This window comes from Rubrobacter marinus, assembly GCF_011492965.1.
Classification (GTDB): Bacteria; Actinomycetota; Rubrobacteria; order Rubrobacterales; family Rubrobacteraceae; genus Rubrobacter_F; species Rubrobacter_F marinus.
Genome location: NZ_CP045122.1, coordinates 57,672 through 114,911 on the forward strand (window position 1 = coordinate 57,672; position 57,240 = coordinate 114,911).

Annotated in this window: 58 protein-coding genes and 3 pseudogenes (2 of these 61 running past the window's edge); 39 read left to right on the top strand and 22 right to left on the bottom strand. The window is 69.2% G+C overall.

Going from position 1 to position 57,240, the window contains the following annotated elements:
• From GBA65_RS21535 to GBA65_RS21545, 3 genes are all read left to right on the top strand, one after another.
• Window positions 1-728, top strand: partial view of a peptidoglycan binding domain-containing protein gene (locus GBA65_RS21535; protein ID WP_166398696.1) — the 3' end only. The gene continues 1,057 nt to the left of window position 1, outside the view; only the last 728 of its 1,785 coding nucleotides appear in the window; its start codon lies beyond the left edge, outside the window; the stop codon is at window positions 726-728.
• A gap of 211 nt (window positions 729-939) precedes the next feature.
• Entirely contained in the window at window positions 940-2,640 is a 1,701-nt protein-coding gene (locus tag GBA65_RS21540) for a transglutaminase family protein (protein ID WP_166398697.1), read from the top strand.
• Between the two features lie 91 nt (window positions 2,641-2,731).
• Complete coding sequence (locus GBA65_RS21545; protein WP_166398698.1) at window positions 2,732-3,166, top strand: hypothetical protein; 435 nt, start codon at window positions 2,732-2,734, stop codon at window positions 3,164-3,166.
• Here the strand turns inward: GBA65_RS21545 and GBA65_RS21550 are convergent.
• Window positions 3,120-3,851: a CPBP family intramembrane glutamic endopeptidase gene (locus GBA65_RS21550; RefSeq protein WP_166398699.1), complete on the bottom strand. Its 732-nt coding sequence runs from the start codon at window positions 3,849-3,851 to the stop codon at window positions 3,120-3,122. The two genes, GBA65_RS21545 and GBA65_RS21550, sit on opposite strands and share 47 nt — an antisense overlap.
• A 650-nt stretch (window positions 3,852-4,501) precedes the next feature.
• On the opposite strand from GBA65_RS21550, the gene GBA65_RS21555 reads away from it, so the two are divergent.
• Entirely contained in the window at window positions 4,502-6,403 is a 1,902-nt protein-coding gene (locus tag GBA65_RS21555) for an LTA synthase family protein (protein WP_166398700.1), read from the top strand.
• Window positions 6,404-6,460: 57 nt separating this feature from the next.
• Here GBA65_RS21555 and GBA65_RS21560 read toward each other — a convergent pair whose 3' ends face one another.
• The 9 genes and pseudogenes from GBA65_RS21560 to GBA65_RS21600 all read right to left on the bottom strand — a co-directional run bounded on the left by GBA65_RS21560 (window position 6,461) and on the right by GBA65_RS21600 (window position 13,453).
• Entirely contained in the window at window positions 6,461-7,282 is an 822-nt protein-coding gene (locus GBA65_RS21560; RefSeq protein WP_166398701.1) for a heparan-alpha-glucosaminide N-acetyltransferase, read from the bottom strand.
• A 184-nt stretch (window positions 7,283-7,466) separates the two neighbouring features.
• A pseudogene (locus tag GBA65_RS21565) lies at window positions 7,467-8,271 on the bottom strand (ZIP family metal transporter).
• A 176-nt stretch (window positions 8,272-8,447) separates the two neighbouring features.
• Complete coding sequence (locus tag GBA65_RS21570; protein ID WP_166398702.1) at window positions 8,448-9,242, bottom strand: DUF305 domain-containing protein; 795 nt, start codon at window positions 9,240-9,242, stop codon at window positions 8,448-8,450.
• A 72-nt stretch (window positions 9,243-9,314) separates the two neighbouring features.
• Window positions 9,315-10,154, bottom strand: a complete 840-nt coding sequence (locus GBA65_RS21575; RefSeq protein ID WP_166398703.1) for an ankyrin repeat domain-containing protein — start codon at window positions 10,152-10,154, stop codon at window positions 9,315-9,317.
• 110 nt (window positions 10,155-10,264) lie between these two features.
• Window positions 10,265-11,071 carry a DUF305 domain-containing protein gene (locus tag GBA65_RS21580; protein WP_166398704.1) on the bottom strand — a complete coding sequence of 269 codons (807 nt, stop codon included), beginning with the start codon at window positions 11,069-11,071 and terminating at the stop codon, window positions 10,265-10,267.
• Between the two features lie 152 nt (window positions 11,072-11,223).
• Window positions 11,224-11,643, bottom strand: coding sequence for a hypothetical protein (locus tag GBA65_RS21585; protein ID WP_166398705.1), 420 nt, complete (start codon window positions 11,641-11,643; stop codon window positions 11,224-11,226).
• A 104-nt stretch (window positions 11,644-11,747) separates the two neighbouring features.
• Window positions 11,748-12,248 carry a rhodanese-like domain-containing protein gene (locus GBA65_RS24815; RefSeq protein WP_228282057.1) on the bottom strand — a complete coding sequence of 167 codons (501 nt, stop codon included), beginning with the start codon at window positions 12,246-12,248 and terminating at the stop codon, window positions 11,748-11,750.
• Window positions 12,245-12,787 carry a hypothetical protein gene (locus tag GBA65_RS21595; RefSeq protein ID WP_207956402.1) on the bottom strand — a complete coding sequence of 181 codons (543 nt, stop codon included), beginning with the start codon at window positions 12,785-12,787 and terminating at the stop codon, window positions 12,245-12,247. The genes GBA65_RS24815 and GBA65_RS21595 overlap by 4 nt, the downstream gene beginning before the upstream one ends.
• Window positions 12,788-13,069: 282 nt before the next feature.
• Complete coding sequence (locus GBA65_RS21600; protein ID WP_166398706.1) at window positions 13,070-13,453, bottom strand: ArsR/SmtB family transcription factor; 384 nt, start codon at window positions 13,451-13,453, stop codon at window positions 13,070-13,072.
• 105 nt (window positions 13,454-13,558) lie between these two features.
• On the opposite strand from GBA65_RS21600, the gene GBA65_RS21605 reads away from it, so the two are divergent.
• Window positions 13,559-14,581 carry a cation diffusion facilitator family transporter gene (locus GBA65_RS21605; protein WP_228282058.1) on the top strand — a complete coding sequence of 341 codons (1,023 nt, stop codon included), beginning with the start codon at window positions 13,559-13,561 and terminating at the stop codon, window positions 14,579-14,581.
• 403 nt (window positions 14,582-14,984) lie between these two features.
• On the opposite strand, the gene GBA65_RS21610 is transcribed toward GBA65_RS21605, so the two are convergent.
• Window positions 14,985-15,395, bottom strand: coding sequence for a four-helix bundle copper-binding protein (locus tag GBA65_RS21610; protein WP_166398707.1), 411 nt, complete (start codon window positions 15,393-15,395; stop codon window positions 14,985-14,987).
• 202 nt (window positions 15,396-15,597) lie between these two features.
• On the opposite strand from GBA65_RS21610, the gene GBA65_RS21615 reads away from it, so the two are divergent.
• The 34 genes and pseudogenes from GBA65_RS21615 (at window position 15,598) to GBA65_RS21765 (ending at window position 44,266) form a co-directional block, all read left to right on the top strand.
• A complete protein-coding gene (locus GBA65_RS21615; RefSeq protein WP_166398708.1) occupies window positions 15,598-15,912 on the top strand; it encodes a metal-sensitive transcriptional regulator in 315 nt (104 codons plus the stop codon).
• Between the two features lie 431 nt (window positions 15,913-16,343).
• Window positions 16,344-16,700, top strand: a complete 357-nt coding sequence (locus tag GBA65_RS21620; protein WP_166398709.1) for a hypothetical protein — start codon at window positions 16,344-16,346, stop codon at window positions 16,698-16,700.
• 535 nt (window positions 16,701-17,235) lie between these two features.
• Entirely contained in the window at window positions 17,236-17,910 is a 675-nt protein-coding gene (locus tag GBA65_RS21625; RefSeq protein WP_166398710.1) for a class I SAM-dependent methyltransferase, read from the top strand.
• Window positions 17,911-18,241: 331 nt separating this feature from the next.
• Complete coding sequence (locus tag GBA65_RS21630; protein WP_228282059.1) at window positions 18,242-20,737, top strand: heavy metal translocating P-type ATPase; 2,496 nt, start codon at window positions 18,242-18,244, stop codon at window positions 20,735-20,737.
• Between the two features lie 179 nt (window positions 20,738-20,916).
• Window positions 20,917-21,138 (top strand): metal-sensitive transcriptional regulator, encoded by a 222-nt coding sequence (locus GBA65_RS21635; protein WP_228282060.1) that lies wholly within the window; start codon window positions 20,917-20,919, stop codon window positions 21,136-21,138.
• A 53-nt stretch (window positions 21,139-21,191) separates the two neighbouring features.
• Complete coding sequence (locus GBA65_RS21640; RefSeq protein WP_166398711.1) at window positions 21,192-21,404, top strand: cation transporter; 213 nt, start codon at window positions 21,192-21,194, stop codon at window positions 21,402-21,404.
• Between the two features lie 120 nt (window positions 21,405-21,524).
• Window positions 21,525-21,803 (top strand): twin-arginine translocation signal domain-containing protein, encoded by a 279-nt coding sequence (locus GBA65_RS23815; RefSeq protein WP_207956403.1) that lies wholly within the window; start codon window positions 21,525-21,527, stop codon window positions 21,801-21,803.
• Window positions 21,800-21,892 (top strand): annotated as a pseudogene (locus GBA65_RS24820) (multicopper oxidase domain-containing protein); the annotation flags it as partial. The gene GBA65_RS23815 and the pseudogene GBA65_RS24820, both read left to right, overlap by 4 nt.
• Window positions 21,893-22,049: 157 nt before the next feature.
• A complete protein-coding gene (locus GBA65_RS24825; RefSeq protein WP_166398712.1) occupies window positions 22,050-22,640 on the top strand; it encodes a multicopper oxidase domain-containing protein in 591 nt (196 codons plus the stop codon).
• A gap of 13 nt (window positions 22,641-22,653) precedes the next feature.
• On the top strand, window positions 22,654-22,992 hold the full coding sequence (locus tag GBA65_RS21655; protein ID WP_166398713.1) for a multicopper oxidase domain-containing protein: 339 nt from the start codon (window positions 22,654-22,656) through the stop codon (window positions 22,990-22,992).
• Window positions 22,993-23,248: 256 nt separating this feature from the next.
• Window positions 23,249-23,749: a DUF305 domain-containing protein gene (locus tag GBA65_RS21660; RefSeq protein ID WP_166398714.1), complete on the top strand. Its 501-nt coding sequence runs from the start codon at window positions 23,249-23,251 to the stop codon at window positions 23,747-23,749.
• 143 nt (window positions 23,750-23,892) lie between these two features.
• Window positions 23,893-24,255 carry an NADH-quinone oxidoreductase subunit A gene (locus GBA65_RS21665; protein ID WP_166398878.1) on the top strand — a complete coding sequence of 121 codons (363 nt, stop codon included), beginning with the start codon at window positions 23,893-23,895 and terminating at the stop codon, window positions 24,253-24,255.
• A complete protein-coding gene (locus GBA65_RS24830) occupies window positions 24,252-26,492 on the top strand; it encodes a heavy metal-binding domain-containing protein (RefSeq protein ID WP_228282061.1) in 2,241 nt (746 codons plus the stop codon). The genes GBA65_RS21665 and GBA65_RS24830 overlap by 4 nt, the downstream gene beginning before the upstream one ends.
• Window positions 26,493-26,628: 136 nt before the next feature.
• Entirely contained in the window at window positions 26,629-26,766 is a 138-nt protein-coding gene (locus GBA65_RS25880) for a hypothetical protein (protein ID WP_323127110.1), read from the top strand.
• Window positions 26,763-27,404, top strand: coding sequence for an NADH-quinone oxidoreductase subunit H (locus GBA65_RS21680; protein ID WP_323127111.1), 642 nt, complete (start codon window positions 26,763-26,765; stop codon window positions 27,402-27,404). Before GBA65_RS25880 ends, GBA65_RS21680 begins: the two co-directional genes overlap by 4 nt.
• Window positions 27,405-27,425: 21 nt before the next feature.
• Window positions 27,426-27,956, top strand: a complete 531-nt coding sequence (locus tag GBA65_RS21685; protein ID WP_166398715.1) for an NADH-quinone oxidoreductase subunit J family protein — start codon at window positions 27,426-27,428, stop codon at window positions 27,954-27,956.
• Entirely contained in the window at window positions 27,953-28,261 is a 309-nt protein-coding gene (gene nuoK, locus GBA65_RS21690) for an NADH-quinone oxidoreductase subunit NuoK (RefSeq protein ID WP_166398716.1), read from the top strand. Before GBA65_RS21685 ends, nuoK begins: the two co-directional genes overlap by 4 nt.
• Entirely contained in the window at window positions 28,258-30,081 is a 1,824-nt protein-coding gene (locus GBA65_RS21695; protein ID WP_166398717.1) for an NADH-quinone oxidoreductase subunit 5 family protein, read from the top strand. The genes nuoK and GBA65_RS21695 overlap by 4 nt, the downstream gene beginning before the upstream one ends.
• 17 nt (window positions 30,082-30,098) lie before the next feature.
• Window positions 30,099-31,571 carry a complex I subunit 4 family protein gene (locus tag GBA65_RS21700; protein ID WP_166398718.1) on the top strand — a complete coding sequence of 491 codons (1,473 nt, stop codon included), beginning with the start codon at window positions 30,099-30,101 and terminating at the stop codon, window positions 31,569-31,571.
• A gap of 5 nt (window positions 31,572-31,576) precedes the next feature.
• Window positions 31,577-32,974, top strand: coding sequence for an NADH-quinone oxidoreductase subunit N (locus tag GBA65_RS21705; protein ID WP_323127112.1), 1,398 nt, complete (start codon window positions 31,577-31,579; stop codon window positions 32,972-32,974).
• Window positions 32,975-33,053: 79 nt separating this feature from the next.
• Window positions 33,054-33,557, top strand: a complete 504-nt coding sequence (locus GBA65_RS26965; protein WP_407691138.1) for a Fur family transcriptional regulator — start codon at window positions 33,054-33,056, stop codon at window positions 33,555-33,557.
• Window positions 33,558-33,559: 2 nt separating this feature from the next.
• Window positions 33,560-34,021, top strand: a pseudogene (locus GBA65_RS26970) (HoxN/HupN/NixA family nickel/cobalt transporter); the annotation flags it as partial.
• 88 nt (window positions 34,022-34,109) lie between these two features.
• On the top strand, window positions 34,110-34,265 hold the full coding sequence (locus GBA65_RS24835) for a hypothetical protein (protein ID WP_228282062.1): 156 nt from the start codon (window positions 34,110-34,112) through the stop codon (window positions 34,263-34,265).
• A 305-nt stretch (window positions 34,266-34,570) separates the two neighbouring features.
• Window positions 34,571-35,188, top strand: a complete 618-nt coding sequence (locus GBA65_RS21720) for a class I SAM-dependent methyltransferase (RefSeq protein WP_228282063.1) — start codon at window positions 34,571-34,573, stop codon at window positions 35,186-35,188.
• A 120-nt stretch (window positions 35,189-35,308) separates the two neighbouring features.
• Window positions 35,309-35,902: a hypothetical protein gene (locus GBA65_RS21725; protein WP_166398721.1), complete on the top strand. Its 594-nt coding sequence runs from the start codon at window positions 35,309-35,311 to the stop codon at window positions 35,900-35,902.
• 61 nt (window positions 35,903-35,963) lie between these two features.
• Window positions 35,964-36,521 (top strand): RES domain-containing protein, encoded by a 558-nt coding sequence (locus GBA65_RS21730; protein WP_166398722.1) that lies wholly within the window; start codon window positions 35,964-35,966, stop codon window positions 36,519-36,521.
• 331 nt (window positions 36,522-36,852) lie between these two features.
• Window positions 36,853-37,623 (top strand): DUF4396 domain-containing protein, encoded by a 771-nt coding sequence (locus GBA65_RS21735; RefSeq protein WP_228282064.1) that lies wholly within the window; start codon window positions 36,853-36,855, stop codon window positions 37,621-37,623.
• A 461-nt stretch (window positions 37,624-38,084) separates the two neighbouring features.
• Window positions 38,085-38,849 carry a DUF305 domain-containing protein gene (locus GBA65_RS21740; RefSeq protein ID WP_166398723.1) on the top strand — a complete coding sequence of 255 codons (765 nt, stop codon included), beginning with the start codon at window positions 38,085-38,087 and terminating at the stop codon, window positions 38,847-38,849.
• 81 nt (window positions 38,850-38,930) lie between these two features.
• Window positions 38,931-39,647: a response regulator transcription factor gene (locus GBA65_RS21745; RefSeq protein ID WP_166398724.1), complete on the top strand. Its 717-nt coding sequence runs from the start codon at window positions 38,931-38,933 to the stop codon at window positions 39,645-39,647.
• Window positions 39,628-40,851 carry a sensor histidine kinase gene (locus GBA65_RS21750; RefSeq protein WP_166398725.1) on the top strand — a complete coding sequence of 408 codons (1,224 nt, stop codon included), beginning with the start codon at window positions 39,628-39,630 and terminating at the stop codon, window positions 40,849-40,851. The genes GBA65_RS21745 and GBA65_RS21750 overlap by 20 nt, the downstream gene beginning before the upstream one ends.
• Window positions 40,848-41,186, top strand: a complete 339-nt coding sequence (locus tag GBA65_RS21755; RefSeq protein WP_166398726.1) for a DUF2933 domain-containing protein — start codon at window positions 40,848-40,850, stop codon at window positions 41,184-41,186. Before GBA65_RS21750 ends, GBA65_RS21755 begins: the two co-directional genes overlap by 4 nt.
• Window position 41,187: 1 nt before the next feature.
• Window positions 41,188-42,129, top strand: a complete 942-nt coding sequence (locus GBA65_RS21760; RefSeq protein ID WP_166398727.1) for a beta propeller repeat protein — start codon at window positions 41,188-41,190, stop codon at window positions 42,127-42,129.
• A 796-nt stretch (window positions 42,130-42,925) separates the two neighbouring features.
• Complete coding sequence (locus GBA65_RS25670; protein WP_266096636.1) at window positions 42,926-43,057, top strand: hypothetical protein; 132 nt, start codon at window positions 42,926-42,928, stop codon at window positions 43,055-43,057.
• A 264-nt stretch (window positions 43,058-43,321) separates the two neighbouring features.
• A complete protein-coding gene (locus tag GBA65_RS21765) occupies window positions 43,322-44,266 on the top strand; it encodes a helix-turn-helix transcriptional regulator (RefSeq protein WP_266096637.1) in 945 nt (314 codons plus the stop codon).
• 16 nt (window positions 44,267-44,282) lie between these two features.
• On the opposite strand, the gene GBA65_RS21770 is transcribed toward GBA65_RS21765, so the two are convergent.
• The 11 genes from GBA65_RS21770 to GBA65_RS21820 form a co-directional block, all read right to left on the bottom strand.
• Window positions 44,283-44,567, bottom strand: coding sequence for a hypothetical protein (locus GBA65_RS21770; RefSeq protein ID WP_166398729.1), 285 nt, complete (start codon window positions 44,565-44,567; stop codon window positions 44,283-44,285).
• Window positions 44,568-44,863: 296 nt separating this feature from the next.
• Window positions 44,864-45,868: a copper resistance D family protein gene (locus GBA65_RS21775; RefSeq protein WP_166398730.1), complete on the bottom strand. Its 1,005-nt coding sequence runs from the start codon at window positions 45,866-45,868 to the stop codon at window positions 44,864-44,866.
• Between the two features lie 33 nt (window positions 45,869-45,901).
• Window positions 45,902-46,426: a copper resistance CopC family protein gene (locus tag GBA65_RS21780; RefSeq protein WP_166398731.1), complete on the bottom strand. Its 525-nt coding sequence runs from the start codon at window positions 46,424-46,426 to the stop codon at window positions 45,902-45,904.
• Window positions 46,427-46,483: 57 nt separating this feature from the next.
• Window positions 46,484-47,113, bottom strand: a complete 630-nt coding sequence (locus GBA65_RS21785; RefSeq protein ID WP_166398732.1) for a DUF1775 domain-containing protein — start codon at window positions 47,111-47,113, stop codon at window positions 46,484-46,486.
• A gap of 89 nt (window positions 47,114-47,202) precedes the next feature.
• The gene (locus tag GBA65_RS21790; protein WP_166398733.1) at window positions 47,203-47,847 is read right to left on the bottom strand and encodes a response regulator; all 645 of its coding nucleotides are present in this window, start codon (window positions 47,845-47,847) and stop codon (window positions 47,203-47,205) included.
• Window positions 47,844-48,713, bottom strand: a complete 870-nt coding sequence (locus GBA65_RS21795; RefSeq protein WP_166398734.1) for a sensor histidine kinase — start codon at window positions 48,711-48,713, stop codon at window positions 47,844-47,846. The genes GBA65_RS21790 and GBA65_RS21795 overlap by 4 nt, the downstream gene beginning before the upstream one ends.
• Window positions 48,714-49,042: 329 nt before the next feature.
• Window positions 49,043-49,669, bottom strand: a complete 627-nt coding sequence (locus GBA65_RS21800; RefSeq protein WP_166398735.1) for a DUF4352 domain-containing protein — start codon at window positions 49,667-49,669, stop codon at window positions 49,043-49,045.
• 202 nt (window positions 49,670-49,871) lie between these two features.
• On the bottom strand, window positions 49,872-51,137 hold the full coding sequence (locus GBA65_RS21805) for an Ig-like domain-containing protein (RefSeq protein WP_166398736.1): 1,266 nt from the start codon (window positions 51,135-51,137) through the stop codon (window positions 49,872-49,874).
• A gap of 267 nt (window positions 51,138-51,404) precedes the next feature.
• On the bottom strand, window positions 51,405-55,940 hold the full coding sequence (locus tag GBA65_RS21810) for a hypothetical protein (RefSeq protein WP_166398737.1): 4,536 nt from the start codon (window positions 55,938-55,940) through the stop codon (window positions 51,405-51,407).
• 252 nt (window positions 55,941-56,192) lie between these two features.
• Window positions 56,193-57,197, bottom strand: coding sequence for an alkaline phosphatase family protein (locus GBA65_RS21815; protein WP_166398738.1), 1,005 nt, complete (start codon window positions 57,195-57,197; stop codon window positions 56,193-56,195).
• Between the two features lie 40 nt (window positions 57,198-57,237).
• Window positions 57,238-57,240: the 3' portion of a cation diffusion facilitator family transporter gene (locus GBA65_RS21820; RefSeq protein WP_166398739.1), read on the bottom strand. Its footprint extends 996 nt past the window's final position; 3 of the gene's 999 nt are visible here — the last part of the coding sequence; its start codon lies beyond the right edge, outside the window; its stop codon occupies window positions 57,238-57,240.

The following is a 57,240-nucleotide window of genomic DNA, read 5'->3' on the forward strand; positions in this document are numbered from 1 at the left end:
TGCCAGTGGTCGTCGACGAGCCCGAGCTCACCACCGCCCAGGCCGAAGAGCTCAAGCCGACCGAACTCCTCGGCGAGTACCGCACGAACTACGGACTGACGAGCGATAAGAGCGCGGAGAGGGTGGAGAACCTCCAGATATCCTCGAACGCCATCGACGGTATGGTCCTGGCGCCGGGCGAAACGTTCTCCATGATCGAGAACGTCGCGGGGCTCGACTACAACGCCTCGAAGGTCATCGTCGACGGCAAGGAGACCCTGGCCGACGGAGGCGGGCTCTGCCAGGTCACCTCGACCCTGTACATGGCCGCCAACTACGCGGGCCTCGACGTCACCGAGCGCAGCCCCCACTACGCTCAGCTCCCTTACATCCGGCCCGGCCTCGACGCCACCGTGTGGTTCGGCGACGAGAACGGGGCCGGCGCGCTCGACATGAAGTTCCGGAATACCTCGGACGGTTACGTGCTCATCCGCGAGTACGTCTCCGACGACGGCTACATCTACGCCGAGGTCTGGGGACGACCCACGGGCAGGGAGGTCGAGATGGGCTCCAGGCGGGTCGCCTTGACCCCGTATTCCGCGACGTGGGTGACCCGCCAGAGGGTCACGGAGGACGGGGAGGTGATCTACGACGGGGTTCTCCACAGAGACACCTACGGGGCCCTGGAGTCCGAGAGCGGGGAGATCATACCGATGGATGCCTTCGAACCCGCGCCGGTAAATCCGTAGAGCCGAGGGGAGTTTCGTATCCGATGGGGAAGTCCGGGAGCAGCTATGGAGGGCGTCGGATACCGGGGTCGTCGTGCTTCTTCCCGTCCCGCGGGGCTGCAGGCGGCCACCGGGGGTGGCCCGTCGGCCGCAGGCACCATCGGGGTGGATCCCCGCGCCGGGCGCCCGGTGGCGGGGAACCCTTGGGCGAGTCGGCGGGGGAGAGCGGGTAGTGGGTCACCCTTGGGCGAGGGCGCCGCTCTACGTCGCCGGACTCGCCACCGCCGCTGCCTTCTCCACCCTGTTCGCCGGAGGGGCTTTACCGGTGCTCTTGGGAGCCGCGATCGTCGGCCTGCTCGCGGGCTCCTCCGGCAGGTTCAGATTCGTGCTCGTCTTGCCCGCCACCTTCCTGTACACGCTGCTCTCCGTCTACGGGCGCCTCCCCCTCTCGCCGGAGGGTTGGAGGAAGCTGGCGTCGCGCGTCGCGCGGGACGCGTACGAGGCGGCCGGCACCATGAATGCCGAGGTGCCCCCCTACGAGCCGGAGGCGGGTTTGCTGTTCATCCTCGTACCGGTGGTGATGATCCTCTTGGCCCTCGCGACCTCGGCCACGCTCTATGAGGGGAGCCCCGTCCTCTCGATCGCGACGCTGGGCCTCGCCATCGGCCTCGTCGGCACCGCCAACCGGGAGGCAGGGGTAGGGCCCTTCTTCGCCCTCTTTCTCGCCTCGGGTGTGGCCCTCCTGATGCTCGCCTCGTCCCCGAGGCCCGGGGACGAAGGGTCCGGGGACGAGGCGAGCCGGCTTCGACCGGCGGGCTTGATCGCGGGGGCCGTCGTGGTCGGGGTGGTGCTCGCGCTGCCCAGCACCCCGCTGGCCGGGGCGGCGATACGCCCGGCGCTGATCGATTGGACGCAGATCGGGACCGGCACCACCTCTCGCCTCGCGGTGGAGGCGGACGTCGGCAACTACCTGAACGCCGGGCGCGAGAACGAGCTGCTCAGGGTGAGGAGCGAGGAGCCGCTCCTGTGGCGCGGCGGTACCCTGGATTACTTCGACGGCGCGCGGTGGTCGAGCAGGGTCCGCCCAGGGGAGGACGACGGCCGGGAGGTCGCGCAAGGGGTGGAGACCCGCATCGTCGAGCAGCGCTTCGAGGTGCTGAACGCCGAAACCGAGGCCGTCTTCGGAGGGTACCGCATGGCCTCGGTCTCCCTGCCCGACGCCGAACAACGCCCCGACGGCTCCTGGGTTTCGGACGAGACCCTCTCCGGCGGCTCCCGCTACCGGGTCCTCTCGCTGGTCCCTCAACCGACCGAGCGGCAGCTCGAGGAGGCCGGCATCGACTACCCGGCCGCCGTGCGCGAGAGGTTCCTCCAGCTCCCGCGCGGCCTGCCGGGGGAGGTGGAGGACACGGCCGGGAAGATTCGCGAGGACTACAGCCTCGAGGACGCGACGCCTTACGAGAAAGCCCGGGCGATCGAGCGCTACCTGCTCTACGACGGCGGCTTCGCCTACAACCTCGACGTGGACTACGGGCGGGCGGACAGGGCCCTCGAGGAGTTCCTCGGCGACGGCAGAGAGGGCTTCTGCGTGCAGTTCGCGACGTCCATGACGCTGCTCTCGCGCGAGCTCGGGGTTCCCTCGCGGCTCGTGTACGGCGCCAGGACGGGGGAGGAGGTCGGGCCCGACGAGTACGTGGTGCGGGGGAGAACATGCACACGTGGGTGGAGATCTACTTCCCCGAGGTCGGCTGGTACCCTTCGACCCCACGCCGGGCTTCGGCGTCCCCTCCGTCATGGAGGCGAACGCGCCCGGTCCCACGGGCGCCTCGGGCACCGCGAGTCCCGGCGCGCCGGTACCTCCCGACGTCGATCGGGGCGCCGGGCGCGTCGACGAGCCCGAGCCGGACGGGCGCGGGGCGTCCCGGGAGCCTAAGGGTGGTTCGGAGACGAGCCCTGGCGCTCGCGGGTTTACCGCCGGTGGGGTACTCGTCGCCCTGCTATCCCTCGTCCTGTTCGCAGGAGGTGTGCCGATTCTCAAGCGGGCGCTCGCAGCGCGCAACACGCCCGAGGCCCTCTACAGGGACCTCGCGAGCCGCCTCCGGGATGCGACGTTGCCCACCACGCCGGGCTGGTACGGCGGGGACGAGCGGGCCCTGACCCCCACCGAGCGCCTGGTCGGGGCCGCGAAGGCGCTAGGCTTGAGGACCGAGCCGTTCGGGGAGTTTGCCCGGGTCTACTCCGAGCGTCTGTACTCGACCCGGTCGGGGACGGAGATCGTCCGACCCTACGAGGACGCCCTGCGGGAGTTCCGGAGGTTGCCGCGGTGGAGGCGCTTTCTGGGGGCGATCAATCCCACGTCCGTACTGCTACCACTGAAGCGAAAGCTGGCGAGGAGGGCGTCGCGGGCGCATCCTACGACGCCCCCGGAGGTAGCGCGCCGACGGCGCTCAGGACGATAAGCAGCACGGTGAACGAGTTGAAGGTCGCGTGCGCCACGAAGGGCGAGAGGAGGCTTCCCGTCCTCCTGTAGAGCAGGCAGAGCACCACTGCCAACAGGAAGATCGCGGGAAATATGACCGCGGATTGGTGGAGCGCGGCGAAGACGGCCGACGAGAGGAGCGCCGCCCCCAGGAAAGAGAACCGATCCGCGAAGCGGGCGGAGCCCTCCGTCCCGCCCCCCGTCCTGCGGGAGAAGAAGGCTCCCAGGCGGTACAGGCCGCCGAAGATGGCGCCACGAAAGACAAACTCCTCCACGGCGGGCCCGAAGAGCACGATCACGAGCAAGGCGGCCCCTATCGCGGCGAGCGGGCTCTCCTGCACCCAGCCTTGCAAGCCCCCCAGCAGCATCTGCTGGGCCTCGTTCTCGGCCGAGTACCCCAGAGACTCCAGCACGAGCGCGCTCAACCCCCCGATCACGAGGCTACCAACCACCACCCCGAGGCCCACCAGGAATCCGATCCCGACCGCCGCGACGAGTCCGCCTTTGGGCCTCGAGATGCCGAGGCCCCTCAAGGAGTAGCCGGCCCCTGCCCCGAGCCTGCGGGCCACGAAGACCCCCGCCCAGAACAAACCTACCGTCAACACGATCAGCACGACGTTCTGCGCCACCACCGATAGCAGCAGCACGGCCGGATCTTCGATCATTCTCGCCCCCTGGTGATTGCGCCCTGTTCGACCGGACGCGTCCGTCTCGTCGTCATGCCTTCTCCCGACCAAGCTTCTCGCGACGCAAGAAGAACGGGGCCCCGTCCCGTTTCACGACCGCGGCCCCGTGCACGCCCCCCAGGCACGTATCGTGCTGCCCACTGTCCTGTCCGATGGTCGCTCCGAACTCCGAGTATACCGCCGTGTACCGGTTATCCTGGGGCCCGCGCTCCCCGTCGAACTACGGCGGATCTGAGGCGGAAAAGGAGGCGCCCGATACCGGTACGCCCCACCCTTGCTCGGAGAGGTCACGGCGAAACCGTGAAGGCTTCGACGCGACCGTTCCCTCGGGCCGGCGGAATGTCACCGAGGGTGGCAGAAGAATCCGCCCGAGAAGCCGCGGCGTCGCGATCCGCGAGCGCCGAGGCCCATGGTACGCGACCGCGAGAGGTCGCATAGGATCTCGAACGCCGCTTCCGTGGGAACGCCCCCGACGCCGCCATCTCGCCGGCGTCGCCCGCGTCGCCCCGGTACGGCGGCATAACCTTACCCCCCCACGGTTCCGATTCGTGAAAAGCTTTTTAAACTCCCAGCGTTTCATGAGAGGACATGACGACAATACGCGTACGGCGAGGGAAGCCCGTTTCCTTATGGGGGGGCACGACTGGGTCTACCTGCTCGGCCTTCTGGTCCCCTTCGTCGTCTACGACCTGGCGTTGAAGGCCTCCCTCATCGCGGCCCTGCCCGAGAGGCCGAACCCCGCTGGCTGGCTCGGGCTTATGCGCTCGGACCTCTTGTTCGGCCTCGCGTACGCCTGCCTGTGGGTGGGCCTCTTCGCGGTTGCGAGGAGGGGTCCTTTTAGGCGCGTCGTCGTGGTCCTCTTCCACCTCGTCACGATCCTCGTGGCGCTGGTCGTCACGGGCGTCTACCGGTACTTCAGGACGACCGGCTCGATGCCGGACCTCGACCTCGTCCTCGCCTCGCTCTCTTCGCCGAAGGTGACCGGGGGCGCCGTCGCGAGCGCGTCTTCGCCCGGGCTTTTGGCGGTCCTGGGCATCGCCCTCCTCTACGCGCTCGTTGGGCCCTGGCTCCTGAAGCGTCTCTTGGTTTCTTGGGGCGAGCGGCCCAGCCCGGGACGCGGCGTCGCCGCAGCGGGGGTGCCGTGGCTCGGTGTCTTCGGATTGTTTCTGGCGTCCTACGCCCTGTTCTCCTTTTCGCTCTTTCCCGGCGGGCCGCCGGAGGCGGGGAAGGCCTTCGCCCGCGACGCGATCGTCAGCGTGGCGATGACCGGGGCGGAGGAGACGACCGCGGAGGAGGAGACGACGAGGGGCGACGGAACGGTCGCCACGGAGCAGCCGCCGCCGGACGCGAGCCTCCTGGCCACGGGCCTCGAGCGGCGCAACGTGGTGTTCGTGCACCTGGAGTCCACCCGGGCTCGCTCGGTGACACCCTACAACGAGGAGCTGGAGACCACGCCGTTCATGGACGAGCTGGCGAAGGGGAGCATCTTTGCCGAGAACGCCCGCGCGGTCGTCCCGCACACCTCCAACGCCCTCGTCGCCACGATGTGCGGCATCGATCCCCCCACGACCCCGGAGGGGACGGACTCGTTGGGGGATCGCATCCCGGCGACTTGCCTGCCGCAGCTCCTGAAGGATCAGGGGTACGACTCCGTCTACTTCACCTCCTCGGTGCAGACCTTCGAGCGGCGCCCCGAGGTCGTGAAGAACATGGGTTATGAGGAGTTTTACCCCGTCGAGACGATGGACAAGGAGGGCTTCGAGAAGGCCAACTACTTCGGCTACGAGGACGACATCATGCTCGAGCCGAGCCGGAGGTGGCTCGAGGGCCAGAAGAAGACGGGCGCGCCCTTCGTCGCGGCCTACGAGACGATAACGCCCCACCACGACTACCAGGCCCCGGACCGCTACGGGATAGAAGATTTCGCCGAGGACGAGGAGCTGAACCGCTACCAGAACAGCGTCCGCTACGTCGACTTCTTCCTGAAAAACCTCTTCGATCAGTACAAGGAGATGGGGCTCTACGAGGACACGGTCTTCGTCCTCTACGGCGACCACGGCGAGGGCTTCGGCGAGCACGGCCGTCGCCAGCACGACAACGCGATCTACGACGAGGGGCTCAGGATCCCGCTGATGATCGTCGATCCGAGGCGGGCGGGGGAGCGCGTAGAGACCCCGGTGAACCAACCGGACGTCCTGCCGACGGTGACCGACATGCTCGGCTACCGCATCCGGGGCGGCGACTACGACGGCTCCTCGCTCCTGAGACCCCTCCCCGAGGACCGCACCGTGATGAGCAGTTGCTGGAACGAGGACGGGTGCCTCGCGAGCATCAAGGGCGACGTAAAGTACATCCACCACTTCGGCGACAAGCCCGACGAGGTCTACGACCTCTCCGAGGACCCGCTGGAGAAGGACAACCTCGCCGAAGAACGGCCCGAGGTGGCACGCGAGAGGCTCCCCGAGCTGCTCGAGTGGCACGCGAGGACGAACGACGACGTGGTAGTAGACGCCGGGGAATCGCCCCGGTAGGAGGAGATCCTCCTACCGACCGCGCCGCCCCGCATGCCCCGTCCGTCCCGCCGGTCCCTAGAAGCCGGGTTCTATGACCCCGAGCACCCAGAGGGCCGCGACCAGTACGGGCTGATGCACCAGGTAGATGAAGAGGGTGTGCCTGCCCAAGAAGGCAAGGGAGCGTACCGCGAAGGTGGGGTCCTCCGTCTCGCCTCTCGTGCGCGCCCCGGGCCGTCCGGTGTCGTAGGCGGCTTTGCCGAAGGCCAACCCCAGGAGCACCACCCCGAACCAGGGCAGCAGCGGCCGGTAGTCGGGCATGGACAGGCCGATCGGCTCGATCCCGAAGGGCGCGAGCAGCACCGCTACGACAATCCCAAAGTTACTGGCATCGTACGTGGCGAGCAGGTAGATGCCCGCGGCGACGATAGGGAGACCCAGGAGGGCGAGGTAGGAGGGCCTCAGCTTCAAGAAGGGGTAGGACAGCACGATCGAGGCCCCGATGAGGTGGAGTATCCCGAAGACCACCGCCCCGAAGTCGAGCGCCCAGAAGACGAGCGTTATGAGCATTCCGTAAGCGAAGATCCTCGCGCCCCTGAGCAGCAGGTAGCGGCCGAAGGAGTTCGCCCTGCCCTCGCCGCTCGCCCTGGCGTGGCTCAGGGCGAGGGAGAGCCCCGCGAGGAAGACGAACGCGAAGGCGCTCACGTCCGCGAAGGCGCCCCAGAAGCCCGAGGTGGAGTCGATGGGGTAGCCGCCGAAGGAGTCGAGGTCGTAGACGAGGTGGTAGAGGACCACCATGAGGATCGCGACTCCCCTGGCGGCGTCCACCTCCCACAACCTCGCGGCTTTGCCCTGGGCGTGCTCCCGCGCCCCGGCCGGCGGGTTGGCGGAGCCGTTCACGAGGCGCTCCGGGCGCGGCCCGAAGCCTCGCCGGTCCCCGCGGCGAGCCCGAGGACCGCGCATTCTTCGTGGGACACCCGTACGCGACGCCCGCCGCCGCGCCGCGGGCGCAATCCCGGCGCCTCCTGGTACGCGCGCCCCCTCGGGGGACGGGAGGTGTCTTCGGGTCCTTTCCTTGCCCGGCTCATCCCAGCGCCACGTCCAGCGTCATCATCACCGTGAAACCGACCACTACCGACATGGCCGCGATGTCGGGGCTGCCGCGCCGGGCCTTGGGGAGGAGTTCCTCGGCGACGACGAAGATCATGGCGCCCGCCGCGAACGCCAGGGCGTAGGGCAGTATGGGTTGGGCCACGATCACCGCCGCGGCCCCGACTACCGCGGCGACCGGCTCGACCGCCCCGGAGAGCTGCCCGTAGAAGAAGCTCCTCGAGCGCGACATCCCCTCGCGCCTCAAGGGCATGGCCACCGCGGTGCCCTCGGGGAAGTTCTGCAACCCTATGCCGATGGCCAGCGCCACCGCCGCCGCGAGGGAAGCCCCGTCGAAGCCGGCGGCCACCGGGCCGAAGGCGACGCCGACGGCGAGCCCCTCCGGGATGTTGTGCAGCGTTATGGCGAGGATCAGGAGGACGCTCCCAGCCCGTCTTCACCCCCTCGGCCCGGCGCAAGGGTTGTCCCGGGTGCAGGTGCGGCAGGACCTGGTCCACGAGCCGGAGAAAGGACGCCCCCGCGAGGAAGCCGACGGCCGGCGGGACCCAGGAAGGGAGCCGCATCCCTTCCGAGAGCTCTATCGCCGGGGCCAGAAGCGACCAGTAGCTCGCCGCTATCATCACGCCGCCCGCGAACCCGAACATCGCGTCCAGAAGCTTGCGGTGGACCCGCTTGGTGCCGAACACGAGCGCCGCCCCGAGGGCCGTAAGCCCCCAGGTGAAGAGGGTTGCGACCAGCGCCTGCACGACGGGGCTCTGCTCGCCCAGCGTCTGTAGCATCGAATCCCTTCCTGGGCTTGAGGGGTGGTACGGCAAGAAGCAGTCATGACCCGAGGGACGCGGGGGGCCAGCGCCGCGTCGCGGCCCCTGGGGTCGTACGGTCCTTCATCGGTCCGGAGAGCCCGCCCCGCTCGGCGCTTCGGGCCGGCGGGCCGGGCTCTGGCGAAGGGTCGTGCCTAACCCTCGGGGTACCACTCCTCGCGCCATTGGCGCATCTGCTCGATCTCCCTCTGCTGGGAGGAGACGATGTCCTCGGCGATCCTCCTTATCTCCGGATCCTCGCTCTCCTCCAGGGCGACCTCCGCCATCGCGATCGCCGACTCGTGATGCGGGATCATGGCGTCGATGAAAGCCCGATCGAACGGCCGTGCCTGCGCTAGCTCCCCGGCGTCCGGCATGCCCATCATCTGGTCCATCTCCTCCGCGGACGTCTCGGTGGTGGAGCCGCCCAGCTCCTCCCGGATCTCTCCGAAGAGCTCGATCTCGGCCCGCTGCGCGTCGATGATCTCCTGCGCGAGCGCGCGGATCTCCTCGTGCTCGGCGTTCTCCAGCGCGACCTCGGCCATCTCCACGGCCCCCTCGTGGTGGGGGACCATGGCGTCCACGAACGCCGCGTCCGAGTACTCGCCGTTCGGCGCGACCATCTCCCGGGACATGGCGGACATGTCCATGGAGCCGTGGTCCATGCCTTCCATCCCCTGCATGCCCTCCATGCCGCCGGTGGTCTCGCCACCGCCGCTGCCGGTCGTCTCGCCCATCTGCATGCCGGACATGTCGCCGCCGCCGGTCGTCTCCGGGGCCGCCTGCCCGGACGCTTGCTCGTCCCCGCCGGATCCGCCGTGGTCCATCCCCTGCATGTCGCCGCCCTGGCCTCCGCCGCCGGAACCGCCAGATCCCCCGCACGCCGCGAGGGTCAGCACGGTTGCCAGAAAGAGCCCGAGCATGCCCGATCTTCTCAACGTCTTCTTCAAACCGTTTCCTCTCTGTCGTTCTCTACAACCTCTGCGTAAGGGGAGCCTCTCCCCCTACGAACGGACGGGACGCTACCGCGCACCGGCGTTTCGCAGGATCTCACCGATCTCGTCGTAGCCGTTCTGCTCGGCGTGTTGCAGCGGGGTTACGCCTTCCCTGTCGGCGAGGTTTACGTCGGCCCCGGCTTCGACGAGGAGCCGTACGACCTCCGCGTACCGCGGGCCGCCGTCGCCGAGGATGACTGCCTCCAATAGGGCCGTCCAGCCGTAGGCGTTGACCCGGTCGACCTCCACGCCGGCTTCGAGCAGATCCCGGACGACTCCGACGTGCCCGCCGTCAGCGGCGTGGATCAGGCCGGTGCCGCCTTCTTGGTCGGTGATCTCGGGGTCGGCGTCGCTGGCCAGCAGGAGCCGCAAGAGCTCTTGATGTCCCTCGGCGGTCACGATCAGTAGAGCGTTCTGGCCCGTGTCGTCCTGCGCGTCGACGTCCGCGCCGGCCTCGATCAGGAGCCGCGCTACGTCCAGCCGGTTCTCGAAAGAGGCGGCCATCAGCGCCGTCCGGCCGTCCGTGCCTCTGGCGTCCGCGCCGACGCCCTCCTCCAGTAGCCTCTCCACGGCCTCCGCGTCGCCGCGTCTTGCCGCCCCAATCAACGCTGCGCCGTCGCCCTCTCGTGCAGGAGCAAGTACCGCGTTAGCCGTGCTCCCCTCGGCGGCGCGACCGCCCTCCTGCCCGGCACCACCGCCGGTCTTCTCCGGGGTCGTTCGCCCCGAGGCCCGCGTGTCGCCAGAGCTCCCCACGTCCGTCCCCTGCACGTCGCCTCCGGACCCGGCTTCCCCACACGCCGCGAGGGTCACTGCGGTCGTCAGGAAGAAGCCGAGAGGCAGGACGAACCTTCCAAACGTCTTCGTCAATCCAGTCCCTCTTCGTCGTGTGACGTCAAGCGCACGGGGGTCGGGAGGGGGCGGAGCCGTAGCCCCACCCCCTTGAGCGACCGCGCGGTCGCCCGGCCCGAAAACCCGCTTTAGCCGAAGGACCTGCGCAGAACGTACGATCCGGCCACCACCGCGGCGACCAAGAGCGCGCCCGCCGCGGCCACGACGACCACCGGAGAGGGCCCGCCGGTCTGGGGCATCTGCATGCTGCCGTCGCCCATGGCGGCCTGCATCCCCTGCATCATGTCACCGGTGGGGGCCGGGGCCTCGATGCCGTAGAACTGCTGGAGGTACCCTGCGAACTCTTCCTGCTCCGCGCGCTGGGAGTCGATTATCGTTCGAGCCTGGTCCAGAAGGAGCGGGCTCTGGGCCTTCTGGAGGGCGATCTCGGCCATCTGTATGACGGTCTCGTGGTGCTCGCGCATCCCCAGGAGGAACATCTGCTCGGCCATGGCCGGGTCGGAGCTCTCCATGTGGTCCATCATCGCCGGGTCCATCGACATCCGCTCGTCGGGGTTCGGCTCCTGGCCGTAGGTCTCCCTGAGGAACGCGGTGAGGTCGTTTATCTCCCTGGTCTGATCCTCGATGATCCTGGCGGCGGCGTCGCGCACCTCCGGGTTGGGGGCACGGTCGACCACGGCCTGCGCCATGTCCAGCGCCCCTTGATGGTGCGCGATGACCTGGTTCGCGTACGCTATCTCGAACTCCTCGCCCTCGAGCGCCTCGAGGTCGGCCATCGCGCTGTTCATCTCTTGCATCGCCGCATCGCCGTTCATCTGCATGGAGCCATCCATCTGCATGCCTCCGTCGTGACTGCTCGCCGCGGCGATGCCGGGCGTAAGCAGCGCGAACGCCAGCACGGCAGCCAGAACTCGGCCGAACCGAAAAATCTTCAACTCTTCTCTCCTATCTCGTCTTGTGAGGGGCCAGCCCGTAAGGAGCCCGGCCCCTAAGCCTTATATTGGCGAACGGAGCACGCCCTAGACCGGCGCGTGTCACGGCAAGACCTCGCCGTGCACGGGCACCGCAGCGTGCGAGGAGAAGAATTCTACAGCCGGAACACCTGCAGGACGGGCAGCGTCGGCCCTCGCGGTAGGCATGCCAACGCGGGCAAGGCGCGCGGTCGGTAGGGGCGCAGAACCGCGGTCTCGCGTCGCCCCGTCGCGCCGATGAGCCACCCCACAAACGCGGCGCCGAACAGGGCCAGGGCGACGGCGAAGTACCCGGCGGGTGCCTGCCCGCTATCCTGTGCGCCCCCCGACGAGACGTCCCCGCCCGCGTCCCCTGGGCCGTGCTCGCCGTGGGCGTAGGAAGAGACCGCAACGGCATCCGTGGCCTCGCATCCCCCGTGGCACGTGGTCTGGTGGGCAAAGCCCAGGACGCCGTGGCAGAGCAGCAGCGCGCCGACCAGGAGCATGGGGAGCAGTGCCTTGGCTCGCGAGGACGGGTGCGCTACGACGCGCCTCACGAAGGGTGCCGCATGATGTCCGCTGACGGAAGTCACGGTACCCGAGTGTACCCCGAACCCGCGGCGAAAGCCGTGACCGTAGAACCGAACCGCTCGAAGTTCGCTCACGCCCCTTCGAGCGGCAGGCCAGCGCGCTGCCAGGCGTCCATGCCGCCCTCGAGGTCTACGACGTCCTCGTAGCCGAGCGCGACCAGCTCTCCGGCGGCTTCGGCGCTCATGCGCCCGCTCTTGCAGTAGACCGCTATCCTCGCGCTCTTGTCCCCGGGCAGCCGATCCAGGCTCCGTCCGATCTCGTCGTACGGGATGGAGAGGTCGGTGGAGGGCAGGTTCCCCTCGAAGGGCACGTGCGTGTTGACCACAACGACGCCCTCGTCTTCCGCCAAGCTCCGGAACTCGGCCGGGCCGAGGCGGGCGTACGAACCTGCCCCGGGGACCTCGACCGGTCTTCCGGGTGACGTCTCGCCTCCCCCGGACCCGCCGGCGCCCGCCCCGTCGGTCCCGCCGTTCGCCTCGTCGCCCCCGGAGGTCGCGGGCGACGTTCCGCAGGCGATGGGCAACAGCGCCGCGCCCAAGACGAGCAGGCTACACAGCAGCTTGCGTATCACGGCGCATCGTTCCCTTCGCTCGCCCGGGTGCAGGTCGGGCCCCGGAGGGCGTCGAAGCCCGCGTCCGTCGGGACGGCGCAGGCCCTCTGGCCGGCGAGGCGGACGCGGAGGGCGTAGAGCAGCAACCCCACCGAGAGGAACCCGAGGACCGGCTGGACCGGCGCGAAGTACGTCATGGCACCACCGCTCCCGAGCGCCAACACCACCAGCTTGTTGCAGACCGGGCATCCGATCGCGAAGACCGAGAACAGGCCACCGCCGATCGCCTTGCTCTCCGAACCCGGGGCGGAACCGGCTCCCGAGTAGGAGACATAGGTAGCGACCAGTAGGCCTACCAGGACCGCGCTCGCGAGCCAGAACGGGTAGTTCCACCACTCGACTGGCGTCATGCGGACGTAGAACGGCGTCTCCAAAATGCCCGTGGGCACGCCGGAGACGACGAGCCACCCTCCGCCCGCCAGAACGGCCATTAAGTAACGCCGCATGCCCCAGCCCCGCGCAAGGGCCAAGGTCTTCGCGAACCTCGTCTCGCTCGGCATCAGATACTCCTCCCGAACTGCCCTTCTACAACCTACAACAGCGAAGGCGGTAGCCGCATCCCATACCTCGAGCGCTTGCCTCCCCGCGCCTCGCGCTCGATCTCGTCTCGCTAGCCTTTCCATTGCGAGGAGGATACACGCTACGGGGGCAGGGTATCAGGGGCGCCCTGACGAAGGCCGAGGCTGAGTGTTCCGCCGGACCTCTTCGTCGCCTATAGCAACCTGGCGCTCGAGGGCTTCGGCGTAGCGTCGTGGACTCCCGCGTCTTGGAAGCTCACGACGCTACGTCTCTTCCGCTCCCGTGCCTCCTCGTACCAGGCGGGCGTGGTCCACGTGGTAGAGGGCTTCCTTGAGAAGCACGCCCAAGTGAGCGTCCGCCAGCGCGTAGAACACCCGCTGACCTTCCCTACGGCGCACGACCAGCCCCAGATCCCTCAGCACCCGTAACTGGTGACTCGTGGCAGAAGGGCTCATCCTTACCGCCTTCGACACCTCGCCAGTCTGGAGCTCCCCCGCCTCCAACAGCGCAAACAGCGCCCGCACGCGCGTGGAGCTCGACAGCGCCCCCATAAGGTCGGCGACCCGTTCGTCAACCTCCCCGTCACCTAGCACGTCTCGGGGTTCCAAGAGCCGGGCGTCGGGGAGGCCTTCTTTGAAGTGCGGCATGCGCAAGATTGTACTACGGATGAGAGTTGTCACATTTGAAGAACTCTGCAAATACAGTACACTTCCCGGCGCGTTGATGGTCTTATTGAAGAAGAAGGGTGCCAGGTGTTCTGGAAGAAGTGGCTAGAAGAAGCGTTCGGTCGCGGGCACGAACACGCCCACGGTCACGAACACGCCCACGGGGCGACCGATCCTTCGGTAATCACCTCTGAAAAAGGCATATGGGCGGTGAAGTGGTCCTTCGTCGGGCTGTTCGCCACGGCGCTCGTGCAGGTCGTCGTGGTACTCGTCTCCGGCAGCGTAGCGCTGCTGTCGGACACAATCCACAACTTCGGAGATGCCGCGACCGCGATCCCGTTGGGGGCCGCCTTCTGGCTCTCGCGCATGGGAGCGAGCAGGCGTTTCCCGTTCGGATACGGGCGGGTCGAGGACCTCGCGGGCGTGGTCGTGGTGCTCATCATCCTCTTTAGTGCCGTGGTTGCCGGTTACCAGGCGATCGAGCGCCTGCTCGACCCGCGGCCCGTGGGGCTCCTCTGGGCGGTCGCGGTCGCGGGGGTAGTGGGCTTCGTGGGCAACGAGGCGGTGGCCGTCTTCCGCATCAGGATCGGCCGGGAGATAGGCAGCGCGGCGCTCGTCGCCGACGGCTACCACGCCAGGACGGACGGCTGGACCAGCCTCGCCGTCCTGTTGGGGGCCGTGGGAGTGTGGTTCGGTTACCCTCTTGCCGACCCGGTGGTGGGGCTCCTTATCGCCGCGGCGATACTCGGGATAGTGTGGGAGAGTGGCAAGACCGTCTTCACGCGTCTGCTGGACGGTGTGGAGCCGCAGGTGCTGGACAGCGTCAGGCACGTCGCCGGCGCCGTCCCCGGCGTCGAGGAGGTATCGGACGTGCGCGCCCGATGGCTGGGGCACCGGCTGCGCGCCGAGGTCAACGTCGCGGTCCCGCCGGGGCTCTCCGTCGCCCGAGGACACGCCATAGCCCGAGAAGTCGACGAGCGGCTTCGTAGCGAGATGCCTCACCTCGACGCTGCCCTGGTCCACGTGGACCCGCTCGGGGAGTCGGGGGAGGAGCACCACCGCGGCGCCCTGACCGAGCGGGAAACCGGCGCGGGGGTACGCTGGCACTGACCCCCACGCCCGTCAATTGTGTTCCGGTCGACGCAAGGGGAAGGTAGCCGGACAAGCCCGCGCGACGGAGGCAGTTCTAACGGGGTTAGCGAGCGCACAGGATTGGATCAACCAACGCTGATGCCGCAAGCCGAGCAATCCATTCGCGGACCCGCCTGCTCCCGAAAACCAGGGGTGGCTTCACCGAGCTATGTCGGAGTTACCCTGGCGACGACTCTCTACTCACCAAGCGCGTAGCCGAAACGTCGCGCGCCATGCTGCCGATGAGGGCGTTGAGGACCTAGATGGCCATTAGCCGTAATTTCGATATCTGCTAAAGAGACGGCGGGGTTTGCGTCGCTCGGCTTCAAGCGTCAGCTAGAATCTCTTTCGAAGCCCTCGCCGACGTGATCCCAAAAGATTGTTAGGCGGCTATTCCGGAGAGGACGCCCTTGCAAGCGCTCTCGCAGCGGCGGCACGCGTCGGCGCACGCCTGGCAGTGCTGCATCCCGTGCTGAGCGTGGTTCTCGCACTCGTCCCCGCACAACCTGCAAGCTTCGGCGCAAGCCTGAAGCGTGGCGCGAATCATCGCGGGCTCGGTTGCCGTCTGGCGGGAGAGGATCTTCCCGGTGGCGTCGCACACGTCGGCGCAGTCGAGGTCGAGGCGGATGCAACGGGCGAGCATCTGGACGTCCCCCTCGCCGAGGCAGGCGTCGGCGCAGGCAGTACACGCCTGGGCGCAGTCGAAGCACGCCTCGATGCACTCGACGAGCGTAGCCTGCTCGACCACAGGCTGGCTCGGATTCGTCTGGACCATCTGCTGGGCGTGGGTCATGCCCGATCCTTTCGGTAGCGATCATACAATCAACCCACGGGTACCCCGGGACCCTATCGGGTAAACGGCGTGTCATGCACCTTTTGGTCCATTCGGACGGGGGTAGACGTAGGCGACTTCCGATCGTGCAACGTAATGTTGGGTCTCGGCCGGCGGATGCCGAAACAGCGGGGCGGTAGAATAGAAGAAACGTTCACACAGTATGTCCCTGGTTGCGGAGGTGCATCCCGACTTGTCCGGTTACATAAAGGCGGGGAACAAAGCAAAGCTTGCCGAACGGCTGGACCGGATAGAGGGACAGGCCAGGGGCATAAAGAGGATGGTCGATCGGGAGGCGTACTGCGTGGACATCCTCACCCAGATCGCAAGCCTCGTCGCCGCCTCCGAGCGGGTCGCCTCCATCCTCCTCGAGGACCACATGGACCACTGCGTCAGGGAGGCGCTGGAGAACGGGGAGAGCGCCGAGGAGAAGATCGAGGAGATAAAAGCCGCCGTGGAGCGCTTCAGGAGGATCTGAGCCCGCCGGGAAGGCACTCCGCCCCCTTCTGGTCGGTGCTCGCGCTTTCGGGGCCAAGGCGGCCCGGTTCGAGTCCCTTGTGCCAGCACGTCAGGCGGCGACGGCGAAACCGCAGAACCGGGCGGGCCCGGAGGAATACTCCGACTCCCCGCCGAGCCCCCCGGCTCAGGTCCTGCGCTCGGACGCCGGCCTCTAAACGCCGCCAAGGTTGGTCTGAAACCCGAAGGCGACCCTTCCGTGGGGCCGGTGCGTCCACGCCGACTCCACCCCACGCACCAGCGCTGCGTATCGTGGCGGCTCGCGGGATTCCCCAACGCATCTTGCAGTGGGATACAGGGGTACGGTAACCTTCTGGAGGGCAGCGGGGAAGAGCGACGTATGAAGACTGAAGGCTCGGGAGACTATTCGTTCCGAGGAGGTGTCGCCGTCACTTGAGGGTACTGGTGGGTTACGAGGACGCGTACCGCTTGTACCGGCTGGTCTTGGCCGCGGCCATAGAAGATTCGCGCCCGCACCCAAGGGTTCGTTCCGTTGCTCTGGCGGACATGGGGTCGGAGTTGGCGGCCTTCGATCCGCACGCTGTCGTGTGCAGCCGTCCGACCACCGAGTACGGGCGCGGTAACACGTCCGCTTGGTTGCAGCTCCCGGCGGAGCCGAACCAGCCGGGGTACATCTGCCTAGGTGGGGATCACGAGGTAGCAGTCAACGCGGGCCTGGCGAAGGTGCTCCGCGTCCTCGACGAGGCGGAGGAGGGGCTCCGGAGGGGAGCGCTGGAGGGCCTATCCTGAGCACGGGGCGCGCCGCGGTCGAGGGACGGTCCGACCTGCCGGGAAGGCTCCGCGCCGAAACCTCTCGGGAATGGAGGCGACGAGGCTTCCCAAGCCGAACCATGTGGTAGAGGCAAGCGCTGCGGGAGCGCACGGTGCGGTCGCGCCCCTTCGCGGGCGTAGTCCTTCGGCAACCAGGAAACTCGCCCGGTCGGTGGTCGTAGCGTCCCGGTGGGAACAGCTCGGCCACGCCACGAAAGGCAAGCCCCGCTTCCAGACCTCGACGTAGAGCGCGAAACGCCCAGCGGGACCAAAGCCGGCGAAACCCTTGCTCGAATCCGTTCCGACTACGTATGACCTTTCGGAGGCGATCCCCCGTCGAGCATCCCCCGTCCGGCTCGACGACCCGCCGCCTTACCCCATCTCTCCTCGTCCGCCCGCGGCGCCGTCGGTCCTCCCAAAACGCCGTCCCGCGAAAACCGGTAAGCTCCGCCTCCGACGGAGGAGAGCGACGTCAAGGGGGCACAGGACGGGACGGACGCAGAGCACGCAAGAGGTGCGCGAGGACTTCGACCGGATCGCCGGCCTCTCCCGAGAAGGCGGCTGGGACCACAACTCCCACTACCATCCCTTACTGCTCCGGCAGCTGCCGCTACGCCTGCACGAGGCCCTGGAGGTCGGGTGCGGTACCGGGGCGTTCGTCCGGTCGCTTGCGGGGCGCTCGGAACGCGTCCTCGCCGTCGACCTCTCGCCGCGCATGGTCGAGGTCGCCAGGGCCCGCTCGAAGGGGTACACGAACGTCGAGTACGCCGTCGCCGACGCCAACTCGTGGCCTTTCCCCGAGGGACGCTTCGACTGCGTGGCCTCGATCACCGCGCTGCACCACCTGCCGTTGGCGCCCACCCTCCGCAAGATGGGAGACGCGCTTCGGCCCGGCGGGCCGCTACTCGTGCTCGACCTCTATAAGGCGCGGAGCCCCGCCGACTACCTCGTGGGCGCGTTGGGGTTCCCCGCGAGCAAGGCCATCAGGCTGGCGAGGACGGGCGCCATGTCCGGCCCGCGGCAGCCGCCCGAGCTCAGGCGGGCGTGGGAGGAGCACTACGCCACCGACCGCTTCCCGACCCTCGCCGAGGTGCGCGAGGCGTGCGCCGAGGCGGGGCTTCGAGGGGCGAGGGTGAGGAGGCGTCTCCTCTGGCGCTACTCCCTGGTCTGGCGCAAGCCGATGCGCTAGGAGAGGCCCCCTGCCGGAGGAGGCTCGCCGCGGGCTTACGCCAGCCACCAGCTTAGGTCCCGCTGTGCGCCCCAGACCGTGCGGCAAGGTTTGCCCCCTCCGCTTGTCCGGCGATGGCGGACCCGCCCGAGTCGAGTGACGGCCCGTTGCCGCCGGGACGGCTCTTGCGGCAACGGGCCGTCACTCGCTCGAGCCTCCCTTCGACCGCGCAGACGTTGTTTCGGGAGGGAAGGCAAGTGCGCGCCGCGAAGGGAAGAAGTACTCTTGGTATAGGGTACAGGGGTATGGTAAGCTACTGCTAGGTGTTGTTAGAAAGCGAGGTGCGCTGGAGTTGGGCAAGACGAACGAGAAGACGCTCACCATCCCGGTCACGGGGATGACGTGCGCCTCCTGCGTCAGGCGGGTCGAGAGGGCCCTCGGCAAGAAGGAGGGGGTGGCGTCGGCGAGCGTGAACTTCGCCGCCGAGAAGGCGACCGTCGAGTACGACCCGAAGGCGACGAACCCCGAAGAGCTGGTGGGGGCGATCGAGGGGGCCGGCTACGGCACGGACGTGCGGGAGACGACCTTCGGCGTGACGGGGATGACGTGCGCGAGTTGCGTCGGGCGCGTGGAGCGGGCCCTGAAGAAGAAGGTCCCCGGCGTCTTGGACGCGAACGTGAACCTCGCGAGCGAGAGGGCAACCGTGCGCTATTTGGCCGGCGAGGCCGAGCCGCGCGACCTCGAGCGGGCCGTCGAAGGCGCGGGCTACGGCGTGGTGCGCGAGGGTGAGGCGGAGGCCGAGGCCGAGGACGCCCACGAGAAGGAGTACCGCAGGCTGAGGACCGACTTCCTGGTGGCGGCGGGGCTCACGTTCTTGATCCTGATCGGGAGCCTGCCGCACATGCTCGGGGTCATGCTCCCGGTCCCGATGGGCTGGCTGAACCTGGGGCTCCTGGCCCTGGCCACGCCGGTGCAGTTCTGGGCCGGGTGGCGCTTCTACCGGGGCGCGTGGGGTGCCCTGCGCCACGGGCAGGCGAACATGAACACGCTGGTGGTGCTCGGGACGACGGCGGCCTACGCCTACAGCGCCGTCGCGACGCTCGCGCCGGGGCTCTTCGCCGGGGGCCGGGCCGACGTTTACTTCGACACCTCGGCTTTGATCATCACCCTGATCCTGCTCGGCAGGCTCCTCGAGATGCGCGCCAAGGGCCGCACGAACGAGGCCATAAAGAAGCTCGCGGGGCTCCAGGCCAGGACCGCGCGCGTCGTGCTCGACGGCGAGGAGGTGGACGTCCCCGTCGAGGACGTGGCGACGGGCGACGTCGTCGTGGTGCGCCCGGGCGAGAAGGTGCCGGTGGACGGGCGCGTCGTCTCGGGGTCGTCCTCGGTCGACGAGTCCATGATCACCGGCGAGAGCATACCCGTGACCAAGAGGGAAGGCGACGAGGTCATCGGCGCCACGGTAAACGCGACGGGCTCGTTCCGCTTCGTGGCGACGAAGGTCGGCAGGGACACGGCGCTCTCGCAGATCATCAGGATGGTCGAGGAGGCCCAGGGCTCGAAGGCCCCGATACAAAGGCTCGCCGACAGGATCAGCGCGTGGTTCGTGCCCGCCGTGATCGCGGTCGCGACGCTCACCTTCTTCGTCTGGCTCGTCTTCGGGCCGGAGCCCGCGTTCACCTTCGCCCTCCTGAACCTCGTGGCCGTCCTGATCATCGCCTGTCCGTGCGCGATGGGGCTCGCCACGCCGACCTCGATCATGGTCGGCACCGGCAAGGGCGCCGAGGCCGGCATCCTCATCAAGGGCGGCGAGGCCCTCGAGGGCGCCCACAAGCTCGACACGGTGGTCCTCGACAAGACGGGCACGCTCACCAGAGGGAAGCCCGAGCTGACCGACGTGGTGGCGACGGACGGCCTCCCCGACGGGGAGCTCCTCAGGCTCGTCGCCTCCGCGGAGCGCGGCTCCGAGCACCCCCTGGGCGAGGCCATCGTGCGCGGCGCCAAGGAGCGCGGCGTCGGGCTGGCCGACGCCGGGGAGGAATTCGAGGCCGTCGCCGGCGGCGGCGTCAGGGCGACCGTCGACGGAAGACGCGTCCTCGTAGGCAACCGGCGCTTCCTCGACGAGGAGGGTATCTCCGAGGACGGGCTCGTCCCCATGGGCGAGAAGCTCGCCGCGAGCGGCAAGACCCCGATGCTCGTCGCCGTGGACGGGCGTCCGGTCGGCCTCGTCGCCGTGGCCGACGTGGTGCGCGAGGAGTCCGCGGAGGCCGTCCGGCGGCTGCACTCCTTGGGTCTCGAGGTCGCCATGCTCACCGGCGACAACCGGCGCACCGCCGAGGCCGTGGCCCGGGAGCTCGGCATAGACCGCGTCCTCGCCGAGGTGAGGCCCGGGGACAAGGCCGACGAGGTCAGGCGCCTGCAGGCCGAGGGGAAGAGGGTCGCCATGGTCGGCGACGGCATAAACGACGCCCCCGCCCTGGCCCAGGCCGACGTCGGCGTCGCCATCGGAACCGGCGCCGACGTCGCGATGGAGGCCGCCGACCTCACCCTCGTCGGCGGCGACGTCAGGGGCGTGGCCCGCGCGGTGGCCCTCTCCAAGGCCACCGTGCGCAACATAAAGCAGAACCTGTTCTGGGCCTTCGCGTACAACGTCGTCCTGATCCCCGTCGCCGCCGGCGCGCTCTACCCCTTCTTCGCCGGCCAACCCGGCGGCGTCCCGGAGGCCCTGCGCCCCCTCCTCGGCGAGTACGGGTTCCTCAACCCGATCCTCGCCGCCGCGGCGATGGCGCTCTCGTCGGTCACCGTACTCGCCAACGCCCTCAGGCTGCGTTGGACGGAGGTCTCTTGATACCCCCCGTGGGTATAGGTATAATTTTCGGCATAGGGGCCTGGCCGGGTCCCCGGTTCCCGAGGAGGCGTCGAGGAGGAGATGACCGAGCAGCAGGCCGGAGAGCAGGAAATCCACGGTTACATAAAGGCCAAGGACAAGGAGAAGCTACAGAACCGCCTGAAGCGCATCGAGGGCAGGTGCGCGGGGTGCAGCGGATGATCGAGGAGGAGGCCTACTGCGTCGACATCCTGACGCAGATAAGCAGCTACATATCGGCCTCGGAGAAGGTGGCGACGTTGGTCCTGAAGGACCACATGGACCACTGTGTCCGCGCGGCTCTCGAGGACGGCGGCGCCAACGCCGAGGAGAAGGTGCGCGAGCTCCAGGAGGCCGTGGAGCGCTTCATCAAGCTGGATTAGGAGAGTGGGGGCCGTCGCCTCTGGCGGCCCTTCGCCGAAAGGAGCAGTCGAAGATGACGAAGACCACCGTTTTGAACGTGCAGGGCATGACTTGCGGCCACTGCGAGATGAGCGTCCAGGAGGCGCTCGACGAGCTCGACGGGGTGCAGGGCGCCAAGGCAGATCGCGCCACCGGGAACGTCGAGGTCACCTACGAGGAGGACAAGGTCTCGAACGACGAGTTCAGGGAGGCCATCGAGGAGGTCGGCTACACGGTCGGGTCCTAGCGCGTACGTACGTCTAGGGGCGCGGAGCAGAGGGGCGGGGGGAAGTCTCCTCCGTCCCTCTGCTCGTGGACACGGTGTGGGCTGCACGGGCCGTACCACGAGGAACGAGGGATCGTTGGCATGGCAGAGAAAACAGGACACCGTTCGAGGTTCAGCCGCCGGGAGTTTTTGGGGCTCGCCGGCTTGAGCGCCGGGGCCCTCGCCCTGGGTGGATGCGGCATGCTCCCGGGCGAAAAGGGGAGCGCCGCCCCGCCGTCGGGCATCGTCGATCTCGACCTCGAGGCCGCCCCTTTCGATCTGGAGCTGAGCGGTCGGAGGTACTCGACGTGGGGGTACGGCGGCGGGCTGCCGGGGCCGGAGATCAGGCTCAAGGAGGGGAGACCTTGCGGGCGGCGGTGAGCAACCGCCTCCCGGAGGGGACGAGCATCCACTGGCACGGCGTGCCACTCCCGAACGGGATGGACGGCGTCCCCGGCGTGACGCAGGAGCCCGTCGCGCCGGGCGAGAGCTTCACCTACGAGTTCGAGGCCCGCGCCCCGGCACCTACATCTACCATTCCCACTCGGGCTGCAGCTCGACCGCGGCCTGTACGGGGCGCTCATCGTCGAGCCGAAGGACGAGACCCTCCGTTACGACCGCGAGTTCGTGCTGGCCCTGGACGACTGGCTCGACGGGGCAAACGGTGCGTCGGAGGACGCCCTGAAGGATTTGAGGTCCGGCGGCAGCACGATGGACGGGATGGGCGGCATGGGGGACATGGGCGGGGGGAACGGCGGTGCCCCGGCCGAGACGCCGCAGGACATCGCCTACCCGCTCTACCTCGTCAACGGCAAGCCCGCCGACGACCCGGAGGAGCTCGAGGTGCGGGAGGGGGAGAAGGTGCGCATCAGGCTCATCAACCCATCCGGCGCCACGATCTACCGCGTCGCGCTCGCGGGGCACCGCATGACCGTCACCCACGCGGACGGCCAGCCGGTGGAGCCGGTCGAGGTCGACGTGGTCCGGATCGGCATGGGCGAGCGCTACGACGTGATCGTGGCGGCCGACAACCCCGGGACGTGGCAGCTCGCCGCCCGAATCGAGGGGGCGGACGACGTCGCGCGCGCCATCGTGCGCTACGAGGGAACACCGAGGATGCGCCCGCCGCCGACGGGAGCCCGCCCGAGCTCGAGGGCGAGCTCTTGCTCTACGAGATGCTCCGGGCCGCGCCCGGGACGAGCGTCCCCCCGAAGGTGAGCCCGACGAGGTCGTGCCCCTCACCCTAAACGGCGACGAGGAGACCTGTGTGTGGACGGTGGGCGACGAGGCCTTCGAGGAGGCCGACAGGATCCCCGTCGGCCGCGACCGGCACGTCCGGTTCGAGTTCGAGAACAAGACCATGATGCCCCACCCGATGCATCTGCATGGCCACTTCTTCCGTGTGGACAACGGCACCGGCCGCGGGCCCATGAAGGACACGGTCCTCGTGGAGCCGGGCCAGAAGCTGAACATCGACTGGGTCTCGGACAACCCCGGCGACTGGGCCTTCCACTGCCACCAGGCCTACCACCAGGAGGCCGGCATGATGCGCGTGGTGAGGGTGGCGTAAGGGCTCCGGCGGTCCCTCGGTAGGGGTGGCGCGAGATGAGCGGCTCTGCGGCCGCGCAGGCTCGAGGTCCCCGAACCGACCACCGTCCCCTTCGCCCCGCCGGGTTCGGCTCACGGCGCAACCGGGGTTTAGGGGATACCCCCTAGGGTATTGGCTAGCGCGTGGAGCGGGCGGCGAGCACCCGGCAGCTCCGAGGCGTCGGTGCTCTCCTGCCCGCCGTTGCCGCTAGAGCCACCGACGGGAGGAGAAGCAAGGCATGGCGACGCAGAACGGAAGGACCGCCCCGGCGGAGCTGGTAGTAAACGGGGAGTACTCCGACGAGCGCTTCATCGACATGATGGCCGCTCATCACGCCATGGCCATCGAGATGGCGAAGGTAGGCCGGAAGAACGCCGAGCACGAAGAGGTCAAGCAACTGGCGGAGGGGATAATCTCCGAGCAGCAGGGCCAGATAGAGGAGTTGAGCTCCATAATGGAGAGGGAGTTCGGCTCGCCCGAGGTGGCGGACACGATGAACCCGCAAGATTCGTCCATGTACGCCATGCTGATGCCGGACCAACTCGCCGGGCAACGCCCCTTCGACAAGGCCTTTATAGACTCCAACGCCCCGCACCACGCCGCAGGCGTGGAGATGGCCGGAGTGGCCCTGATGCAGAGCGAGAACGCCGAGATAAGGCGCCTTGCCCGGAGCATCGTAGACGCCCAATCGCGGGAGCTGGGGCAGATGATCGGGTGGCGCCAGCAGTGGTACCCGTAGGGCTGACCCTCCGAGTCTGCCGCGCCCCCCGCCCTTGGGGAGCCAGGTCGGCTTGTTGTATAGGGGGTAGGGGTATACACTGACGGCGATACGGTACGAGGAAGAACCGCGACGTCGGGACGGTACGAGAAATGAGCACCACGATAACGGCTCTACAGCAGTACGCGTTGTTGCTGGGTCTGATCGTCGGGACGTTGGGGCTGGTCTTGAGCCTCTACGGGATCTCGCGTTCCGTGTCCCGCACGCGCGCGGAGAAGGCAAAGGACGTTCCGGCCACGTCCGGCGAGCTCTCGCCGGAGCCGGTGTGGGTCCGCTACCACGTCCGCTACTACGGGTACGCGCTTCTTTTCCTGGCCTTCGACATGGAGATGGCGTTCATGTACCCGTGGGCGGTCGTGTACAGGGAGCTCGGGCTCGTCGCCCTGCTCGACATGGGCGTCTTTCTCGCGATCCTGTTTCTCGGGCTACTCTACGGGTGGAGCCAGGGGGCGCTGAGGCGCCAATGAACGCCACCGGCCGGCGGGAGGCGCGGGTCTCGTGGCTCGGGCGCCTCATGGCCCGGGCGGGGGCCCAAGAGCTCGCGGCGTTCGTCGTCCCCGGCCCGGAGGTCGCACGCTCGCGCGGTCTGAACCTTGCGGCGGCGGGCCTGCCGATCGCGGATACGCCGCGGCACGCCAGCGTGCTGGTGCTCGTGGGCGAGGTGCCGGCCGGGCTGAAGGACGCTGCGGCGGTGGCCTACGCCCAGATGCCGCGCCCGCGGGCGGTCCTCGCCGTCGGGGCGGGGGACGTCTCGCCGCTCCCCGAGCCCGACGTCTCCGTTTCCCCCGACCAGGACGCCCTCGCCGAGGGCGTGGCGGAGCTACGGCGCTCCTTCGCCGAAGGCGCCTTCTGTCCCGGAGCGGCCGACTTCGACGTCGAGGCGGTCCGCACCCGGACCGAGTACGCCTGCCCGATGCACCCCGAGGTCGTCCGGGAGGAGCCGGGATCTTGCCCCATTTGCGCGATGGACCTCGTGCCGCGCGACGCCGCCATGGGGGGCATGGATCACGGAGGTATAGGCCACGGCGCGATGGACCACGGAAGCATGGACCATGGCGCCCACGACGACGGCTCGCAAGGGACGATGGAGCACGACGGTCGCGAACACGAGGACCGCGGCTCCATGCACCACGAGGAGGACGGGGAGGGGCGAGGGGAGCCGGACGGCGCCCACGAGGAGGCCGTGGATCACGGCTACATGCAGCACGGTCCGGGCACCGACTCGGGGAACCGCGTGCACACGGGCCACGGCGAGATGTCCCACGGTGAGACGGAGCAGGCCGAGAGCCAGGCCGTGGCGCGGTATGCCTGCCCGATGCACCCGGAGGTCGTGAGCGACGAGCCGGGCTCTTGCCCGAAGTGCGGCATGAACCTCGTTCCGCGCGAGGGCGATGGGGCGAACCGAGAAGAGCACGGCGGACACGCCGGGATAGAGCACGAGGGCGCCGCCGGGGAACACGAGCCGCACGAGGGCATGAATCACGGCGGAGAGAAGGACCACGCCGGGCACGAGGGTGGCTCGGAAGAGCAAGCCGGCGCCATGGTTCATGGCGGCCCGGACCAAGGCGACATGGATCGCGGCGGTACGGACCACGAGAACATGGGGCATGGCGGCATGGACCACGGGGGCATGAACCATGGTGGAATGGGCCATGAAGGGATGGATCACGGGGACATGGGCTTTATGTCGATGGTGGAGATGACGCAGGGGACGCCGCGCAGCTCCGACGGGCTCCAGATGGAGTGGGTGGAAGCGACGTTCGGGCCGCTATTCCCGGGGTTGCCGGGGGGGCTATCCCTCACGTTCACCCTGGACGGCGACACCGTCGCCGAGACGGAGGTCGGGGGGGAGATGGAGGGTTGGGCGCCGGTCGAGATCCTGGCCGGTCCGGCGGACGGGCTCGCCGATCGCGCCGCGCGCCTGGACCCGCTCTCGCCGGTGGCGTACCGCCTTCTGGCCCTTCGGGCCGTCGAGGACGCCACGGGCACGCCCCCCGACGAGGAGACGGCCCTGGCGCGGGTCGGCGCCCTGGAGCGCGAGCGAGCGGCGAGCCACCTCGGGTGGCTGGCGAGCTTCGCCCACCTTTTGGGCTACGCATGGCTCGAGGGGCGGGCCGCGAGGCTGCAGCTCGCCCTGCTCGGGGCAGAGGACGCCGGCGCGGTCGCGCGGCTCCGCGGCGAGGCGAAGGGCCTCGGGCGCAGGGTCGAGCGGACCCCGCTGCTCCGGCGCAAGCTCGCGGGGCTCGGCGAGCTCGGCGAGGAGTCCCACGTGCGCGGCCGGCTGGCTAGGGCCGCCGGGAGGTCCGCCGATGTTCGCGCCGACGACGAGGCGTACCGGTCTCTGGGCTTCGGGCCGGTCGTCGTGGATGGCGACGACGCCCTATCCCGCCTCCGGGCGAGGCTCCGGGAGATCGAGCAGAGCATCGACCTCGTGGAGAGGGCGGGCAAGATCTCGCTCCCCGACGGCGCGCCCCGGGAACGGGAACCCGCCGCGGGCACGGGGACCGCGACCGTGGAGACGCCGCGCGGGGCAGCGACGCTCGGCGCGACGTTCGAGGGGGGAGAGGTGGTCGAAGCGGAGCTCGATTCGCCCTCGACGCGGCGCCTCTCGCTGGTCGAGGGCGTGACCGAGGGGCAGGAGTTCGCGAACGCCCTCGTCGCGGTGGCCTCGCTGGATCTGAGCCCGTGGGAGGTCGCGCGGTGAGCACGGTGGTGGTGATCATCGTGCTGCTTGCGGCGGCGTACGGGGTCGCGGTGCTGGAGGGCTGGGCGTCTACGGGGCGCTTGCGGCCGGCCGGGCCGGTGCTCTCGGGGTGGCGCTCCTCGGGCGCGAATCGATCGTGCCGAGGCAGCCCGACAGGATCTTCTTCGAGGTCGGGCCGGTGCTGCTCCTGGTCTCGGCGGTGCTGGCGGCGGCGGTCCTGCCCTCTCGCCGGGGCTGGTCGTCACCGACCTCGCCACGGGTGCGCTCTTCGTGAACGCGGCGTGGGTCTACGTGATGGTCGCGCTCCTCATGGCCGGCTGGGGGCCGGACGGAGCGTACTCGATGGTGGCGGGCTTCCGCTTTTTAGGCCAGCTCGTCGGCTACTCCATGCTCATCGTCATGGCGGTCACGGCGGTGGCGATGCGCGCCGAGTCCTTGTTCACCACGGACATCGTGACCTCGCAGGGCGCTCTGCCGAACGCGGTCTACCAGCCGGTGGGCTTCCTCCTGTTCTTCCTCGCCGCGATGGCGGTCTGCTTCTTGCCCCCTTTCGACTTGCCGACCGCCCCCGGCGAGCTCGCCGGCGGGGTCGAGGCCGAGTACACGGGGGCGCGCCTCGCGGTCATGCGGCTCGGCCGGTTCGTTCTGGTCTTCACGCTCGCGACGGCGGTGACGGTCTTTTACCTGGGCGGGTGGCTCGGGCCGGTCCTGCCGCCGTGGGCCTGGACGCTGCTCAAGACGCTTTTCGTGGCGGCGGTGATGCTATTCGCCGGCCGGTACGTGCCGAGGTTGCGCGAGGAGCACCTCCTGGCCTGGGGCTGGAAGATCGGTATCCCGCTCGCGCTCCTGAACATCTTCTACGTGGGCGTCGTTCTGCTGCTGTTCGGGTCACCGTCCTCGACGTCCATGTAGGTTGCTGGGAAGGGTGATGGCATGATCTTGCAGGCGGTTTTCATGGGCCTCTTCGGGCTCGCGGCGATCTGGTTCGCCGTGGTGGTCTTCAGGACGGCCTCGATGGTGCGCTCGGCGCTCGCGCTCCTGTTCTCGCAGGCGGCGTTGGGCGCGATGTTCCTCGCGATGCAGGCCGAGTTCTTGGGGGTCTTGCAGATCATGATGATGGGCACCGAAATGGCGATCATGGCGATCTTCATGGTCATGTTCATGATGGACCCGGGCGGTCTCTCCGGGATGGAGATGACCCACCAAAAGCGGGTCTCGGTCATCGCCGGGGTGGTCGCGGCGTTCGGTGCTCTCGGCGTGGCCTTCCTCGCCGGCTGGGGACCGGTCGTGGAGGCCGCTCCCAGCCCGCGGGAGCAGTTGGTGGGCCTGGGCCTGGACCTCATGGAGCGCTCCATGATCATCTTCGAGGCCACCGGCGTCACGATCCTGACGGCCATGATCGCGGCCACGGCCGTCGCGGTGGCGGCGAGGGGCATCACGAAGCGGAAAGAGGAGCGCGGATGATCGCGCTCTACGTGGCGCTCCTCGTCGGGGCGATCCTGTTCGGCATCGGGCTCTACGGCGCCCTCTCACAGACGAACCTGGTGATGATCATGATGGGCGTGGAGGTGATGCTGGGCGGCGCCCTAGTGAACCTGGTCGCCTTCTGGCGCTTCCTGAGCCCGGAGAACTACTCCGGCCAGACCTTCTTCCTCATCGTGATGACGGTAATGGCCCTCGACATGGCCGTCGGCTTCGGCGTGGGCACCGCCCGTTTCAGGGCGAAGGGCTCGGTCGAGTCGGAGGAGGCCGGGGAGTTGAAGGGGTGACGATCGCCGCCCTGACGATCCTCGGCCCCCTGGCGGCCGCCGCCCTCATCCTCGTCCTGAGGCGCGTCGCCCCGGCGCTCGCCGTCGCAGGGACCGGCGTCTCACTCGCCGGCGCGCTCCTCACGCTGGTCCGCGTCGCGGGGGGCGCGCGCTACGAAGCGGTGCTGCCGGGGCTGCCGGAGATGCCCTTGCGGCTCGTCGTCGAGCCCCTGACGGCGGTGCTCGCGGCGCTCGTCGCGGTCGTGAGCTTCTTCGTGATGGTCTACGCGGTGGGCTACACGACCGGGGAGGGCGGCAAGGTGCGCTTCTTCTCGGTGATGTCCCTGTTCGCGGCCGCCATGCAGACCCTCGTGATCGCCGGCGACTGGGTACTCCTGCTCGCGGCGTGGGAGGTCATCGGGTTCGCCTCGTTCCTCCTGATCGGGTTCGACTTCGAGCGCGCGGGGGTGGGCCGGGCCGCCCTTCGCGCCTTCCTCTACACCCGCTCGGCCGACCTCGGGCTCTACGTCGCCATCTTCGTCCTGATCTCCCGCACCGGGACGAGCGAGGTTTCCGCCACCCTGGGGGCGGGCGGCGCGGCGGCCGTCGCGGCAGGGCTCCTCCTGCTCCTCGCCGCGATGGGCAAGTCCGCCCAGACGCCCTTCCACGGCTGGCTCCTGGACGCGATGGCCGGTCCCACCCCGGTCTCCGCCCTGCTGCACTCGGCCACCCTCGTCGCCGCCGGTGCCGTGCTCCTGATCCGCGCCTTCCCCCTGCTCCCGCCGACGGTGCTCGTCGTGGCGGGCGTCGCGGGCGGCCTGACGGCGCTCGTGACCGGCCTCACGGCCCTCGCCCAGCGCGACCTCAAGCGCCTGCTCGCGGCCTCCACCGCGAGCCAGTACGGCCTTATGCTGCTCGCCGTCGGCGCCGGCTCCCCCGTGGCGGCCCTCTTCCACCTCCTCGCCCACGCCGCGACCAAGAGCTCGCTCTTTCTCGGCGCCGGCGTCTTCCAGCACGCGGCAGCGGGCTCCACCGATCTCGCGGACCTGGAGGGCGTGGGCCGCGCCCACCGCCGGGTCTTTCTCGCCTTCGTGGTCGCCGGCCTCGCCCTCGTTGGCGTCCCGCCCCTGAGCGGTTTCTTCTCGAAAGACGCGATCCTGGCGGCCTCGTTCGCCTCGCCCGCCGCCTGGATCCTCGCCCCACTCGCCCTCGCCGGGACCCTGCTCACCGGCCTCTACGTCGCCCGCGCCCTCAGGCTCCTGTGGCGCGGCACGGAGGAGGCGGGGTCCGTCGCCGGCATCGGGTGGATGGGCGCGGGCCTCGCCGTCCTCGCCGCCCTGTCCGCCACTCTCGGCCTTGCCCTGCCCCTCGTCGCCGACCTGCTGGGGGCCCCGGCGCCGGAGGAGACGCTGCTCGTCGGCGCGGCCGGTCTCGTCGCCGCGCTCGTGGGGCTGGCCCTGGGTTGGCGGATACCGGGCTTCCGGCTGCTTGGGCCGCTCCTCGGGCCCTCCGAGAGGGGCTTCCGCACGGGCGGTGGATTCGACGGTCTCGTAGCCCGCCCGGCGCTCTCCGCGGCGCGCGCCCTCGACCTCTTCGATCGGGGCGTGCACGCCGTCGTCTTCGGCGTCGCGCGGGCGGGCCTCGCCCTGGCAAGCGCCTCCAGGGTCGCCGACGAGCGGGGGTTAGACGGCGTCATCCGCGCGCTCGTGCGCGGCGCCCGTAGCCTCGGGGGACGGGCGCGCCGGTTGCAGTCGGGGCTCGTCCACAGAGAGCTCCTGCTCGCCGCCGCGGGCGGCGCGCTCATCCTCGTGTTTCTGGCAGTAGGCGTAATCGGTTTATAGAGAGAAGGGGTAGGCGAATGTTTCCCGTAGTCTCCGTAACGCTCTTCCTCCCGCTCCTGGGTGCGCTCGTGCTGGTATTCTTGCCGGGGCTCTCCGCGCGCGCCGCGCACTTGGTCGGCCTCGTCGCGGCCGGGCTAACGCTCGTGGCCTCGGGGGTGGTGTGGGCTCGCGGAGCTCTCGGAGGGGGCTTCTCGCAGGTCGAGGAGGTCCCCTGGATCCCCTCCCTTGGCGTCGCCTACCGGGTGGGGGTGGACGGCATAAGCCTGCCGCTCGTCCTGCTCACCACGGTCCTGTTCTTCGTCGCCCTCGTCTTCTCGCTGGAGATAACCGAGAGGGCGCGCTCCTACGTGGCCCTCTTCCTGCTCCTGGAGACGGCCTCCATCGGGGTCTTCGTCGCGCTCGACGCGATCGTGTTCTACGTGTTCTTCGAGGTGACGCTCGTCGGGATGTACTTCATCATCGCCGACTGGGGCTACGAGGGACGCCAGCGCGCAGCGCTCACGTTCTTCATCTACACCCTGCTCGGCAGCCTGCCGCTCCTGCTCGCGATCCTCGGCCTCTACCTGGCGTCACAGCCCAACACCTTCGACATGCGGGAGTACATCGCCGACCCGCCGCTCACCGGGCTCGCGGCGATGCTCGCCCTCGTGGCGATGCTCGTGACCTTCTTCGTGAAGACCCCGGTCTTCCCGGTCCACACGTGGCTCCCCCTGGCGCACACCGAGGCCCCGACCGCCGGCAGCGTGATCCTGGCCGGCGTCCTGCTGAAGATGGGCACCTACGGCCTGGTCCGCTTCGCCCTGCAGATGACCCCGGACGCCTTTCGCGCCGCCGCCCCCTACGTCGCGATCCTCGCCGTCTTCAGCGCCCTCTACGGCGCCTTCGTCGCGCTGGCGCAAACGGACCTCAAGCGCCTCGTGGCCTACACGAGTGTCAACCACATGGGCTACGTCGTCCTCGGGGTAGCCGTCGCCGCCGCGACCACCGACGCCTCCGTCGCCGCGCTGGCCCTCGACGGGGCGGTCCTGCAGATGGTGAGCCACGGCGTCGTCACCGGCGTCCTCTTCCTGCTGGTCGGCGCTCTGCAGGACAGGGCGCACACGCGCGAGATGGGCGCCTTCGGGGGGCTCCTCCGGGCGGCGCCCGTCCTGGGGTGGGGCTTCATCCTGGCCGCCTTCGCCTCCCTGGGGCTGCCGGCGCTGGCCCACTTCCCGGCGGAGTTCCAGATCTTCTTGGGCACGCTCCGGGTTTACCCCGCGGGCGTGCTGGTGGTCCTTGGGATCGTGGTGACGGCAGGGTTGTACCTGCGTGCCATAGTGACGGTCTTCCTCGGCGAGCTGCCCGAGAGGTGGAAGGGGACGAAGGATCTCGACGCGCGCGAGCTGTTGTCCATAGGCCCGCTGCTCGCGCTGACCGTATTGATCGGGGTGGCGCCGTTCCTGGTGCTCGGCGTGGTCCACGAGACGACGCGGGCGATGGGCCTCCTGTGAACGGGATGCAGGACATGCCGCAGGGCGGCGGGGGGATGCAGATGGCCCAGGACCTGGCGCTGCTCGCACCCGAGATCGCCGTTCTCCTCACGGCGGTCGGGGCGCTCGTCTTCGAGATGCTGCGCCTGCCGAAGGTCTCCCTGCCGTTCACCGTGATAGGGCTGCTCGTCGCCGCCGGCCTGACGGTGCCGCTCCTCGGCACCGAGACCACGGTCTTCTCCGAGACGTTCCGCGTGGACGCCCTCTCCGAGTGGGCCAAGCTCGTCCTCCTGCCGGCCACGGTCCTCTGCGTCGTCCTCTCTTACCCCGAGGTAAAGGACACCGACCGCGAGGGGACCGTGTACGTCCTCTTCTCGATGACGGCGTTGGGGGCGCTCGTGCTCGCCGGAGCGGGGGACGTCATGTTCCTCGTAATCGGCGTGCTGCTCTCCAGCGTGGGCTCCTTCCCTTTGGTCGCCTACCCCCGCGACGACCGGGCCACCGAGGCGGGGATGAAGTACTTCGTCTTCGGGTCGGTGGCCCTCGCGGTCATGATCTTCGGGATCACCTACTGGTTCGGGGCGACGGGCTCCACTCTGATCTCGGACCTCCCCCGGCTTTCGGGTGCCCCGCTCGCCGCCGTCTTCGGCCTCGTCGCGGCGCTCGTCGGCCTGGGCTACAAGGCCTCGCTCGTCCCGTTCCACTTCTGGGCCCCCGACGCCTACGACGGCGGCCCCGTCTCGGTGGCGGCGTTCCTCTCGGTGGTCCCGAAGACCGGCGCGATCTTCGCGATCGCCCAGATCGCGCGCGACCTCCCCGCCGGGGCGAGCGGCTGGCCGCTCGCCGTCGCCGCCCTGGCCGTGCTCTCGATGACCTACGGCAACCTCGCGGCACTCGTGCAGGAGAACGTCGTGAGGCTCCTCGCCTACTCGGCCATCGCCCAGTCCGGCTACTTCCTGCTCGGGGTCGTCGCCGTGGGGGAGAGCGGCCTCGCCGTGAGCTCCCTCGTGGTCTTCGCCGCCGCTTACGCCGCGATGAACATCGGGGCGTTCGCGGTCGTGGCGCTCGCCGGGCGGGATCTCAGGGACTTCGCCGGCCTCGGACGGTCGAGGCCGGCGGCGGGGGCTGCGATGGTTGTCTTTTTGATCTCGCTCGTCGGCATCCCCCCCTTGGGCGGCTTCGTGGGCAAGTTCCTCCTCTTCGGCGCGGCCATCGACGCCGGGTTCGCGTGGCTCGCCATCGTCGGCATCCTAAACAGCGTCGTCTCGCTGGCCGTATACCTAAGGATCGTGGTGTCGATGTACGGGCGGGCGAAGGAGGCCCCCGTCTCCCCGCGGCCGGTCGCGGCGGTATGGGTGACGGCGCTGGTCTTTACCGTCGGCGTGGGGCTCGCAGCACAGGTGCTGCTAGGGCGGGTGGCGTGAGGGCACCAGACGGCGTGGATCCCGCCCATCCCTTGCTTGTTGCGTCTGCGGCGTGCTTGTGCGAATTATTCGCGTCTGCATGGAGACATCGTGTACCAAAACCTTGCGCGAGAGGGGGGTGCGCGTCACCCCTCAACGGGCCCACGTCTGGCGGCTCCTGGCGGGGTCGGGGGGTCACTTCCCGCCCGAGGAGATCTGGGAGCGTACGAGGGACGAGCTACCCGGGATGGAGCTTTCGACGGTCTACCGAATCCTGGACGCGTTGCGCGAAGCGGGCCTGGTGGTGGACAGCCGCTTGCCCGAGGGTCCGCGCGTCTTCGAGGCCCGGGCCTCGTCCCGCCCGCACCTCGTCTTCGAGCGGTGCGGGCGGGTGGGGCACCCCGAGCCCGAGGCGGCGGAGCGGCTCTCACGGGCGGCGGGGCGGAACCTCGGCGGGTCCGGGTCGAGGAGCTGCACGTGGTCGCCCTGGGGCTGTGCGCCCGCTGCGCGGGGGATTGACCCGCAAGGAAACCGAAGGGGAGGGTACGCGTGTCTGTGCTCGACGGTTGGCTGGAGGGGTTCATGCACGGCTCGGCAGGCTTAGGGATGGTGCTGCTGGTGAGCCTTTTGTTGGGTTTGCGGCACGCCTCGGACCCGGACCACCTGGCGGCGGTGACCACGCTCGTCGCCTCCGACGAGGAGCGCGACAAGCTGCGGAAGGCGGGGCTTTTGGGGTTGGGGTGGGGCCTGGGCCACGGCACGACGCTCGTGCTCGTGGGGCTGCCGCTCGTGCTCGTGGGGCGCTACCTTCCCGAACCCGTCTCCCAGGCCGCCGAGGTCGTGATAGGGGTCATCATATTGCTGCTGGCCGTCCGGCTCCTCGCGAGGTGGCGACCGGGGCTCTTGCGCGCGCACACCCACGACCACCCCGCAGGGGGGGCGGCGCCTCACCGCCACGTGCACTCGCACGCGGGTAAAGTCGGCGGCAGCCACGAGCACCAGCACGCGAGCGCCCTGCGCACGCCGCTCTCGGCGTACGGCGTGGGCCTCGTACACGGGATCGGGGGGGCTCACGCTGCTTCTGCTCTCGACGATATCCGACAGGACCGAGGCCACGGTAGCGCTCCTGCTCTTCGCGGCGGGGACGGCCGTCTTCATGGCGGTGCTCTCGACCGTCTTCGGGCTCGTCATAGCGGGCGGGCCGATAGGACGAAACTTCGAGCGGGTGGCTCCGGTATTGGGGGTCCTGGGCGTGGCATTCGGCCTCTGGTACGCCCTCGGTGCCTTGGGCCTCGCGAATTACCCCTTCTAGTCTACGAAGGGTGCGGGGCCGAATCGCTTGAGCGTTGTTCAAGCGTCGGTACAGGACCGGCCCCACGAGCTGCCCGAGCATGAGGCGGAGCACGGCCCCGTGGAGAGCCCTTCTTGCCGCGGAACCCTTTCCAGATCTTCACGGCATTGGTCCAGCCGCTTGCCGGCTTCATGAGAGCCTGAGGGCGCTCCCACTTCCTCCGGGTAAAACTGGCGGGGAGGGCCGTCGCGCCGATGTCGCACGCGTCCTGCTCCGGGCGAATGGCCGCTCCGTGCGGGAGAAGGAAAGCAGGAAGGAGCACGACCTTGAACCTTGCTCACCGCCTCGTTTGCCGTTCGGGACCTTGGCGGTGGTTTGTCCGGCGCAGGTTGGTCCCGTGGGCCCTCGAGGGGCTGAACCTGGGCGAGAACGTCCTCGAGCTGGGGCCCGGTCCCGGCCTCACCACCGACGTCCTCCGTGAGAGGGTCCCCCGCCTCACCGCCGTCGAGATCGACCCGCGGCTCGAAAGCGCCCTGCGCAAACGCCTGGGAGGCACCAACGTCGAGGTGGTCCGGGCGGACGCGACGGCGCTGCCCTTCCCGGACGGCTCGTTCTCGGCCGTTCTATCGTTCACCATGCTGCACCACGTGCCGTCCGCGGCCCTCCAGGACAGTTTGCTGGCGGAGGCCCGGCGTGTGCTTGGCCCAAGGGGTGTCTTCGCGGGGACGGACAGCACGCCGAATCTAGCGGCGCGGTTGGCGCACCTGCGTGACACGTGGGTTCCGGTGGACCCGTCCACCTTCTCGCGCAGGCTCGGGGCGGCCGGGTTCCGCGACGTCGCGGTGAGTAAGGGACCCGGAGAGTTCAGGTTCCGCGCGTTCGGGCATAGGGAGCGATCCGGCCTCAAAGCGGCGCCCTCCCTCTCCCTCCCTTCCTCGCGGTAAGCCCCCGGACCGGGCCGCGCAAAGCTGAACCACCCAAGCGCACGCTCCCGAAAACACTTGACAGACTTGACAGAATCTGGAGCTCGCGGTAAGATTGTTTCGGAAGGACGGGAGGACTCGATGCTCGGAGAGCTCGAACGCAGATTGGAGAGGTACGGACCGGAGGAGAGGGCGCGGCGCGAGAGGTTGATCGGCAGCCTCGCCTCGCTGGTCCTGTCCGACGACTCCGGCGAGAAGATGAGGGAGATCGAGGAGATCCTCGAGGGCTTCCCGAAGGTCTCCGAAGAGGAGGAGCCCTCGCCGGCGGCGCTTGAGGCCGCGAGGGCACGCAACTTGTTGCGGGTGCTCGAGGACCGCCGCCGTCTCAGGAGCGAGTGCTTGAGGCCCGCGGAGGTCGGCTCCTCCATGGGGGTGGGCCGCGAGAGGCTCAGGCAGTTGCGCGAGGCCGGCAGGTTGGTGGGGATACGCCAGGGTGAGAAGAGGCCGACGCTGTACCCGTACTGGCAGTTCGGGGGCGACGGGGGGGCGCTTCAGGGCCTCGAGGAGGTGGTGCGGGCCGCGCGCGAGGCCGGCATGGGGGAGGAGACGCTCCACTTCTTCGCCACGGAGCCGAACGGCAGGCTCGGGGGGGAGCGCCCGGCGGACCTGCTCAGGCGAGGGGAGGCCGGCAAGGTGGCCGAGGTATTGCGTTCCTCCGGCCTCGGCCGTTTCTAGGGCGTCCCCGAGATTGCCGCCGCCGAGGCTCAAGGCACCGCCGCGCGGAGCGCTGCCGGCGGTGGGCCTCCGCGCGTGGGACAAGCCCCTGTATAGGGTGCAGGGCTCGGTCCCGCACTCCGGCAGCCTCGGCACCGAGGCGTACCCGACGCCGCTGCACCGCTTCGACGCGCCCGCGGGCCGCTACCCGATCACCTACGCCAACGACTCCCGCGTCGGGGTCTTCGCCGAGGTCTACGTCGACAGGGGCCGCAGGCTCGGGATGGAGGACGCCGACCGGAGGCTGGTGCGCATCGAGCCGGACGCGCCGCTGCCGGTGTTGGACCTGCTCTCGGACGACACCTTGGGCCTGCTCGACCTGGACGAGCGCATCTCCACGGGCGACGACTACGAGCGGTGCCAGCAGTGGGCCCTGAAGGCGTACGAGTCCTTCGAGGAGCTCTGCGGCATCCGCTACGGTGCCAGGTGCGCCGGGCGCCGGACCGCGAACTACGCGCTCTTCGCCGACCGCTGCGCCTCGCGCGTCGAGGCGCGAGATCTCGGGCGGCTCGCGGACCTTGCGGACGTGGTCTTGGCCGCCGCCGACGTCTACAAGCTGCGGGTGCGGTTCCTGGCGTGACCGAGACCTCGCGGCCGAGACGATACCGCACGAGCACGCCGGTCCTGCCTACCGCCCGCGGCCGGTGTACGCCGTGCTCGAGCCTGCGGATCCAACACGAGCGCGCGCCTCTGGTCTGCAGCGGCGAGCGCCCTCGGCCCTAGGGCCGAGGGCGCTCCGAGGAAGGATCCGGCGGCTTCGGCTCTTTTAGTCGAGCCGGCACCTGCTCCACCGCCTTTTGGCGATCAAGTCGCGTGCGCCGGTAGATCGACATGCAGCTTTCATGGCTTCTTCACGGATTCTTCACGCAGGACGGCTAAGCTTTTCGGCTCCGAGTTAAGAATAGAGTCGATTGGAGGCGTCGGATGAGGGCAGGCTTCGGGAGAAGGGGTTTCGCGCGATGGACATGAACAACATGGACATGGGCAGCATGGAACCTATGATTCCCGCGTGGTTGACGGTGGTTTCCTGGCTCTTCGTGGGGATCGCGGTGCTGTGCGCGGTCGCGATCCTCTACGACGTTTACGGTCGCGGCTACCGTCAGCGCAACGGGGCCATGGAGGCGGTGTGGCCCATAACCGCTCTCTACCTCGGACCCCTCGGGCTCTGGGCCTACAACCGGTATGGCCGCCCCCGCAGCGACAAGTGGCGGAAGGAGAACGGCGCTCCCCCCGCGAAGAGCCTCCCCGTCGCCGCCGCGACCGGGGGCACCCCGGGCGGCGCCGCCTCGGCGGTAGGACACGTTATAGGCGTGCCGCTCGTCGTCTTCTCCGGCCTGACAATCGCTGGTGAGGCGCTCTGGGTAATGATCCTCGTCATCGCGGTAATCGCCACCCTGCTCCTGTTCGTATTCGAGTACTTCTTCTCGACCGTACCGAAGCGCGGTCTGCGCCGCTCGGGCAAGGGGCTCGGGGTGGCCCTGCTGATAGCGGTCGTAACGGTCCTGGCCTTCGACGTCGGCATGGGCGGCTGGATGCTGGTGATGCACTTCTTGCTCTTCATGCCCCCCCTCACCGACGTCACCTTCCTGTTCCTCATGCAGATCGGGTTGATCCTGGGCTTCCTGACCGGCTACCCGGCGGTGCTGTGGCTCGTCCGGCGCGGCATAAAGACGGCCGCGTGAACGCGGCGAGCCCCAACCTTCCGCCCCTGACAGTTCGGATCTTGGGAGCCCCGTAGTAGCGGCCCCGCGGGCAGGGGAAACCTTCTGGTTTCCCCTGGTGCGTCGCCAGACGTGTTCCTACCGGATCCGGGATGGCCGCCGCAACCGGTCGTCCCTCGTCGGCGCCGCCTCGGGTGAGCGCCAGCCTACCGCTCGCCCCATCGACATCGATCCTTCGCCGGTCCTTCACGGCTTCTTCACGACGGTTGGTTACCTTCATCCGCGAGGACGGCCGAGCCTTCTCGGAGGCTCCAACCCAACGGGAGGAGATAGAAATGAGCGACGCTTCAAACAAAGGGCCGAGGGAGATCTCGCATAGAAGTCTCGCTCCGGACGGCACGGACGCCGCGCGGCACGAGACACCTTCAGAGGAACCGAAGGACGCCGGGAGCGTCGCCGGGGGCCGCTCGAAGGCCAGGCCGGTGGTGGCCGGACTCGTCGCCGCGGCGCTGCTCGTGGTCGGGGGCGGGGCGGTCTACGCCCAGGGCCAGGGGAGCTCGATGATGGGTGGGAACAACGCGGAATCCGGGGCAGACGGCGGTAGCATGGGCGGTATGATGGACGGCGGCCAAATGGGTTCGATGATGGGCGGCGGGGGCGGTGTGGACTCGATGATGAGCGAGGGTATGATGAGCTCGTTCGACGAGGAGCAGCCGTTCGACCTGCAGTTTATCGACGGGATGACGATGCACCACGAGGGCGCGATCGTGTCGAGCGAGCACATGATTTCCGACTCCGAGCGGCCGGAGCTTCGCCGGCTCGCCGAGAACATCCGGCAGAGCCAGTCCGAGCAGGTAAAGCAGATGCAAGCCTGGCGCGAGGAGTGGTACCCCGACGCCGGACGAACCTCCGGGATGCCCGCCGGCATGATGAACGAGGTGATGGGCGACGGCAGCATGATGGAAGGCATGATGGGCGGCTCCTTGCAGGAGACGATGGGTGGCAATGCGACCGACGAGATGTTCTTGCGGATGATGATCCCGCACCACCAGATGGCCGTCGACATGGCCGAGAAGGCGCTGAAAGAGGCCGATCACCCCGAGCTCGGGAAACTCGCCCGAACCATAAGGGACGAGCAGGCGGCGGAGATCGAGCTGATGAAGGGGTACCTGGACGAGATCGAAGCCGCGGGCAATGGGCAGGAAGACCGGAAGCCGGAGGCCGGTGAGCAGCACCACGGGCACTAGGGAGGACGGCCACGGTTCGAGCTCAAGACGGGCTGGAAGGATCACCGGGACCTTGCGGTCGAGGAAGGCGTAGGGCGAGAGATGGGTACGAAGCGCACGATACTGTTGGTCGACGACGAGCCGAAGCTCGTCAAGGTCGTGCGCGAGTACCTCGAACACGACGGCTACCGGGTCGTGAGCGCCGGCGACGGGCGGGAGGCGCTCGTGCGCTTCCGCGAGGCGCGGCCGGACCTAATCGTCCTCGACCTGATGCTGCCGGAGCTGGACGGTTTGGAGGTCTGTCGCCGCCTGCGGCGGGACTCGAACGTCCCGATAATCATGCTGACCGCCCGCGCCGAGGAGGTCGACGAGCTGGTGGGGCTGGAGTTGGGGGCCGACGACTACGTCACCAAGCCCTTCAGCCCGCGGGCCCTGCTGGCCCGCATCCGCTCGGTCCTCCGGCGAGCAAACCCCACCGATAGCGGCGAGGAGACGCTCTCTGCGGGTCCGTTGCGCGTGGACCAGGCAAGGCACGAGGCGACCTGGGAGGGGGCACCGTTGTCGCTCACCCCGACCGAGTTTCGCCTCTTGGCTGCGCTTGCGAGGCGTCCAGGACGGGTTTTCGACCGGCTGATGCTCCTGGAGAGGATCCAGGGCGAGGCGTACGGCGGATACGAGCGCACAATCGACGCGCACGTGAAGAACCTGCGCAAGAAGCTCGCCGCGGTAGGCGGCGAGGCGGCCGCCACCAGCATCGCGACCGTGCCCGGCGTCGGCTACAAGATGGAGGAAGCCCGCCGTGCCCAACCGTCTGCGTAGCTTACAGGCGAAGCTCACGCTCGCCTTCCTCGGGGTCGCCCTCGTCGCGGTGGGGGTGCTCGGACTGCTCGTAGGGAGGGCCTCGAGCGGCGCCTTCGAGGAGTACCTGATGGGCCGCCGGACCGGCGACCTCGGCGCAATGGACCGGATGATGGACGAGATGATGGGATCGCGTGCCAGCCGGGCGGCGATGGAGCAGATGTTCGGTCCCGCCGAGCGCGCCTACCTCGAGGCGATAACCGACTCCTTGTGGATCGGCGGCCTCGTGGCGGCGCTGGCAGCGGTGGGGCTTGGCCTGCTGTTCGCCCGCCGGATCTCCAGCCCGCTACGGGACCTCACCCTGGCCGCCCGGAGGCTGGGCGCCGGGGATTTCGAAGGGCGCGTCCCGGTGAGCGGCAGGCGCGACGAGCTGGGAGAGCTCGCCGAGGCCTTCAACTCGATGGCCGAGGCGGTCGGGCGCCAGGAGACGTTGCGCCGGCGCATGGCCGCCGACATCGCCCACGAGCTGAGGACCCCGCTCGCGGTCATCCAGGCGAACCTTGAGGCCATGCTCGACGGCGTCCGGCCGCTCTCGGTGGAGGAGGTGGCCGACGTACACCGCGAGACCAGGCTACTCTCCCGGCTCATCACCGACCTGCGCGACCTCTCGCTGGCGGAGACTGGGCAGCTTCCCTTACGCAAGGGGGCGACGAATTTGGCCGCGCTGGCGCGCACGAGCGTCGCCCGCTTCGCCTCCCGTGCGAAGGAGAGAGGCGTCCGGCTCGCCGTGGAGATCGCCGAAGACCTGCCGCGGGCGGAGGTGGACCCCCATCGGATCGACCAGGTCTTGGGCAACCTGCTGGACAACGCGCTGAGGCATGCCCCGCCCGGCGGCGAGGTGGCGGTAAGCTTGAAGCCGGTCGCGCAGCACGACGGGGTGAGCGTGACCGTCCGCGACACCGGTCGTGGCATCCCAGAGGAGCACCTCCCCAACGTCTTCGAGCGCTTCTATCGCGCCGACCCCGCCCGCTCGCGCGAGGGCGGGGGAAGTGGGATCGGCCTCGCGGTCGTCAAGCAGCTTATCGAGGCGCACGGGGGCAGGGTATGGGCGGAGAGTATACCCGGCAAGGGCGCGACCTTCGGGTTCTCCCTGCCGACCGAACCGGGCGACCCCAATCCGAGCAGATCCCCAAGGAACACGGTAACAGGAGGTTTAACGGGTTGAAGATGCTGAAGATGTGCCTGAATTGGAAGGTGCTGGTCGGGCTCGGGGCGGTTGCAGTAGGGATCTACGCGGTCGCTCCCGCCACGATGGCAGCTGCTTTCCCCATCCTGGTGCTGGCGGCCTGCCCTCTGTCGATGCTGCTGATGATGAAAGCGATGCACGGGGACCGGAACGCGAGCGCGGTCGGCGGTCCCGAATCGTCCCGCGAAGACCGACTCGCGCGTCTAAAGGCGCAGCAGGCCGCGCTGGACGCGAAGATCGAGGCTTTGGAGCGGGGCAATAAACTTCGATCCTCGGGACGAGCGGACGGCAGCCAGAAGGACGGGAGAAGGTGAATTGAGCAAGACAACGAACGCGAGGGGCGAGAAGACGCGGCGGTCACCGCTGCTTCTCCGGGGGATGCTGGCCGTGCTCGCGCTCGCGGCCCTGATCGCGGCATACGCCTTCCTGACCGGCGGCCCCGGTGCGCCATCGCCAGGGGCGGGCGCGTCCGAACGGCCGCTCGTAGGCGGCGACCTCCACGCGATGACGGTGGATCCCGAAGATCCGGACCGCGTCATGGTCGGCGGTCACGGAGGTGCCGCGATCAGCGAGGACGCCGGGGCGACGTGGCGGCAGATCGACGACCTTGAGGGCGCGGACCCTATGGGTTGGGTCGTCGACCCACGCAATCCCTCGCGGATGTACGCCGGTGGCCACCCGGGCCTCTACCGCTCCGGCGACGGCGGGGAGAGCTGGGAGCGGGACAACTCCGGCTTGCCCGCCACCGACGTACATGGACTCGGCATGGACCCGAGCGATCCCGATACCCTCTACGCTTCCCTCGTCGGCGCGGGCCTCTACCGCAGCCCTAACGCCGGCGAGAGCTGGGAGGCCGTGAACGCCGGGGTCGGCGTCATGGGCCCGATCCTGGTGGACCCTGGCGACCCGAGAACCCTCTACGTCGCCGGAATGGAAGGCGACTTCCTGCGGACCGAGGACGGCGGGAGAACCTGGCGACGCCTCGGCGTCATACCCGGTGGCATGGCGATGTGGGTCTCCCAGAGCGTCGCCGATCCGGCCGTCGTCTACGCTGCGGCAGGCGGCGGGGCCTTTGAGAGCACCGACGGCGGGGAGAGTTGGCGGCCCGTCGGCGAGGGGCTTCCCGCCGGCGTGTCGACCGTCGCAGTCGCCCCAGATAACCCGCGGGTCGTATACGCGGGCGTGCTCGAAGGGGAGGAGGCCCTCGTGTACCGTAGCGGTGACGGCGGGGAGAGCTGGGAGGCGCGGAACGGATGATCGCGCTAGAAGTCGGCGAATGGACCGCCAAGACTTTAAGGATCAGGCGGGCTCCATGCCGGACGCGAATCGCTTGATGGCTCTCCAAACGGAAGATCCAGGCGCTTAGACGGTGGCGGGGGTCGCGCACGGGCGCATTAGCGTGGCAGCCACGACCCTCTACGCGGGGCCGCCGTCGAGGACCTCACCGGCCTCCACTTGGAGGACGCGCCGCCGCTTAACGGCGTGTGCTACCCGTTGCAGGTTGCGGTCACGCCTTTCTCGGGCAGGATTTGTAGCGCGTGCAAGCTTTGACAGGAGCAACACCGGCGAAGAGCGTCCACCGGGACGCCGCACGTTGAGTACCCGTAGTAGGAGGTCGGCATGAAGATCCACGCAAACCCTAACAACGGCGTAGTATGATTGCCAATTGGTCGCTGAGGTGCGCTCTCGAGCCCACCTGAGGCCCCTATGCCCAATCGGGCGGTCCGTACGACCTAGCGGAGGACCTCGCGGCTGCAGCCCCGCTGTTGAAACGGACGGTAACCGGCCGCGGGATGCTGCACATTACCGGCAGGGCTCTGTTTGGGGTCCTGCTCGCCAGATGCGGAGCCGGCGGTTCTGCTGATGACGACGCCACCGCAGGTTCCACGGGACGAGCGAACCCGCACGCTTATCGCCGCCGGATGCGCCGGGCCGATCGTCGGGTACGGGGAGGTCGCGTGCGCCTCTCCTTCGTCTCCGGCAGCATCCGTGGGGACCGGCTGCCTTCTCGGCTCGAAATGCCGAAACCGGGGATCGAGTGTACTTCGAGGGCATGGTGGGTTCCGAGAGGATGGAAGGGGTGGAGGGTCTCGGCTCGGGCGACGGTCGTAGCGGCGGGGCACCGAGCATGGGGGGCAGCCTGAAGGCCGAGAGGGGCAAAGACGTCGTGCCCGGGGACTGGTGAGGTCCCATGGGTGGCAGAGGCCCCCATCCCTGAACGTCCTCGGTGGTCCGTTCCTGCCAAGCCTCGCTGCAGCCGGGCGTTGCGCTGCTGTTGGCCGAGTTTGATCCGTCGAGGCGACGCGGGTTTGTCGACTTTACCCGGCTGAACACCCGTACCGACGGCCGGGCCCCTACGCGTGCTCCGTGCCGGCAGAGGTCCGTGGGGTTGCGGAGCGCTAAAATACCGGTCGTCGAGCGTGAGCTATCTTTCGTGGATGGGAGGAAGGTGTCCCGCGCGGCGAGGCTCTCGGAGCTAATGGTTAGGATACAGGCCAAGCCGAGCTTCACGTCGTGGGAGCTGGCCAAGGAGTTCGGGGTCAGCAGGCAAACGATCCTGCGGGACCTGCGAACGCTCTCGGACAGGGGCGTGCCGCTGCGCTCGACGGGGGGACCGGGCGGTGGGTACTCGCTGTTGCGGGGGTGGCGGTGGCTCTCGCCGTCGTTAACGATGGACGAGGCTCTGGCCTTGATCTTCTCCTACGAAACGCTCGTGCGCTATCCGGTGCACCCCTTCTCGTCCGACGGCGCCTCGGCGGTCGCCAAGCTGCGGACGGCGCTGCCGGAGGAAGCGGCAGACGGGCTCGACCGCCTGCGGCGGCACGTGGCCGTGGTGGGGCCGGTGCCCGAGTACGAGGCGCCGCTGCTCGGGGAGCTCTTCTCCGCGGCGCTCGACGGGACGCACCTCAAGGTCGTCTACGACTCGACGGGGTCCGGGACCTCCGAGCGGGTGATCTTCCCCTTCGGGCTCTACGCCTCGCGGGGGTTCTGGTACTGCGCCTGCTTCGACCACGAGCGGGGCGCCAACGCCTCCATGAGGGCCGATCGCTTCCTCACCGCCGTACGCGTCGAGGGGTACGAGCGCCCCGCCCATGTGCCGCCCGAGGAGCACTGGGCCCATGACGCGGGGGATACGGAGGAGGAGCGGTTACAGCTTCGGGCACGCGTCACCGAGCGGGCATCGAAGAGCGTCGAGCTCGCCTTCATCTTCGGCAGTATCGCGCCCGACGGATGCGGAGGCGGGGTTATCGATGCGGAGATAGCGCGCCGAGGGCTCGACTACTACGCATCGCGGCTCCTGAGCGTCGGGACCGACGTCGTCGTGGAGTCTCCCCCCGAGCTCCGGGCGGCCATTCTCAATAAGGCGAGGGGGGTGGCCGGGCTGTACGGGTAGGGCGCCGAGTCGGGCCTCACGGGCTACGCGTCGGCGCTCCGAGGGTTTCGCCGCGAGTCGATTTGCCACCGAGCCCCTCGAGCGCGCGGTGGGCCTCCTTTGTGCCGCTCTCGACGGTGCCCTCCATCTTGTTTGGGCAGCTGTAGCGCCCGACGTCGGCGAAGTGGATCTGGCCGTCCACCCGCCGCGACAAACGCTTCAGGGCGAGGAGGGCGTGGCCCAGTGACGCGAGAAGTTCGCCCGAGCAGAGCAGCGGGGGCAGGAGCCGGCGCTCGTCCTCCGCCCGCCCTCCAGGCGCCACAGGGTGGGTCAGCGTGCAACCTGGCGGGGACGCGAGGCCCAGGAGCCCAAAGAAGCGACGAGACGCCGTATCCCGTGGTGCCCGGGACCGGCGAGCTGTCTCCTCAGGAGGTCGGCCGCCCCTCGTCCGGAGGGGTCGGCTGCGTAAGGACGGGCCGTCGAGGCCGGCGCCGAACACGATCACGTCTCGCGCGTGAGACCCGCCGATAGGCCGAGCCCGGCGAGCGAGATGTGCCGCTGCTCCTCGGCGTCGCGGTGGGGGGAGGGGGGAGAAGTTCGACGAGGCCGCCGCTCCCTCTAGGTTTCCGTGCCCGGTGGCGGGAGGCTGGTGAGAAAACCCGTCGCCACGAACACCCCAAGCGCCAAGAGGAGTTCGAACATCACCATCCTGCCGAACGGGTCGCGTCCCCTGTCGTGCAGATTGATCGCGCCGACGGCGAGCATCAGCGTCACCATGCCTAGCTTCATGATCAGGGCGCGGCCGTAAGCGGTCTCGACGAGAGCCGAGAGGTCCGGCAGGCGCAGCAACGACGCGTACACCCCCGTGACCACCAGCACCGCTACGGCCGCGGTGGTGACCCTCGAGAAACGGCGCACGGCCCGGCCGAGCACCCGCGCCCTCTCCTCGCGCTGCATGCCGCGGAGCGGCCCGAGCAGGAGCATGGGGAAACCCAGGAGGCCCCCCACCCAGACCGAGCCCGCGATGACGTGCAACCAGTCGGCCATGAGGGTCACGAGGTTTCCTTCGGCGGCGTGGCTCAACTGGGTGAGGGTTATGAGCATGACGCAGCCCGCGCCCAGCAGCACCCACCGGGGGAGGCCCCGCTCGTCGTCGAGCGCCCAAGAGGCGAGGAGCGCGATCAGCGCACCGACCCCTAGCCTGACAAGCCAGACGTGCCCCACCCGGGTCTCGGAGAGCGCCTGCCAGAGGAGCCCGAGGCCGAAGGGTTCGCCAGAGGCCCGCACCGCGTACAACGAGACCTCGACCGCTCCCGCGACCACCAGCAGGCCGAACAGCGCCCATACCCAGCGGCCGAAGGGAGCGAAGATCTTGCCCGCGGCTTCCTCCCGGCTCGCCGGTCTCCACACCAGGGCGGCGAAGACCGGCAGACCGACGAGGAACACGGCCGTCCCGAGCCCCACCCCGTGGGCGAGGCCGGCCGCTATCTCGATGGCGGGGAGCCGCCCGCTCTCCAGGTGCCCCTCCGCGTGCGAACCTTGCGCGCGGGCCACAGGAGCGCCCAGGGCGGCGACGCAGGAGATCGCCCCCGCGGTCGACATCAAACGTACGAGAAGCTTCATGGCCGGCACATCCTACGGTTGACTTCTACGGCGTCATCCCCGGCGAAGCAGCACGAAACCCAATACCACGGCCAGCACGAGACCAATCCCCCCAACGGTCGCGATCGTGCCGCCCGTACCGAAGCCGTCTTCGTCCGGGGCCGCCGGAGCGGCGGGCTCCTCGGCGGCTCCTTCGCCCGCCGCGGCCGCGCTCCGGTCCTCGGCCGCCGCGCTCGCCCGAAACTCGTAGCTGCCGTCTACGGGGTGGCCGTCCGTGGAAGAGATGCGGTACCTCACCTCGTAGGTGCCGCCTGGCAAGCCCTCCCGCAGGTCCACCACGACGGCGTCAGGGTTCTCGGGGTCCACCCGGGCGTTGTCCTCGTCGACGCGCTCGCCCCCGGGGCCGTACACCTCCAGCGGGTTGAACGCCGCTTCCACGGGCTCGTTGAACAGCAGCCGCACCCGGTCAGGGGGATTCTCGAGCGCGGCCCCCTCCTCGGGTAGGCGCTCCACGATCCCGGCGTGCGCGAGGACGGGGGAGGACCACAACACCACCCAGACGGCGGATGCCGCCAACACCGTCGCTGCCCTCCGCGCGACGACGCGCCACGTCCCCCCGTCGCCCCGCGCCACGACTCAGCCCCGGTGCAATCTGGCTCTCGCCGCCAGCAATATAGCCGAGGCGGCCCCCCCCACGGTGGCGAGCAGGAGGAGGAGAAGTATCGCCGGCTGGATTCCGCCCGAGTCCGGCAATCCCTCGGCCGCGGCTCCGGCGGTGTGATCGTCTTCGTGGGCGGCGGTTTCGCCCCCGGGCTCGTCCGAGGCGGAAGGTCCCGAAACGACTTCCACCACGGACGCTGGCGTCTCGGAGTCGGGAGGCCCGGTCCACTCGACCACGCTGCCGTCCTCGTAGGTCACGAACCCGTTCCAGGTGGTCTCGCCTGCGGTCGCGGGCGCCTCGGCCTCGAACACGAACTCCCCCACCTCGTCCGGATCGATCCGTCCGCCGGACCAGACGATCGAGTTGCCCTCCTGCCCGCTCTGCCAACCGGGCGTCTCGGGCACGCTCGTCACCCGAAACCCCTCCGGCACCTCGAGCCTGACCTCCGTGGCGGGCACCTCCTTCTCGCCCGCTGCCTCCAGGGTGAACTCCTCCGACCCGCCCGCGGGGACCTCGGTGGGGGAGACCTCGACGTGCGCGAAGGCCGTTCCGGCGACGCCAAGCACCAGAACCGCGCCGATCAGAAACGTCCACGCTGCCCTCATATCACTCCACCTAGCCTTTGAATATGTGACGGAACTGTATTGAGGGCAGTCTATCCGGCTCGTCTAAGGGAGCAAATGGCCCCAAAGGGCTAATTGTCGAGCCCGAGGAGCCGCCGGGCGTAGAGCGCCAGCTCCACTCGGTTGCTCAGGCCGAGCTTCTTCATGACGCTCTTGACGTGGTTCTTGACGGTCTGCTCGGAGATGTGCAGCGCGGAGGCCACCTGCCTGTTGGTCTTGGCCGCGGCCACGAGGCCCAAAACCTCCCGCTCCCGCGCCGTAAGGACGTGCTCCGGTTCGGGGGGCGGCGCCTTCGCGGCGAACTCCATGACGATCCGTCGGGCCAGTACCCTCGGGACGGCCTCGCCCCGGGCGAGGCTCCGCAGGCCGGCCAGCCACTCCTCCGGCTCGAGGCTCTTCAGAAGGTACCCCTGCGCCCCGTTGGCGATGGCCTCGAAGAGGTCGCCGGCTTCTTCGGAGACGGTGAGCATAACCACCGTCGTGTCGGGCAGCTCGCGCTTTATGAGACGCGTCGCCAACAAACCGTCGCAGCGCGGCATGTTCAGGTCCATCAGGACCAGGTTGGGCCTGAGCTCCCGCGCGAGGGAGACGGCCTCGCGACCGTCTTTCGCCTCGCCGACCACCTCGAACTCGCCGTCCCCATCGAGGAGGGTACGGACGGCCCGCCGAGCGAGCGGGCTGTCGTCGGCTAGGAGGACGCGCCTCCCGGCTTTCATCGGTCCTCCGGCGCGGGCATCCAGACCGTCACACTGGTCCCCGCGCCCGGCGCGGACGAGACCCTGAGCGCCCCGCCGGCCATGAGGGCGCGCTCCTCCATGATGGCGAGGCCGTAGTGGTCCTCCCCGCGCACCGCTCCCGGATCGAACCCGCGGCCACGATCGGTCACCTCGAGCTCCGTCCCTTTGCCTCTTCTCTTCACCGTGACCACCGCGTGCTCGGCGCCGCCGTGCCTCTGGGCGTTGGTCAACGCCTCCTTGACGATCGCGACGAGCTGGCCCTTCACGGCGGCGGGTACACGGGCGTCCTCCGAAACCCTGCAAGTAACGCGGATCTTCAGGCGCTCGGCGGTCTCCCGGGCGGCGCGGCGCATTGCCTCGCCGAAGTCCTCCCCGTCGGCCTGCCGCTTCAGGTCTGAGATCACGGACCTGACGTGGCCGTGCGTCGCGCGCACGTCCTCCCTCACCGCCGCGAGCTCCTGGGTCGCCCCCCCACGGTCACCGGCTGCCACAAGTCCACTTACCTCGTCGAGCCTCACGGTCAGGTAGAACAGCGCCTGGGCGACGCTGTCGTGCATCTCCCGTCCTAAACGCTGTCGCTCGACCAGCACGGCGGCCTCCTCACGGGCCCGAGCTGCCGTGAGGGCGGCTCCGGCGACCATCCCGGAGAAGATGCGCGTGAAGCCGTAGGTGACTCCGCCCACGACGAGGGCCCCAAGCAGGTTCCCCGGCCAGCCGTGGCCCAGCCACGGGGGAAGCACGGGCGCCAGCCACTGGTGGCGCATAAACTCGAAAATTCCTATGGCCAACGTGGGCAGCAAGATCGCGAGCCACCGGACACGGCCAAGATCCGGTATGCCCTCCACGGGCCCTGAATCCTTTACGGTGTGCTCTGCTTGCGTACTCGCCCCTTTCGCCGTCCCATAAAGCCGCGGAGTGCCGGGAAGCCGGCTGCTCTCATGATCCCAGATCACTTCGGCGGCGTCACCGAAGTGGAAGAACCCGGGGCACGCCGCGTAAGGCCGGCGTACCGGTCACCCGACGCCTTCGAGGCCACCGGAAGCCGTTGCGCTTGCGACCATCCAACCTCGGCATGGCCCCGCGTTTGCCGGCGCCACCCGAAGGCTAGACGGGGCCCGGCGGCCGCCTCGCCGACCGCGGGCCGGGGAGGGCTTCGAGAGCGTCGAAGAACCGCTCAGTGCCCGCCGTGGTCTCCGGCTTCGGACGAGCCGGGCTCGAGGTCTAGGGCGACCGGCGTTCCGCCCCCGAAGCTCAGCTTCAGCCCCTTCGCCTCCTCCGGAACCTGGAAGATCATGGTTCCGGAGACCGCGCTCCCTTGCGGGACCGTACCCGGCTCGAGCTCGCCGCGCAGCGGTTTCGTCTCCTTCGTCCCCTCCCCGGTGGCCCTGAAACGGTCCACGGAGTAGTCCAACCCGGCGCTTCCCTGTCCCACGAGGGTAAAGTCCACGCTGAAACGGCGGTAGCCTTTGGGGGTCATGTCCGACACCATCCCCGACATGTTCATCCCTTTCTTGGCGAACTTGTCCATCTGCATCGGCGCCATGTGCTCGGGCGTGACCCCATCCACGCGCATGAGCCCCCCCGGGACCTCCACGTCCTCCCCCACGCTCGCCGGAGCCGGGCCCGCCGCCAAGGAGGAGGAGAAGCCCCAGACGCCGAAGGCCAAGGCGGCGACGGTGGCGAGCACGAGGAGCGCGCCGCCGATCGACCGCGGGCGGCGTCGGGCGCCGCCCGGCTCGGGGACGTCGGCGGCAGCCTCGCGGTCTTTGGGGGTTTCGGTAGGAAGTTGCGTTAGCGGCATGTGGCACGTGCCTTTCGTCGAGCGGGCGCTGCGGCTTACGACCCGAATGATGGCCCGGCGCGCCTCGGCCGCCCTCGCGCAGATGGGCGAACTTTGCCTAGCCCATCTGGGGTAGCCGGACGGCGCACGAAGGCAGAAGCCCGTCTACGCGGAAGGGGGCTCCGTCCGGTACGGACGGAGCCCCCTTCGGGGCGGTGGTTCGTTACCTCACGACCTTGAAGGTCTTTATCGGGCTCGTGTTGGCCGCGTAGTTGGCGTTGCCGGGGAAGGCGACGCTGACCGTGTAGGTCCCGACGGCGGTCGGCTTGTAGGAGAAGTTGTACTTCGAGCCGCTCAGGGGGACGACCTTGGCGTTCACGACCGTCGTCGTGCCGCGCTTGATGGTGACCTTCACGGAGCCCGTGGTGTTCGGCGTGACCGCGCCCGTGACGGGCCGCGACTGGCCGAGCTTGAGGGCCGTCGTCGCCGTGGTGTTGGAGACCGCGGCCTTCACCCCGACCGCCTTGACCGGGCTCTGGGAGGCCTCGTACCCGACCCTCGGGTCGCCCGCGAAGCGCACCCGGTACTCGGTGTTCTTCTGGGGGACGATGTCGGCGAAGCTGTAGGCGCCGCCGGCGGCGGTGTCGGCGCGCTTCACCTCGGAGAAGGCCGCGGCGCCGGCCGGCTTGTGCTCGAGGATGACCTGCCTGCCCACGACCGCGTCCTGGCCGCGCATGAGCTTGCCGGAGAGCGTGATGGCCTTGCCGCTGTCCACCGTAGCGGGGGCGCTCAGGCCGAGGCTGGTTGCGGAGGCGGCGATCTCGAGCGGGAGGATCGGGTGGTTCCCGTTGGCCCGCGGGTCGTCCACGTCCCTGAGCTGCGTCGGGTCGAGGGCGCCGGAGGCCGGGTTCGGGTAGACCCGCATGATGCCCCAGAGGCCGCCCCACAAGTGCCAGCCGTTGCTGCTGGTGCCGTAGCTGTAGTCGCCGACGGCTCGGCCCGGGCCGCCCGCGCTGCCGAGCTTGAGGTTGAAGGTGCTCCCCACGCTGATGCCGCCCTGGGTGCCGATCCGGTTGGAGTTCGGGTCGTCGGGGTGGGACATCCAGGAGTGCCCGGAGACCTGGAAGGTGTTCTGGCGCGGCTTGTCGGAGCCCTGCAGGACCCGCATCCTCACCTTGTCGCCGGCGAAGGCCCGGAAGATCGGGGTGTCGGGGTCGCCGTGGGCCTTGGAGTTGAAGACGTTCGCCATCTTCTGCCCGTCCATGCCCGTCTCGGGGATGTCCCCGATGCGGTTGACGAACGGGGCGTTGCGGTAGTTGAAGCCCTTTTCGCCCTGGTCCTCGGCATCCATCGGCTCGCCGTCGGGCTCCTCGGGGGTCGGCGGGTGATCCAGCGGGTCCTCGATGATCGCCCCTTGGGCGTTGCGGAGGTTCAGGCCGTCCTGGAAGAAGGTCGTGAACTCGCGGAAGTCGTTCCCCTCGCCGGGCACCCGGATGTCGGCGGAGGCCCCGCTCTTTACCTCCTCGCCCGTTTTCGGGTCGTGGTAGGTCGCGCCCTTGGGCTCTATGTTCAGGCCGGCGAAGAGGCCGTGGTGGCGATGCCCCTGACGTCGCCGAAGTCGGTGAGGTTCGTAGCCCCGAGCTCGCCCTGCCCGGGTCGTCGGCGTACCAGCGGTAGAGCCTGGACTCGCCCGGCCCCACGGTCTGGTCGCGGTTGTAGCCCGCGGCGGTGCCGTCCGAGCCGCGCACGTCGTACTTCACGAGCTGCGGATGCAAGGAGACCCTGAGCCCGAGGGGGTGCCGGTGGCCGGCTCGGTGGGCAGCGTGGGATCGCCGTCCGTTCCGGCGTTGCCGTGCTCCGCGAGGAAGCGGTTCGTCAGCTTGTTGGTCAGGCGCGTCTCGATGCAGTCGCCCTCGTTGGCGCGAAGGACCAGGGGCTCGGGCTTCTTGGCGCCGCTTCGGATCGCGGCCTCGTCCTCGGCAAGGGCGTAGATCAGGCCGTAGGGGTCGTGGTCGCCCTCTTTGTTGTACTCGATCCTGGCCTCCATCGCCACGACGTTGAACTTCCTGGTCGGGGCTCCGGGCTCGCACGGCGTGCCGGGGGAGTTCGCCTCGGGCGGGGCCAAAGCACCCGAGCCGCCCGCGGGCTCGCCCTCGTTCGCAGGGACCGTCGCGGTGGGGGCGGCCGGGTCGGTGGCCTCTGTCGGCGAGGCGTTGTCCGGGAGGGGCTTGAGCGACGGGACCTGCTTGCCGCGGGCCCTCAAAAGGCCCCACACGCCCAGGTACAAATCATCCGTCGAGGTGGTCGAGTAGAGGTAGTCGCCGGCGCACGTGGCGTCGTTCGCGCCGCACTCCATCTTCGGCACCTTCATGTTGAACGCCTCGGAGATCCCCAGAGCCTGCGAACTCACGAGGGAGGACTCGGGGTCGTCGGGCTGCTGGCGCCAGCGCATGCCGTTGATGGCGAAGACGTGCTGCTCCTCCTGGGAGCCCTGGATCAGTCGCACCTGCACCGGGTCCTCGGAGTAGGCCTCGAGGAGCGGCGTCATCGGATCGCCGAAGACGGAGGAGCTGAAGGCGTGGGCGGGGTCGACCGATCGTCCGTTCTTCTCCTGCCGGAGCCTGAGCGGGGCGTTGCGGTAGTTTATGGCCATGACGCCAGGGTCGGCGTCGGAGAACGCCTCCGCCTCCGCCGGCGGGTTGACGGTGTCCGCGGGGTTCTTCGGATCCCCGCCCTTCTTCGTCAGGGTGACGAAGTCCTGAACCGCGAGGCCGAACTCGCGGAAGTCGTCCTTGGGACCCGGGCCGATGATATCCATCGCCGTTCCCGCTGCGTCCCCGGTGCAGGCGTCGCCGCACCGCGGGGCGCCGGGGGTCGAGCCGTTGCCGGGCTGGTAGAACTCGCCGGTCCGTGGGTTCCTGAAGTCCATGCCCTGCTTCTCGACGACGAGGGCGTTGAAGTAGCCGCGCCCCTGGTCGAGCGTGGGGAAGTGGTGGTCGTGGGCGAAAACGGTCCGAAGCTCGGTATCCGCGTACCAGCGCTCGGAAATCGTCTGCCCGGGGGCGAGCCCGCTGGAGGTCGTCTCCGGGTCGGCCTCGGGGTCGGTCTCGGCCGGCAGCGGTATCCTGCACCCACCCCAGTCGCAGGACTGCTTGCCGGCCAGGACGTCCTTCTGGAAGTCGGCCTGCTCCTTGGTGAAGGCGGCCTGCTGGTAGTTCCAGCCGTTGGAGGCGCCGTCGGAGGCCAGTACGTCGAACTTGACGAGGTGGATGTGGCCGCCGACCATGTTGGCCTGGTTCAGCCTGACGAAGGCGTCGTTTCCGACCCAGTTGGGAAGCCTGTTGGTCAGGTTGTAGTTTATGCAGTCGCCGGCGTTCACCCGGATAAACAGGGGCTCGGGCTTCTTCCTGCCGGCGAGGATGTCGTCCACGTCCTTGTCGAGGACGACCACGCGCCCCTGCGTGTCGTGCTCTCCCGCCTCGTTGTAGACGACGTCGGTCTGGATGATCGAGACGTTGTACGTCACCTCGCGCGAGCCCGACGGGCAGGGGTTCTTGAACGGCGCTCCGGGCAGGGCGTTCGCCGGCGTGTCCGGGTTGCCGGTGTAGTTCAGGTTCTGGACCTTCTCTTCGGTCCGGACCTTCTCGAGGAGCTCCGTCCTCACGGCCGCCTTCTGGGGGTCTTCGGGGGCCGCGGCGTCGGGATCGAGCGCGACGCCGGCGACGGCGCGTGCGGCGGGCTTGAGGTCCTCGCGCTCGATGGTGGCCGGATCGTCCTTGGCGAAGTCCTCGCGGATCGGGGTGGCGGGATCGTCCGGCTGGCCGCTCGAGACCGTCTCGCTGATGCTGCCCGGGGGCTGGGGCGCCCTCCAGCCGACCTTGCCGGGGATGAAGCGCGGGTAACCGGGGTTATCCGGGGTCGCCTGCGGCGCGTAGGGTCTGCCCGTCTCGGGGTTCGCCCCCTGGCGGTCGGGGAGCTGCTTGAGGGGCTTTACGTTTATGCCGTCGGGGTTCTTGTTCTTGCCGTCCTCGTAGACGTCGTGGACGCGGAAGAGGGACCAGAAGCCGTCGGCGAAGTGCGGGTAGAGGTGGCAGTGGAAGATCGAGTCCCCGAAGGTGCCCGGCTTGGAGCCCGCCCCGCCGATGAGGTCGGCGGTGAAGGTCTCGCCGGGACCGTAGGTCTGGGAGTCTATGGCGGTGGAGTCCTCGTCGTTCGGCTCGGCCTTCCACTGGTGGGCGTGCATGTGGAAGACGTGGGTCTCCTTGACGCCGGCGTGGACAAAACGGACCTTGCTCGGATCGCCCGGGTAGGAGCGGACGACGTTGGAGACGTAGCAGGAGGCCGAGTTGAAGCCCGGCTTGTCCAGCCCGCAGTCCTCGTCGTTGGTCCTCTGGGCGTTGGGCAGCCACGGTCCCTCGCCGCTGGCGAGCTTCACGAGCGCCGGGTCGCCGTAGACCCAGCTGGAGAGCGACGTCTCCTCGCCGACGGCATCGGGGGCGGCCTGTTCGGCCCCGCCCTCGCCCGCGGGGTTCGTCCCCACGCGGTTCTTGTCCGGCTCGGCGCCGTAGTTGAACCCGAAGCCGAAGCCGCCGGGGAGCTCGTCCTGGGAGATCTGCATGGTCTCGCGGAAGGCCTTGCCGCCCGGGGAGATGATGTCGGCGTCCACGTAGAGGTCGCCGCTCACGTCGTTGGTCTCGGTGTAGAGCTCCTTTCCGCTGACCGGGTCTCTGTAGGTCGAACCTTGGGGCTCGACGGCGAGGACGCCGTAGAGGCCGTGGGCGACGCTGCCGCTGTTCGCCTCGGAGCCGGCCGTGGCGCCCTGGTCGCGGAAGACGTAGGAGCCCTCCTGCTCGGGGGCCTTCCAGTAGTAGGTGATCTTGTTGTCCTGCTTCGGCGTCGCCGGGTCGTCTTCGTTGGGGACGGTCGTGTCGTCGTTGTAGCCGACGGCGCCGCCGTCGGAGGTCTGGGCGTCGTAGGACGGCCCGAAGGCCTTCATGGACGCGCGGGGGTCGTTGGGCAGCCCGTCGCCCCCGACCTCGGCCAGCTCGTTCGTGAACTCGACCTTGACGCACTCGCCGACGTTGGCCCGGATGACCAAAGGCCGCGGCCTCAGCCGGCGGTTGCCCGCCGGGTCCTGGGAGGGGTCGGCGGCGAGCGGCTTGCTCCAGTTCTTGACTGCCTCCTTGTCGCCCTGCAGCACGTACATCTGGCCGTGCGGGTCGACGTTGCCCCAGCGGTTGAAGGGGATCCTCACGTTGACCGCGGCCACGTCGTAGGACCGGTCGTAGGAGGCGGAGGAGCAAGAGGGGGAAGCTTGGGCCTCGGCCTCTGAGGAGAGGGCGTATCCGAAGACCGTCGGGCCCGCGAGGACCGCGAGGCCGACCGCAACCCCGCCGACGGCCGTCATGGCTCGAGGACGCCAGAAATGGAGAGCCTTCGGCTCCTCCCACGGCGTCCCGCGGAGCGTTGCGACCCCGAGGAGCAGGAGCAAGGCCGCGCCGAGCGTCACGCCGGCGTCGCGGCCGGCCTCCAAGAGGAAGGAGCCCGCCGCGGAGTGCTCGGCGGCGAGACCGTTCGCCGGCGCGCTCGCGAGCGCGTAGGCGGTGGCCGCAACGAGCGCCCAGGTGTAGCGGGACCAGAAGCTCGCTTCGGTCCTTCGCTCACCGCCGCCGAAGAGGGCGAAGAGCCACCGGGCGAGGGGCGTAGAGAGCCAGGCCACGAGGACCGAGAGGGGGACCGCTGGGCCGGAGCCTAGCAGCCAGGCGAGCACCGAGTCGACCTCGTGGCCGCCATGCGCCGGACCCCGAAGCAGATGCAGGGCCAGCCCGACCCCGAACGCCTGCAGGACGCCCAGAGCCAGGTAAGTCCTGGCCTTTGAGAACGCCCCCGAGAGCGCCACGAGCGCGATGATGAGGCCGAGCTCGGCGCCGGTCGCGAGGAGGTCCGGAAGGCCCACCTCCTCCACCATCCCGGCGTGCGGGCCGAAGAAGGGGATACCGACCGTACGCGTCACGGCGTAGAAGGAGACGAGCACGAGGTTGACCCCGATCCCCGCCAGAAAGAGCGGCCGCGCGGGCCAGCGCAACAGGGCAAGGCCGAAGAGCCCCTGAGCGGTGGCGGCGGCCAGGAAGAAGGCCCCGTAGCCCCACCACTCGGCGAGGTGGTGAGGGACCATCCACAGGTGAACGAAGGCTGCCACGAGCGACGAGACCGCGGCGAGGTACAAGATCGGGTCGGCGGCCGATACACTGGCACCACGCTTACCGATCTCTCTGAAAATCAGTGTCGTCACTTGGGTACCCCTCGCTGTCACGTTTCAACGGCCTGGGAGTATGGTGCGTCACGACGCTGAGCCCGCCCTCGCGCAGACGGGCGATCTTTGGTTAGCCCATATGGGCTACGGGGTAGGGCAGGCAGAGGAGTAGGGGCCTAAAGCCGGATACGGGGCTCGCCGCGACGGGGAAGATCCCCGGCTCGAGGCTTCCGCGAGAAGGCCCCGACGAGAGCGAAGGACCGGAGCCTGCCGCCCCGCGCGGTCCGACCCTCACCGACCCCGTCGATCGACGAGCACTTCGGTGAGGGCCCGTCCCTGGGCTTCGTTCGGCGGGCGAGTTCCCAGGAGGGCGGCGACCGTCGGGGCCACGTCCACGAGCTTGGGGTTCCGGGGCGTAACACCCGGGCGGACGCCCGCTCTCGACAGGACGAGCGGAACCCGCGTCTCCCGGGTGCTGGCGTGGGCGCCGCGCGACGCGCCGCCCTCCGGCGCCTCGAGGGCGAAGCCGTAGGGCTCCTCGGCCTCGACCACGAAGTCTCCGAGCTTGTCGCTCGCGCGCAGCTCCTCGAGGTCGGACCGGTCCAGAACCTGTGCTACATGCGGAGTATCCTCCAGGGCCGCCCGGACACGCTCCCGTCCCTTGGGCGTCGCCGCCCTCCCCAGCAGGGTGACGTCGGCGACGCGCACGGAGTTCAGGACCACGACGACCTCGGTGTCGGCGGAGGGGGAGCGGTCGGGAAGCACGACCTCCGGGCGGTAGCCGGCTCGGGCAATGGCGGCGAGTCCCTCTGTCGCCGGACGGCTCCACGTGGTCATGCCGTGGTCCGAGGTGAGCAGGAAGGTCGTCACCTCCCTGATGCCCGCGTCCTCCGTGGCCCGGACCAGCCGGCCGAGCTGACGGTCCATTTCGGCGAGGAGTGGCCCGGTGTTGGGGCTGTCCGCGCCCTCTTCGTGCCCGAGGCGGTCGAGGTCCGAACCGTAGACCGCGAGGAAGTCGGGGACCTTCGGCACGGTCACCGACCGGCCGCCCGAGTCCACGGGGCGGCGGTTGAGAATCTCGATAGCCGCGTCGACGCGGTTCCCGAAGCGAGCCCCCTCCTCCGACCCCGCCCCGAGAAGCAGCGCGAACGTCCACGCTGCGAGGAGGACGACCAGCAGGGAGAAGACGACGAAGAGGGCGTTAACAACGCGCTCGGGCGGCCGGACCACCTCGAGGGCCACCAGGGCCAACGCGGCGGCTGCCAGTAAACTTGCGAGGATCAGAAACGTCAGCACGACCTTCTCTCGCTCCCCTCCTCTCGCGAACCCCGACGGCTCA

Excerpts from the sequence above, each read along its gene's own strand:
- GBA65_RS24830 (WP_228282061.1), top strand. The coding sequence starts at position 24,252 with ATGAACGCCACCGGCCGGCGGGAGGCGCGGGTCTCGTGGCTCGGGCGC.
- GBA65_RS21600 (WP_166398706.1), bottom strand. The coding sequence starts at position 13,453 with ATGCCGCACTTCAAAGAAGGCCTCCCCGACGCCCGGCTCTTGGAACCC.
- GBA65_RS26965 (WP_407691138.1), top strand. The coding sequence starts at position 33,054 with ATGGAGACATCGTGTACCAAAACCTTGCGCGAGAGGGGGGTGCGCGTC.
- GBA65_RS21725 (WP_166398721.1), top strand. The coding sequence starts at position 35,309 with ATGCTCGGAGAGCTCGAACGCAGATTGGAGAGGTACGGACCGGAGGAG.
- GBA65_RS21685 (WP_166398715.1), top strand. The coding sequence starts at position 27,426 with ATGATCTTGCAGGCGGTTTTCATGGGCCTCTTCGGGCTCGCGGCGATC.
- GBA65_RS21800 (WP_166398735.1), bottom strand. The coding sequence starts at position 49,669 with ATGCCGCTAACGCAACTTCCTACCGAAACCCCCAAAGACCGCGAGGCT.
- GBA65_RS21640 (WP_166398711.1), top strand. The coding sequence starts at position 21,192 with ATGACGAAGACCACCGTTTTGAACGTGCAGGGCATGACTTGCGGCCAC.
- GBA65_RS21785 (WP_166398732.1), bottom strand. The coding sequence starts at position 47,113 with ATGAGGGCAGCGTGGACGTTTCTGATCGGCGCGGTTCTGGTGCTTGGC.
- GBA65_RS21660 (WP_166398714.1), top strand. The coding sequence starts at position 23,249 with ATGGCGACGCAGAACGGAAGGACCGCCCCGGCGGAGCTGGTAGTAAAC.
- GBA65_RS21745 (WP_166398724.1), top strand. The coding sequence starts at position 38,931 with ATGGGTACGAAGCGCACGATACTGTTGGTCGACGACGAGCCGAAGCTC.
- GBA65_RS21700 (WP_166398718.1), top strand. The coding sequence starts at position 30,099 with ATGTTTCCCGTAGTCTCCGTAACGCTCTTCCTCCCGCTCCTGGGTGCG.
- GBA65_RS21595 (WP_207956402.1), bottom strand. The coding sequence starts at position 12,787 with ATGCCGAGCGAGACGAGGTTCGCGAAGACCTTGGCCCTTGCGCGGGGC.
- GBA65_RS21610 (WP_166398707.1), bottom strand. The coding sequence starts at position 15,395 with ATGACCCACGCCCAGCAGATGGTCCAGACGAATCCGAGCCAGCCTGTG.
- nuoK (WP_166398716.1), top strand. The coding sequence starts at position 27,953 with ATGATCGCGCTCTACGTGGCGCTCCTCGTCGGGGCGATCCTGTTCGGC.
- GBA65_RS21555 (WP_166398700.1), top strand. The coding sequence starts at position 4,502 with ATGGGGGGGCACGACTGGGTCTACCTGCTCGGCCTTCTGGTCCCCTTC.
- GBA65_RS21705 (WP_323127112.1), top strand. The coding sequence starts at position 31,577 with ATGCAGGACATGCCGCAGGGCGGCGGGGGGATGCAGATGGCCCAGGAC.
- GBA65_RS23815 (WP_207956403.1), top strand. The coding sequence starts at position 21,525 with ATGGCAGAGAAAACAGGACACCGTTCGAGGTTCAGCCGCCGGGAGTTT.
- GBA65_RS21550 (WP_166398699.1), bottom strand. The coding sequence starts at position 3,851 with ATGATCGAAGATCCGGCCGTGCTGCTGCTATCGGTGGTGGCGCAGAAC.
- GBA65_RS21615 (WP_166398708.1), top strand. The coding sequence starts at position 15,598 with ATGTCCCTGGTTGCGGAGGTGCATCCCGACTTGTCCGGTTACATAAAG.
- GBA65_RS21790 (WP_166398733.1), bottom strand. The coding sequence starts at position 47,847 with ATGAAAGCCGGGAGGCGCGTCCTCCTAGCCGACGACAGCCCGCTCGCT.
- GBA65_RS25670 (WP_266096636.1), top strand. The coding sequence starts at position 42,926 with ATGGTGGGTTCCGAGAGGATGGAAGGGGTGGAGGGTCTCGGCTCGGGC.
- GBA65_RS21775 (WP_166398730.1), bottom strand. The coding sequence starts at position 45,868 with ATGAAGCTTCTCGTACGTTTGATGTCGACCGCGGGGGCGATCTCCTGC.
- GBA65_RS24835 (WP_228282062.1), top strand. The coding sequence starts at position 34,110 with ATGGCGGTGCTCTCGACCGTCTTCGGGCTCGTCATAGCGGGCGGGCCG.